Annotated in this window: 58 protein-coding genes, 3 tRNA genes and 1 riboswitch (1 of these 62 running past the window's edge); of the genes, 30 read left to right on the top strand and 31 right to left on the bottom strand. The window is 64.7% G+C overall.

Annotation, left to right across the window (positions count from 1 at the left end):
• The 3 genes in view from hemW to rph are tightly spaced (each overlapping or abutting the next) and all read right to left on the bottom strand, a layout consistent with a single transcriptional unit that may run on beyond the window.
• A protein-coding gene (gene hemW, locus AB3X89_RS20825) for a radical SAM family heme chaperone HemW (protein ID WP_368584939.1) crosses the window boundary here: on the bottom strand, window positions 1–209 show its beginning. Its footprint begins 1,021 nt before the window's first position; the window shows 209 of its 1,230 coding nt (coding positions 1–209); its start codon is at window positions 207–209; its stop codon lies beyond the left edge, outside the window.
• Entirely contained in the window at window positions 206–868 is a 663-nt protein-coding gene (gene rdgB, locus AB3X89_RS20820) for an RdgB/HAM1 family non-canonical purine NTP pyrophosphatase (protein WP_368584938.1), read from the bottom strand. Before rdgB ends, hemW begins: the two co-directional genes overlap by 4 nt.
• The gene (gene rph / locus AB3X89_RS20815; protein ID WP_368584937.1) at window positions 865–1,602 is read right to left on the bottom strand and encodes a ribonuclease PH; all 738 of its coding nucleotides are present in this window, start codon (window positions 1,600–1,602) and stop codon (window positions 865–867) included. Before rph ends, rdgB begins: the two co-directional genes overlap by 4 nt.
• Window positions 1,603–1,939: 337 nt before the next feature.
• Here rph and AB3X89_RS20810 point away from each other — a divergent pair, with 337 nt between their 5' ends.
• From AB3X89_RS20810 to AB3X89_RS20790, 5 genes are all read left to right on the top strand, one after another.
• Window positions 1,940–2,863, top strand: a complete 924-nt coding sequence (locus AB3X89_RS20810) for a YicC/YloC family endoribonuclease (protein ID WP_368584936.1) — start codon at window positions 1,940–1,942, stop codon at window positions 2,861–2,863.
• A gap of 19 nt (window positions 2,864–2,882) precedes the next feature.
• Window positions 2,883–3,566, top strand: a complete 684-nt coding sequence (gene gmk / locus AB3X89_RS20805; protein WP_368584935.1) for a guanylate kinase — start codon at window positions 2,883–2,885, stop codon at window positions 3,564–3,566.
• 60 nt (window positions 3,567–3,626) lie between these two features.
• Window positions 3,627–3,830 (top strand): DNA-directed RNA polymerase subunit omega, encoded by a 204-nt coding sequence (gene rpoZ / locus AB3X89_RS20800; protein WP_008921215.1) that lies wholly within the window; start codon window positions 3,627–3,629, stop codon window positions 3,828–3,830.
• 99 nt (window positions 3,831–3,929) lie between these two features.
• Complete coding sequence (locus AB3X89_RS20795) at window positions 3,930–6,290, top strand: bifunctional (p)ppGpp synthetase/guanosine-3',5'-bis(diphosphate) 3'-pyrophosphohydrolase (protein ID WP_368584933.1); 2,361 nt, start codon at window positions 3,930–3,932, stop codon at window positions 6,288–6,290.
• Between the two features lie 120 nt (window positions 6,291–6,410).
• Entirely contained in the window at window positions 6,411–6,896 is a 486-nt protein-coding gene (locus AB3X89_RS20790; protein WP_368584932.1) for a phage protein NinX family protein, read from the top strand.
• A gap of 59 nt (window positions 6,897–6,955) precedes the next feature.
• Here the strand turns inward: AB3X89_RS20790 and AB3X89_RS20785 are convergent.
• Both AB3X89_RS20785 and AB3X89_RS20780 read right to left on the bottom strand, forming a co-directional pair.
• Window positions 6,956–7,032: transfer RNA gene (locus AB3X89_RS20785), tRNA-Arg, on the bottom strand.
• 73 nt (window positions 7,033–7,105) lie between these two features.
• Window positions 7,106–7,182 (bottom strand) — tRNA-Arg (locus AB3X89_RS20780).
• Between the two features lie 123 nt (window positions 7,183–7,305).
• Between AB3X89_RS20780 and greB the strand changes: the two genes are divergently transcribed.
• On the top strand, window positions 7,306–7,875 hold the full coding sequence (gene greB / locus AB3X89_RS20775; RefSeq protein WP_368584931.1) for a transcription elongation factor GreB: 570 nt from the start codon (window positions 7,306–7,308) through the stop codon (window positions 7,873–7,875).
• A 107-nt stretch (window positions 7,876–7,982) separates the two neighbouring features.
• Here greB and AB3X89_RS20770 read toward each other — a convergent pair whose 3' ends face one another.
• Together AB3X89_RS20770 and AB3X89_RS20765 are read right to left on the bottom strand one after the other, a co-directional pair.
• Window positions 7,983–9,146 carry a porin gene (locus AB3X89_RS20770; protein WP_368584930.1) on the bottom strand — a complete coding sequence of 388 codons (1,164 nt, stop codon included), beginning with the start codon at window positions 9,144–9,146 and terminating at the stop codon, window positions 7,983–7,985.
• A 525-nt stretch (window positions 9,147–9,671) separates the two neighbouring features.
• The gene (locus AB3X89_RS20765; protein ID WP_368584929.1) at window positions 9,672–9,914 is read right to left on the bottom strand and encodes a hypothetical protein; all 243 of its coding nucleotides are present in this window, start codon (window positions 9,912–9,914) and stop codon (window positions 9,672–9,674) included.
• A 395-nt stretch (window positions 9,915–10,309) separates the two neighbouring features.
• Between AB3X89_RS20765 and AB3X89_RS20760 the strand changes: the two genes are divergently transcribed.
• Window positions 10,310–10,513 carry a cold-shock protein gene (locus AB3X89_RS20760; RefSeq protein ID WP_013090197.1) on the top strand — a complete coding sequence of 68 codons (204 nt, stop codon included), beginning with the start codon at window positions 10,310–10,312 and terminating at the stop codon, window positions 10,511–10,513.
• A 313-nt stretch (window positions 10,514–10,826) separates the two neighbouring features.
• On the top strand, window positions 10,827–11,975 hold the full coding sequence (locus AB3X89_RS20755) for an exonuclease domain-containing protein (protein ID WP_368584928.1): 1,149 nt from the start codon (window positions 10,827–10,829) through the stop codon (window positions 11,973–11,975).
• Between the two features lie 38 nt (window positions 11,976–12,013).
• On the opposite strand, the gene AB3X89_RS20750 is transcribed toward AB3X89_RS20755, so the two are convergent.
• Window positions 12,014–12,610, bottom strand: a complete 597-nt coding sequence (locus tag AB3X89_RS20750) for a chorismate mutase (RefSeq protein WP_368584927.1) — start codon at window positions 12,608–12,610, stop codon at window positions 12,014–12,016.
• Window positions 12,611–12,894: 284 nt separating this feature from the next.
• Window positions 12,895–13,044: a hypothetical protein gene (locus AB3X89_RS20745; RefSeq protein ID WP_008921206.1), complete on the bottom strand. Its 150-nt coding sequence runs from the start codon at window positions 13,042–13,044 to the stop codon at window positions 12,895–12,897.
• 665 nt (window positions 13,045–13,709) lie between these two features.
• Here AB3X89_RS20745 and AB3X89_RS20740 point away from each other — a divergent pair.
• The 4 genes from AB3X89_RS20740 (at window position 13,710) to AB3X89_RS20725 (ending at window position 17,580) form a co-directional block, all read left to right on the top strand.
• Window positions 13,710–13,907: a hypothetical protein gene (locus AB3X89_RS20740; protein ID WP_368584926.1), complete on the top strand. Its 198-nt coding sequence runs from the start codon at window positions 13,710–13,712 to the stop codon at window positions 13,905–13,907.
• A 1,380-nt stretch (window positions 13,908–15,287) separates the two neighbouring features.
• A complete protein-coding gene (locus AB3X89_RS20735) occupies window positions 15,288–15,479 on the top strand; it encodes a hypothetical protein (RefSeq protein ID WP_368584925.1) in 192 nt (63 codons plus the stop codon).
• 466 nt (window positions 15,480–15,945) lie between these two features.
• Window positions 15,946–16,602: a hypothetical protein gene (locus tag AB3X89_RS20730; RefSeq protein WP_368584924.1), complete on the top strand. Its 657-nt coding sequence runs from the start codon at window positions 15,946–15,948 to the stop codon at window positions 16,600–16,602.
• Window positions 16,603–16,965: 363 nt separating this feature from the next.
• Complete coding sequence (locus AB3X89_RS20725; protein WP_368584923.1) at window positions 16,966–17,580, top strand: hypothetical protein; 615 nt, start codon at window positions 16,966–16,968, stop codon at window positions 17,578–17,580.
• Between the two features lie 31 nt (window positions 17,581–17,611).
• On the opposite strand, the gene AB3X89_RS20720 is transcribed toward AB3X89_RS20725, so the two are convergent.
• From AB3X89_RS20720 to pepN, 17 genes are all read right to left on the bottom strand, one after another.
• Window positions 17,612–17,797 (bottom strand): hypothetical protein, encoded by a 186-nt coding sequence (locus AB3X89_RS20720; RefSeq protein WP_368584922.1) that lies wholly within the window; start codon window positions 17,795–17,797, stop codon window positions 17,612–17,614.
• 181 nt (window positions 17,798–17,978) lie between these two features.
• Complete coding sequence (locus tag AB3X89_RS20715; RefSeq protein ID WP_368584920.1) at window positions 17,979–18,212, bottom strand: hypothetical protein; 234 nt, start codon at window positions 18,210–18,212, stop codon at window positions 17,979–17,981.
• Window positions 18,209–18,496, bottom strand: a complete 288-nt coding sequence (locus AB3X89_RS20710; RefSeq protein WP_368584919.1) for a hypothetical protein — start codon at window positions 18,494–18,496, stop codon at window positions 18,209–18,211. Before AB3X89_RS20710 ends, AB3X89_RS20715 begins: the two co-directional genes overlap by 4 nt.
• Window positions 18,497–18,520: 24 nt before the next feature.
• Window positions 18,521–18,856, bottom strand: coding sequence for a hypothetical protein (locus AB3X89_RS20705; RefSeq protein ID WP_368584918.1), 336 nt, complete (start codon window positions 18,854–18,856; stop codon window positions 18,521–18,523).
• 8 nt (window positions 18,857–18,864) lie between these two features.
• On the bottom strand, window positions 18,865–19,851 hold the full coding sequence (locus AB3X89_RS20700) for a phage major capsid protein (protein ID WP_368584917.1): 987 nt from the start codon (window positions 19,849–19,851) through the stop codon (window positions 18,865–18,867).
• Window positions 19,852–19,933: 82 nt separating this feature from the next.
• Window positions 19,934–20,230 carry a hypothetical protein gene (locus AB3X89_RS20695; protein WP_368584916.1) on the bottom strand — a complete coding sequence of 99 codons (297 nt, stop codon included), beginning with the start codon at window positions 20,228–20,230 and terminating at the stop codon, window positions 19,934–19,936.
• A 165-nt stretch (window positions 20,231–20,395) separates the two neighbouring features.
• Complete coding sequence (locus tag AB3X89_RS20690) at window positions 20,396–21,808, bottom strand: primase-helicase family protein (protein WP_368584915.1); 1,413 nt, start codon at window positions 21,806–21,808, stop codon at window positions 20,396–20,398.
• Window positions 21,801–22,226: a hypothetical protein gene (locus tag AB3X89_RS20685; protein ID WP_368584914.1), complete on the bottom strand. Its 426-nt coding sequence runs from the start codon at window positions 22,224–22,226 to the stop codon at window positions 21,801–21,803. The genes AB3X89_RS20690 and AB3X89_RS20685 overlap by 8 nt, the downstream gene beginning before the upstream one ends.
• A complete protein-coding gene (locus tag AB3X89_RS20680; protein ID WP_368584913.1) occupies window positions 22,223–22,441 on the bottom strand; it encodes a hypothetical protein in 219 nt (72 codons plus the stop codon). Before AB3X89_RS20680 ends, AB3X89_RS20685 begins: the two co-directional genes overlap by 4 nt.
• A 12-nt stretch (window positions 22,442–22,453) precedes the next feature.
• On the bottom strand, window positions 22,454–22,816 hold the full coding sequence (locus tag AB3X89_RS20675) for a hypothetical protein (protein WP_368584912.1): 363 nt from the start codon (window positions 22,814–22,816) through the stop codon (window positions 22,454–22,456).
• Between the two features lie 134 nt (window positions 22,817–22,950).
• On the bottom strand, window positions 22,951–23,484 hold the full coding sequence (locus AB3X89_RS20670; RefSeq protein WP_368584911.1) for a hypothetical protein: 534 nt from the start codon (window positions 23,482–23,484) through the stop codon (window positions 22,951–22,953).
• Complete coding sequence (locus AB3X89_RS20665; protein WP_368584910.1) at window positions 23,481–24,482, bottom strand: tyrosine-type recombinase/integrase; 1,002 nt, start codon at window positions 24,480–24,482, stop codon at window positions 23,481–23,483. The genes AB3X89_RS20670 and AB3X89_RS20665 overlap by 4 nt, the downstream gene beginning before the upstream one ends.
• A gap of 71 nt (window positions 24,483–24,553) precedes the next feature.
• Window positions 24,554–24,629: transfer RNA gene (locus tag AB3X89_RS20660), tRNA-Thr, on the bottom strand.
• Between the two features lie 73 nt (window positions 24,630–24,702).
• On the bottom strand, window positions 24,703–25,719 hold the full coding sequence (locus AB3X89_RS20655) for a class 1 fructose-bisphosphatase (RefSeq protein WP_176381236.1): 1,017 nt from the start codon (window positions 25,717–25,719) through the stop codon (window positions 24,703–24,705).
• A gap of 86 nt (window positions 25,720–25,805) precedes the next feature.
• Window positions 25,806–26,258: a HigA family addiction module antitoxin gene (locus tag AB3X89_RS20650; RefSeq protein WP_368584909.1), complete on the bottom strand. Its 453-nt coding sequence runs from the start codon at window positions 26,256–26,258 to the stop codon at window positions 25,806–25,808.
• 15 nt (window positions 26,259–26,273) lie between these two features.
• On the bottom strand, window positions 26,274–26,555 hold the full coding sequence (locus AB3X89_RS20645; protein WP_368584908.1) for a type II toxin-antitoxin system RelE/ParE family toxin: 282 nt from the start codon (window positions 26,553–26,555) through the stop codon (window positions 26,274–26,276).
• A gap of 204 nt (window positions 26,556–26,759) precedes the next feature.
• A complete protein-coding gene (gene pepN, locus AB3X89_RS20640) occupies window positions 26,760–29,456 on the bottom strand; it encodes an aminopeptidase N (protein ID WP_368584907.1) in 2,697 nt (898 codons plus the stop codon).
• 323 nt (window positions 29,457–29,779) lie between these two features.
• On the opposite strand from pepN, the gene AB3X89_RS20635 reads away from it, so the two are divergent.
• Window positions 29,780–30,469 (top strand): DUF4136 domain-containing protein, encoded by a 690-nt coding sequence (locus tag AB3X89_RS20635; RefSeq protein WP_368584906.1) that lies wholly within the window; start codon window positions 29,780–29,782, stop codon window positions 30,467–30,469.
• Between the two features lies 1 nt (window position 30,470).
• On the opposite strand, the gene AB3X89_RS20630 is transcribed toward AB3X89_RS20635, so the two are convergent.
• Window positions 30,471–31,043 carry a TMEM165/GDT1 family protein gene (locus AB3X89_RS20630; RefSeq protein ID WP_368584905.1) on the bottom strand — a complete coding sequence of 191 codons (573 nt, stop codon included), beginning with the start codon at window positions 31,041–31,043 and terminating at the stop codon, window positions 30,471–30,473.
• Between the two features lie 11 nt (window positions 31,044–31,054).
• A riboswitch (yybP-ykoY riboswitch) is annotated at window positions 31,055–31,267 on the bottom strand.
• Window positions 31,268–31,763: 496 nt separating this feature from the next.
• Between AB3X89_RS20630 and AB3X89_RS20625 the strand changes: the two genes are divergently transcribed.
• The 17 genes from AB3X89_RS20625 to AB3X89_RS20545 are packed head-to-tail and all read left to right on the top strand — an operon-like array spanning window position 31,764 to window position 49,222.
• Complete coding sequence (locus AB3X89_RS20625; protein WP_368584904.1) at window positions 31,764–32,489, top strand: beta-ketoacyl synthase chain length factor; 726 nt, start codon at window positions 31,764–31,766, stop codon at window positions 32,487–32,489.
• A complete protein-coding gene (locus tag AB3X89_RS20620; protein ID WP_368584903.1) occupies window positions 32,473–33,267 on the top strand; it encodes a 1-acyl-sn-glycerol-3-phosphate acyltransferase in 795 nt (264 codons plus the stop codon). Before AB3X89_RS20625 ends, AB3X89_RS20620 begins: the two co-directional genes overlap by 17 nt.
• The gene (locus AB3X89_RS20615; protein WP_176105339.1) at window positions 33,242–33,547 is read left to right on the top strand and encodes a phosphopantetheine-binding protein; all 306 of its coding nucleotides are present in this window, start codon (window positions 33,242–33,244) and stop codon (window positions 33,545–33,547) included. The genes AB3X89_RS20620 and AB3X89_RS20615 overlap by 26 nt, the downstream gene beginning before the upstream one ends.
• Window positions 33,544–33,795, top strand: a complete 252-nt coding sequence (locus AB3X89_RS20610; protein WP_013090186.1) for an acyl carrier protein — start codon at window positions 33,544–33,546, stop codon at window positions 33,793–33,795. Before AB3X89_RS20615 ends, AB3X89_RS20610 begins: the two co-directional genes overlap by 4 nt.
• 20 nt (window positions 33,796–33,815) lie before the next feature.
• On the top strand, window positions 33,816–34,463 hold the full coding sequence (locus AB3X89_RS20605; RefSeq protein ID WP_368584991.1) for a hypothetical protein: 648 nt from the start codon (window positions 33,816–33,818) through the stop codon (window positions 34,461–34,463).
• On the top strand, window positions 34,463–36,160 hold the full coding sequence (locus tag AB3X89_RS20600) for an AMP-binding protein (protein ID WP_368584902.1): 1,698 nt from the start codon (window positions 34,463–34,465) through the stop codon (window positions 36,158–36,160). Before AB3X89_RS20605 ends, AB3X89_RS20600 begins: the two co-directional genes overlap by 1 nt.
• Entirely contained in the window at window positions 36,160–37,896 is a 1,737-nt protein-coding gene (locus AB3X89_RS20595) for a glycosyltransferase (protein ID WP_368584901.1), read from the top strand. Before AB3X89_RS20600 ends, AB3X89_RS20595 begins: the two co-directional genes overlap by 1 nt.
• Window positions 37,883–39,502, top strand: a complete 1,620-nt coding sequence (hutH, locus tag AB3X89_RS20590; RefSeq protein WP_368584900.1) for a histidine ammonia-lyase — start codon at window positions 37,883–37,885, stop codon at window positions 39,500–39,502. Before AB3X89_RS20595 ends, hutH begins: the two co-directional genes overlap by 14 nt.
• Complete coding sequence (locus tag AB3X89_RS20585) at window positions 39,499–39,939, top strand: acyl-CoA thioesterase (RefSeq protein ID WP_368584899.1); 441 nt, start codon at window positions 39,499–39,501, stop codon at window positions 39,937–39,939. Before hutH ends, AB3X89_RS20585 begins: the two co-directional genes overlap by 4 nt.
• Window positions 39,927–40,610 carry an outer membrane lipoprotein carrier protein LolA gene (locus AB3X89_RS20580; protein ID WP_368584898.1) on the top strand — a complete coding sequence of 228 codons (684 nt, stop codon included), beginning with the start codon at window positions 39,927–39,929 and terminating at the stop codon, window positions 40,608–40,610. Before AB3X89_RS20585 ends, AB3X89_RS20580 begins: the two co-directional genes overlap by 13 nt.
• Complete coding sequence (locus AB3X89_RS20575; protein ID WP_368584897.1) at window positions 40,610–43,081, top strand: MMPL family transporter; 2,472 nt, start codon at window positions 40,610–40,612, stop codon at window positions 43,079–43,081. The genes AB3X89_RS20580 and AB3X89_RS20575 overlap by 1 nt, the downstream gene beginning before the upstream one ends.
• Window positions 43,078–44,262 (top strand): beta-ketoacyl-[acyl-carrier-protein] synthase family protein, encoded by a 1,185-nt coding sequence (locus AB3X89_RS20570; protein ID WP_368584896.1) that lies wholly within the window; start codon window positions 43,078–43,080, stop codon window positions 44,260–44,262. Before AB3X89_RS20575 ends, AB3X89_RS20570 begins: the two co-directional genes overlap by 4 nt.
• Window positions 44,263–44,267: 5 nt before the next feature.
• On the top strand, window positions 44,268–44,756 hold the full coding sequence (locus AB3X89_RS20565; protein ID WP_368584895.1) for a hotdog family protein: 489 nt from the start codon (window positions 44,268–44,270) through the stop codon (window positions 44,754–44,756).
• Entirely contained in the window at window positions 44,753–45,478 is a 726-nt protein-coding gene (locus AB3X89_RS20560; RefSeq protein WP_176124376.1) for a 3-ketoacyl-ACP reductase FabG2, read from the top strand. The genes AB3X89_RS20565 and AB3X89_RS20560 overlap by 4 nt, the downstream gene beginning before the upstream one ends.
• A complete protein-coding gene (locus AB3X89_RS20555; RefSeq protein ID WP_368584894.1) occupies window positions 45,478–46,704 on the top strand; it encodes a beta-ketoacyl-ACP synthase in 1,227 nt (408 codons plus the stop codon). Before AB3X89_RS20560 ends, AB3X89_RS20555 begins: the two co-directional genes overlap by 1 nt.
• Window positions 46,701–47,981: a beta-ketoacyl synthase gene (locus tag AB3X89_RS20550; RefSeq protein WP_368584893.1), complete on the top strand. Its 1,281-nt coding sequence runs from the start codon at window positions 46,701–46,703 to the stop codon at window positions 47,979–47,981. The genes AB3X89_RS20555 and AB3X89_RS20550 overlap by 4 nt, the downstream gene beginning before the upstream one ends.
• Window positions 47,978–49,222 (top strand): NAD(P)/FAD-dependent oxidoreductase, encoded by a 1,245-nt coding sequence (locus AB3X89_RS20545; protein WP_368584891.1) that lies wholly within the window; start codon window positions 47,978–47,980, stop codon window positions 49,220–49,222. The genes AB3X89_RS20550 and AB3X89_RS20545 overlap by 4 nt, the downstream gene beginning before the upstream one ends.
• Window positions 49,223–49,257: 35 nt before the next feature.
• On the opposite strand, the gene guaD is transcribed toward AB3X89_RS20545, so the two are convergent.
• From guaD to xdhB, 4 genes are all read right to left on the bottom strand, one after another.
• The gene (gene guaD / locus AB3X89_RS20540; RefSeq protein WP_368584890.1) at window positions 49,258–50,622 is read right to left on the bottom strand and encodes a guanine deaminase; all 1,365 of its coding nucleotides are present in this window, start codon (window positions 50,620–50,622) and stop codon (window positions 49,258–49,260) included.
• Window positions 50,623–50,767: 145 nt separating this feature from the next.
• The gene (locus AB3X89_RS20535; RefSeq protein WP_368584889.1) at window positions 50,768–51,817 is read right to left on the bottom strand and encodes an adenosine deaminase; all 1,050 of its coding nucleotides are present in this window, start codon (window positions 51,815–51,817) and stop codon (window positions 50,768–50,770) included.
• Between the two features lie 47 nt (window positions 51,818–51,864).
• Complete coding sequence (xdhC, locus tag AB3X89_RS20530; RefSeq protein WP_368584888.1) at window positions 51,865–52,881, bottom strand: xanthine dehydrogenase accessory protein XdhC; 1,017 nt, start codon at window positions 52,879–52,881, stop codon at window positions 51,865–51,867.
• A partial coding sequence (gene xdhB / locus AB3X89_RS20525; protein ID WP_368584887.1) for a xanthine dehydrogenase molybdopterin binding subunit occupies window positions 52,862–55,001 on the bottom strand: 2,140 nt, incomplete at its 5' end. The genes xdhC and xdhB, both read right to left, overlap by 20 nt.

Raw genomic sequence — 55,001 nt, 5'->3', positions numbered from 1 at the left:
AGCGCGTCGAGGTAGTCGTTCTCCGGGAACGTCTCTCCCTTCCACTCATGCGAATTGAAATCGCAATATGGGCACTTGCGCACGCACCACGGAAAATGCACGTACAGCGCAAGCGGCGGCAGCGACGTCAAACGGATGCCGCCCGGCGATGTGAATGCCTTGACGACACCGTTGCCGATGTCCGCCGGCGTCGATCGGATCGGAATCACGCTTCCTCCGACAAACGTGCGAGCAGTTGCCGCAGCGCGATCGCGCGATGACTGCTGGCGTTCTTGACCGCCGGCTCGAGCTCAGCGGCGCTCGCGTTAAGCGACGGCAGATAGAAGTACGGGTCGTAACCGAAGCCGTGCTCGCCGCGCGGCGCGTCGAGGATTTCGCCGTGCCAGCGGCCTTCGGCGATCAGCGGTTCGGGATCGTCCGCATGACGCACGAGGGCGAGCACGCAATAGTAATAGCCGCGCCGGTCGCTCGCGCTCCGCAGTTCTTCGACGAGCCGCGCGTTGTTCGCCGCGTCGCTTTTCTCGCCGCCGGCGAGTTGCGCGAAGCGGGCCGAGTAGACGCCCGGCGCGCCGCGCAAAGCGCGCACGCACAGGCCCGAGTCGTCGGCGAGCGCAGGCAGGCCGGTCAGCTTCGCCGCGTGACGCGCCTTGGCCAGCGCGTTTTCGACGAAGGTGGGGTGTGGCTCTTCGGCTTCCGGCACATTGAGCGCACCTTGCGGGATCAACTCGATGCCGGCCGCGCCGAGCAGCGCCGCGAATTCGCGCAGCTTGCCCGCGTTGTTCGACGCGAGCACCACTTTCTTCAACGGCATGCCCGACGTTATGCCGTGAGCATCGTTCCCGCCGCTGTCCTGACGAACCTCATTCACTGCTGCACTCCCAGCGCTTCTTTCTGCTTCGCGATCAGCGTGCTGATGCCGTCGCTCGCGAGATCGAGCAGCGCATTCATTTCTTCGCGCGAGAACGGCACGCCTTCCGCGGTGCCCTGAATTTCGACGAAACCGCCCGCGCCCGTCATCACGACGTTCATGTCGGTGTCGCACTGCGAGTCTTCGTCGTAGTCGAGATCGAGCACCGGCACGCCGTCGTAGACGCCGACCGAAATCGCCGCGACGTAATCCGTGATCGGCGAGCTTTCGATGCGGCCCGTGGCGAGCATTCTGGCGACCGCATCATGCGCGGCGACGAACGCGCCGGTGATGCTCGCGGTGCGCGTGCCGCCGTCGGCCTGGATCACGTCGCAATCGAGATTGATCGTGCGCGCGCCGAGCTTTTCAAGATCGAACACCGAGCGCAGCGCGCGGCCGATCAGCCGCTGAATTTCCTGGGTGCGGCCGGTCTGTTTGCCGCGCGCGGCTTCGCGGTCGCTGCGCGTATGCGTGGCGCGCGGCAGCATGCCGTATTCGGCGGTGAGCCAGCCCTGGCCGCGATCGCGCAGGAACGGCGGCACGCTCTCGCTCACGCTCGCGGTGCAGATCACCTTGGTGTCGCCGAACTCGACCAGCACCGAGCCCTCCGCGTGCTTCGTGTAGTGACGCGTGATGCGCACGTCGCGCAACTGGTTGGGCTGGCGGCCGCTGGGGCGTTGGGTGTCGTTGCTCATGTCGGAATGGGTCGCGTTGTGTGCCGAAAGGCCGGAAGAGGGGCGGAGGAAAAACCCTAATTTTACCGCCGATCGAATAGGGCGGTTGCCCATACGCATGGAACACAAGGTTGCGGATGATGAGTGCCGCCCGAGCACGCGAGGGTCATCGTTACGACGAGCGGCAATCCATGCAGTGAAAGCAGCCACGTGCCGGGCCGCATCCGTGCCCGCTCGCGAGCGGATCGCGCGGCCAAAAATGGGATAATGCCGATTCCCCGCCCCGCGTCTCGTACACGCCGGGCGATCCGCTTCTCAGGCCATCGTCGAACGCATGGCCGCAATCGCGAGAAATACGATGATCTACAGCATGACTGGCTATGCGAGCGCTACGCGCGAACTCGTGGCGGCATCGGGCACTGGTGGCGTCAGCGTGTCGGTCGAATTGCGCACGGTGAACTCGCGCTTTCTCGATTTGAACTTCCGCATGCCGGAAGACGTGCGCGTCGTCGAACCGACGCTGCGCGAAATGCTGATGAACAAGCTGTCGCGCGGCAAGGTCGACATTCGCGTGAATCTGCAGCGCAGCGAGCAGTCGGCGAACGCGGGTGCGATCAACCGCGACGCGCTCGCGCAGCTCGCGCAGCTGGAACGCACGGTGCTGGACACGTTTCCGGAAGCCGGCCGTCTGCGGACTGGCGAAATTCTGCGCTGGCCGGGCGTGCTCGCCGAAAGCGGTATCGCGCCCGAGACGTTGCGCGACACGGTGCTCGCGTGCGGCAAGCAGGCAATCGCGGACCTGATCGACGTGCGTGCACGCGAAGGCGCGCAACTCGCGACGATGCTGCTCGGCAACGTCACCGAAATGGAAACGATCGTCACGAAGATCACGCCGCTCGTGCCCGAGCTGATTGCGCGGCATCAGCAGAAAATCGTCGAACGTCTGCAGGAAGCGCTCGGCATCGCGGCGCCGGATGGGGCCGCGACGATCGTGTCGCGCGAAGAGATCAACGAGCGGATTCGCCAGGAAGTGACGATGTACGGCATTCGCATCGACATCGCCGAAGAGCTGTCGCGCCTCACCGCGCACCTGAACGAAACGCGTCACGTGATCGAGAAGGGCGGCAAGGTCGGCAAGCGGCTCGACTTCATGATGCAGGAACTGAACCGCGAAGCGAACACGCTCGGTTCGAAGGCGGCGGCGAAGGAACTCGCGGATTCGTCGATGACGCTGAAACTACTGATCGAACAGATGCGCGAGCAGGTACAGAATCTCGAATAAGGCTGGAGCACTACACATCATGACCGACCACCATACTCGCGAAGCCGGCGCGCCGCGCCATCCGTACGCCGGCGCCTATCCCGGCAATCTGTTCATGGTCGTCGCGCCGTCGGGCGCGGGCAAGTCGACGCTCGTCAACGCGCTGCTCGCGGGCGACGACGCGATCCGTCTGTCGATCTCGTACACGACGCGCCCGCCGCGTCCGAAGGAGCAGGACGGCGAGCACTATCACTTCACGACCGTCGAAGACTTCATGCGGCGTCACGACGCGGGCGAGTTTCTCGAAAGCGCTGAAGTGCACGGCAATTACTACGGCACGTCGCGCGTGTGGATCGAAGAGCAGATGAAAAACGGCCATGACGTGCTGCTCGAAATCGACTGGCAGGGCGCGCAGCAGGTGAAGAAGCAGTTCCACAACGCGGTGGAAATTTTCATTCTGCCGCCGTCGCTCGAAGCGCTCGAAGAACGTCTGAAAAAGCGCGGCCAGGACGAGCCGAACGTGATCACGCGACGCCTGCTCGCGGCGGGCGGCGAGATCGCGCACGCGGCCGAAGCGGAGTACGTCGTGATCAACGACAATTTCGATCGTGCGTTGGCTGAGTTGCAGTGCCTCGTCGGCGCGACGCGCTCGCGCTTCGCGTCGCAGTACGCGCGTCACACGCAGCTTTTCATGCAGCTCGGCATCCACCTGCCGCACGCGTGAGCGCGGCGTGCCGTCAGGCACATAAGGTAGAATAAGCAACATACTGAGAAGGAACCCAACATGGCCCGCATTACCGTCGAAGACTGCCTCAAACAGATCCCGAACCGTTTCGAACTCGCGCTTGCCGCAACCTATCGCGCGCGTCAGCTCGCTCAAGGCCACACGCCGAAGATCGAAAGCCGCGATAAGCCCACCGTCCTCGCGCTGCGTGAAATCGCATCGGGTCAGGTCGGCGTCGAAATGCTGAAGAAGGTGCCGGTCTAAGGCGCACGGATTTTCGTTTTCGACTCGTCCGGTATTCGCCACACCGGATTGCTCAACGTGCAGAACTGTGTCCAACCCTGACCGCTACCGGAGGCGACCATGAGTGCTACCCCGCCCACCGCCACGGAAGCGGAACACGACACCGACGCGCCGTCGTCTGCACGCAAGTACATCGACGCGGTCCTCGAGCAATCGTTTCGTCATCTGTTCGGGCCGACCGCCACGCCGGAGCAGCCGCGCCGGCACGACGTCGTCTCCATCGCCAATCTGACGTCCGCGCTGTCCGGCTATCTGCCGCCGGAAGAAATCAAGGACGTCAAGGCGGCGTTCCACTTCAGCGACGAAGCCCACCTCGGCCAGTATCGCCAGAGCGGCGAACCCTACATCACGCATCCGGTCGCAGTCGCGGAAATCTGCGCGGGCTGGAATCTCGACGCCCAGTCGATCATGGCGGCGCTCTTGCACGACGTGATGGAAGACCAGGGCGTAACCAAGGCGGAGCTCGCCGAGCGCTTCGGCGCGAAGGTTGCGGAACTGGTCGACGGGTTGTCCAAGCTGGACAAGATGGAGTTTCGCAATCGCGAGGAAGCGCAGGCGGAGAACTTCCGCAAGATGCTGCTCGCGATGGCGCGCGACGTGCGCGTGATCCTCGTGAAGCTCGCCGACCGGCTGCACAACATGCGCACGCTCGGCGCGGTGCCGCCGGAGAAACGTCGCCGCGTGGCACGCGAAACGCTCGACATTTACGCGCCGATCGCTCACCGGCTCGGTCTGAACAATACCTATCGCGAGCTGCAGGACCTGAGCTTCGCGAATTTCAACCCGCACCGTTACGCGACGCTCGAAAAAGCCGTGAAGGCGGCGCGCGGTAATCGTCGCGAGGTGGTCGGCAAGATTCTCGAATCGGTGCAGCGCGCGATTGCCGACGCAAAGATCGACGCCGAAGTCACCGGTCGCGAGAAAACCATCTTCAGCATCTACAAGAAGATGCGCGACAAGCAGCTGTCGTTCTCGCAGGTGCTCGACGTGTATGGTTTTCGCGTGGTCGTCGACAGCGCGCTCGAGTGCTATACCTGCATCGGTGCGCTGCATGCGCTGTTCAAGCCCGTTCCGGGCAAGTTCAAGGATTACATCGCGATCCCGAAGGTGAACGGCTATCAGTCGCTGCATACCACGCTCGTCGGCCCGTTCGGCGCGCCGATCGAGTTTCAGGTGCGCACACGCAAGATGCACGAGATCGCCGAAGCGGGCGTTGCCGCGCATTGGCTGTACAAGAACGGCAGCGCCGACCTGAACGACGTGCAAAAGCGCGCGCACCAGTGGCTGAAGTCGCTGCTCGATATTCAGAGCGAAGCGGGCGATTCGAGCGAATTCCTCGAGCACGTAAAGATCGACCTGTTCCCGGACGCGGTCTACGTGTTCACGCCGAAGTCGAAGATCATGGCGCTGCCGCGCGGCGCCACCGCGCTCGACTTCGCGTATTCGATCCACAGCGACCTCGGCAACCAATGCGTCGCGGTGAAGATCAACAACGAGCTATTGCCGTTGCGTACCGAGCTGAAGAGCGGCGACATCGTCGAAGTCATCACGGCGCCGTATTCGAAGCCGAACCCCGCATGGCTAGGCTTCGTGCGCAGCGGCAAGGCGCGCTCGGCGATCCGTCATTATCTGAAGACGATGCGCCTGAACGAGTCGGTGCAACTCGGCGAGCGTCTCGTCGATCAGGCGTTGAAGGGCTACGGCCTCGCGCTGTCGGACGTGACGCCGGAAGCGTGGGAAAAGCTCGTGCAGTGGACGGGCAACAAGAATCGTCAGGAAATTTTCGCGGACATCGGTCTCGGCCGGCGCGTCGCGGCGGTGATGGCCAAGCGCATCGAAGTGCTGATGAGCGGGCGCGACGCCGACGACGACGGCTCGCGCTCCGAGTCCGGTTCGACGCCGCATGCGCCCCCGGTCGTCATCACCGGTACGGAGGGCATGTCGGTGCAACTGTCCGCGTGTTGCCGTCCGATTCCGGGTGATGACATCATGGGCTATATCGGCATCGGCCTTGGCATGGCGATCCATACCACCGACTGCCGCGTTGCGCAGCGTATCCACCGCCGCGATCCGGGGCGCTGGATCGACGTTGCGTGGGCGCCGCAGCCGGGGCGTCTGTTCGATGTCGCGGTCAAGGTGCTGGTTAAGAATACCAAGGGCGTGTTCGCCCGCGTAGCGGCCGACATCACGTCGGCGGACGCGAACATCGTCCATATCGCGATGGACGAAGATCTGTCGCAGGAATCCACGATTCTGCGCTTCGTGATTCAGGTCAGCGACCGTGTGCACCTGGCCAATGTGATGCGGCGCGTGCGCACCAATCCTGACGTGATGCGCATCACGCGTGAGCGGCCGAGCGAAGAAGGGCATCACCGCCACGACGGCGGCATGCGTATCGACCGCGAGCGCGCGGATTACTGAGCGGCTTCGGACTGGGCGTCGGCGCGGCCCGGACTGGCGCGTCACGCAAGTCAGGCATCTTTCGTGCGGCTCAGGATACAACTGAAGGCAGGTCTCACCTGAACCCCGGGGAGAACGCAGATGAACGTATCCGACCTCGCTGGCGTGGCGCTCGATTACTGGGTGGCGCGCAGCCTGCACGACTTCGTGCGTGAAATCTACTTTACCGATAGTGGCGAGACTGTTGCGATCCGCGGCAACGATCGAGGTCGTCCGTGGGATGGGCGTTTCACGCCTTGCGCGTCATGGGAGACGGCTGCCGTTGTGCTCGAGCGCGCGATGCGGCTCGATGTGCGCGAGCAGAACGAAAAAGGTGCGTTGTGCGTCGCGGAGTTCAAGGGCGGACAGCGGGCCTCGGAGGGGAGCGGCGAGTCGCTGCGCATTGCTTTGCTGCGGGCGTTCGTCGCGAGCCATTTCGGCGATACCGTCGACGACGTGCTGCGCGAGCGCCAGGCACTGACCGGCATGCGGGCCGAGACGATCAGTGAGCAGACGGTAGGCGGGGTCGTCGAGGACTTGCCGCACCCGGACGGGCAGATTGGGGATATCCAGTCGCCGCCGCGTTGAGCTGGCGCACGGTGCGCCAGAAAAACAAAGGGCCTTCCGATTGGAAGGCCCTTCATAGGTGGCGCGGCTGGCAGGATTCGAACCCACGACCCCTTGGTTCGTAGCCAAGTACTCTATCCAACTGAGCTACAGCCGCACGCAAACGGTGATGCTTACTGCAAAAACCGGTGAAACCTGAGAACTCTCAGCAAGGCAGTTCTCGAATAAGGTGGCGCGGCTGGCAGGATTCGAACCCACGACCCCTTGGTTCGTAGCCAAGTACTCTATCCAACTGAGCTACAGCCGCACACAGAAACGAGATTATAGCCAACAGATTTGAAAAATGGAAGCCCATCACGGCGATTTGTGTCGCGGGCCCGATCGTGTAACCTTTTATCAGGTTGTTGCTAGCTGCTGTTAACGGACGATTATGAACAAGGCCTTTGTCAAAGAGTCGAGCGAGGACAACGACGACGATCTCGACGTCACCCAGCCCGACGTGCCCGCAGGCACCAAAAACTACATGACTCCCGCCGGTCATCGGCGTATGCGCGATGAATTGCTGCATCTGATCGATGTCGAGCGGCCCGAGGTCGTCAAGCTGGTGTCGTGGGCGGCGTCGAACGGCGACCGCTCGGAGAACGGCGACTACATCTACGGCAAACGACGTTTGCGCGAAATTGACCGTCGCATCCGTTTCCTGACCAAGCGGCTCGATCTGGCCGAGGTCGTCGATAGCAGCCGGCAGGAAAACGTCGATCAGGTGTTCTTCGGCGCGACGGTCGATTACGCGACCGAGGACGGCGAAGAGCATAAGGTGACGATCGTCGGTGTCGACGAGGTCGACTTGGACATTGGGCACGTAAGCTGGATTTCGCCCATTGCGCGTGCGTTGCTGAAGGCCAAAATCGGCGATACGGTCACGCTGTTCACGCCGGCCGGGCCGCAACCGATCGACATTCTCGACGTCAAGTACCCGCCACCCGATGCCGGCCGCTAGGGCGCTGGCGGAGGCGCAGGCAAAGTCTGGCGAAAGACCACTTCGGCGCGAACATAAAAAAGGCGCCGCGAACGGCGCCTTCTCTACTGCCAGTCCTTGCGCGGTGCTTAGAAGCGGTGACGCAGACCAGCCGTCACAGCGACTTGCTTGTTGTTGCCCGAAGCGTTACCCACGCCATTGATGAAGGCGGGGACGATCGAGCCTTCGTTTGCTGCCTGATACACGCCTTGCAGGTACACGTCGGTACGCTTGGACAACGCGTATGCGGTTTGCAGATCGACCTGGTTCCAGTGCACGTGCGTGCTGGACAGGTTAGCGCGGGTGTACGTGTACGCGGCGGCAATGCTGATCGCAGGTGTCAGAGCGTAACGAGCGTTGCCCTCGAAATTCTGGAACTGGGCGCTGTTGGACGGGAAGCCGATACCGCCCGAGACACCCGATGAACCCTGGCTGATGCCGACGAGGCCATGCAGGTTCGTCTGCGAGTACACGATGCCAACGGTTGCCGGGCCGAACGCATAGTTGGCGCCTGCGCCCCATGTTTGCTGACGTTGCGCGAAGAACGTGTTGTCGCCCGACACTGCGCCACCCGAATTGAACGCTGCGGCTGCGCTGGTTGCGCCGTTGGCGTTCAGTTGCAAGTAAGCGGCTGCGACGTTCAGGCCGCCCCAGTTGTACGATGCGCCCGCGCTGTATGCGCGGTTGTTCGCGAAGCCGCTAGCCTGGTTCGAAAAGCCGTACAACGCGCCGAACTTGAAGCCGCCGTAGTTCGCGCTCGTGTACTTGGCCGAGTTGTTGATACGGAACGAGTTGTTCAGGTTGTCGTTGTCGAACGGGTGGGCGAACTGGGTGCCGCCGTATTGCGTGCCGGTGAGCGCCAGCGGGCCGACGAAGTCGACCATGCTGTCATATTGACGGCCGAGCGTGACAGCGCCGAACTGGTCGCTCGACAGACCAACGAACGCCTGCCGGCCGAACATACGGCTTTGCTGCTTGAGCGTGCCGTCGTTGATGCCAAAGCCGTTTTCCAACGTGAAGATGGCCTTCAGACCACCGCCAAGATCTTCAGCGCCACGCAGGCCCCACCGGCTACCGTTCACCGAACCGCTCGTCATCGCAACGTTGGCGCCGTGCTGAGTAGCACTGACGCGCTGGTTGTTCGTATAAGTAATCCCGGCGTCGATCAGGCCATACAGGGTGACGCTACTTTGCGCGTGCGCTGCCGTGACGAAAACGCCCGACAGGGCAGCGACCATGAGTGTCTTCTTCATTGATATAACTCCAAGAGCGAGAGAGGTATAAAACCCTGGCTTAGGAGACCTTCACGCGAGCGCTGCGAGAAGCGGAATCCGCGTGAGAAGCGCGTTGACCAGATCCGCGCCGGTTTCCGATTACGCAGAGTGTAGAGAGACACTTCCGGGAGTTGATGTTCCGATTCGCGCAATAAAGTATTACGCAACGAGAAACGATCATGCTTCGCCATTTGAGCCTTATGGATAAAGGCTTTGCGCCGACTCGGCGGCATTCGGCGTCTGATTTTTCCTAAAGCGCGTTGCTGATTCGCGACACCGAACGATCCGGAAAAACAACGGCAACAAATGCGGAAAAACGATTGTTGTTATTCCGGCAATAGACGATTGTTAATCGTGTGAATAATCGAAATTGAATACGACCGCTATACTTTAATTTCTGCTTTTCGAAGCAGACTTTTTCGTTGACGAAAAAGATCTCCAACCTTTGTCAGCGCGACCTTCCAGTCGCGCTTTTTTTTGGGCGAACGATCTTCGCGAGCTGCTCTAGTGAGCGGGTGCGGTGCCTTCCGCGTCGCCCCAATCATCCTGCGCGGACACGCTCCAGTCTTCGATCACATAACGGCGCGCATCCATCGGCGAGGAGAGCAAATTCTGCCAATGGTCCCCGTGCCACATTGGATCGAAGTCGAAAACCGTGGATGAGTCCGTGGTTGCAGGTTGGTCTGGTATGGCCTTTGCAGGCGAATGAGTGAGCCAGGCGAAGAGACGGCGAATTTCCTGGAACATGACAACCTCCTGAAGCACATCGCTACCACTGATATGCATCATGCGAGTCGGACTGCGCAGCAACAAGTCGGACAAACACTTACGCAAACTTGGATTTTGTTACATTCCCATTGCATGTTTTTTGCAAGTTTTTCCGTTTCCTGGCTGGTTAAATCATTCCAGGTAACTTTGACAGTCTGCTATATCCATGCGATTTGAAGTGATATCTCTTTATACGCTAAACGCATATGAAAAGTTTACTTGACGGCGATTCTCTGTTCCCCGTATAACGGAAAAGCCGAATTTGATTGCTGTTTCTGGTTTTTTGTCTTGATCAGATATGGGCAACTGAATCGGGGTGGGATCGATTCAAGGGCGATGCCCGCTTTGCATAAATCACCGAGGGAAAACAGGAAATGGAAACTGGTGTCGTCAAATGGTTCAACGATGCTAAGGGTTTTGGCTTTATCACGTCGGACGCGGGTGGCGAGGATCTTTTTGCGCACTTTTCGGAGATCCGCAGCGAGGGCTTCAAGTCGTTGAAGGAAAACCAGCGGGTGTCTTTCGAAGTCAAGACCAGCCCGAAGGGCAAGCAGGCGGCCAACATTCAGCCGCTGTGAATGCGCTGCGCCGGGCGCGCCGCCCGCGCAGTCGGGAGCCAAAAACCCTCGCCGTCGCGCGAGGGTTTTTTATTTTATCCAGCCAGGATCTTCGGTAACTGCGTGGTTCAACGATACGTATTATTGTCGGAAGATAATTCATTGAAACGGATTGGCTACTCCGGATTATTGGTTTAAGCGTCCGCGGGATATCTGCGCAAATTGGGGGTCCCTGTCGACGCAGTTTCTGCCTGCGGACGGCGCACAGTGTGGATGCGCACCGTCCAGCTGGTGCATACTTGCCGCAAATTCACGCATCCGAATCTCTTGCCCCATGTCTGAACTGCTTTCGCCGGAACCGGCACTCGATGCACCCATCGTTTTCGTCGACCTCGAGACGACCGGCGGCTCGACGAGCGAGCACCGCATTACCGAGGTTGGCGTCGTCGAAGTCGGGCCGGCCGGCGTATCGCGGTGGAGCAGCCTGATCGACCCGCAGCAGCCCATTCCGTCGTTCATCCAGCAACTGACCGGCATCACGAACGATATGGTGCGCGGCGCACCGACGTTCGAGTCGATCGCGCCTGCGCTGTTCGAGCGCCTGAACGGCAAGCTGTTCGTCGCGCACAACGCGAGTTTCGATCGCGGATTTTTACGCGGCGAATTTCGTCGCGCCGGAATTGCGTTCGATCCGGACGTGCTTTGCACGGTACGGCTGTCGCGCGCGCTGTTTCCCGGCGAAAAGCGCCATGGTCTCGACGCGCTCGTCGAACGTCATGCGCTGGTGCCGTCCGACCGTCACCGCGCGCTCGCCGACGCCGATCTGATCTGGCAGTTCTGGCAGCGTCTACCGACGCTCGTACCGCTCGACGCGCTGCGTGCGCAGATCGAGCGCACCACGCGTCGCTACCGGCTCGCCGGCGACATCACCGAAGACCTGCTCGACACCGCGCCGGCAGGCTGTGGCGTGTATGCGTTCTATGGCGAAGGCGATGCGCCGCTGTATGTCGGCCGCAGCGTGCGCGTGCGTCAGCGGCTGCGCTCGCATCTCACCGGCGAGCGGCGTTCGTCGAAGGATATGCGGCTTGCGCAGCTGGTGCGGCGCGTCGAATGGCGCGCGACGGGCGGCGAACTCGGCGCGATGCTCGCGGAGGCGCAGTGGATCGCGACGCTGCGGCCGGGCCACAACCGTTTGCCGCGCGTGACGAAGAGCGATCCCGCGAGCGCTCCCTGGCCGTTCGACGGGCCGATCGTGTTCGAGGAGCGTGAGGACGCACAGCGCGTCTTTCACGTGGTCGATCGCTGGCGTTACCTCGGGCACGCGCCGTCGCTCGTGCAGGCGGGGCAACTGCATGCGTCGACGCTGGCGGGGGCGTTCGAATTGTCGACGTACCGTATCCTGCAAAGCCACCTGGCGCGTGGTCTGCGCGTGATGCCGTTGAGTGTGCCGCGTGACGCGCCCGAGTCGAGCATCGTCCTATGACGCCTATGCAGTGTGCGCTCGCCGCAGCGTTGCCGGAATCAGCCGGTCGCGCCGACTCCACCGGTCTCGCACACGTGACCTAGCGCGCGCGTCATCGCGCTGGAATGCGCGGAGTCATAGCGCGTCAGCGTTTTCCAGTTAGCCAGCGATTGCGCGACGCGCGACGGACAATCGTCCGCGGCGCGCAGCGGCTGCACGCGCGCCAGGCTCGCCATCAACGATTGCGTCAGCTTGTCGAGTTGCGGTCGCGTGCTGGTTGCGAGATCGGGCGCGGGACCTTGCGGCGGCTGGGTGCTGCGCCATTTCGCGAAGAGCGCGTTCTGCACGTCTTTGCTCGCATCGATCTGATCCCGGAAGAACGCGCGGGCGAACGCCGGATCGACGTTTGCCGCCGCGGCGCGCTTTTCGACTTCGGCGAGCAGCGCGTTTTCGCGCGGCGTATCGGTGATCGGCTGATGGTTCGCCCACTTCCAGCGCGCGACCGGCTCCGCGAGCGCGAGACGCTGCGAAACCAGTGCGATCAGGTTCGTGAGCGCAGTGTCGTCACCATCGGCGAGGGCAGGGGCGGGCGAGAAAGCGACGGTGGCGGCGATGGCGAGCGCGCATGACGCGCCGAAGCGATGCAAACGATTCATGAGGTGGACGTGGCCGGGCGGCCGTTGACGGAAAAACCAAAAGAATAAATGATGCCCGGCAAACGGCGCACGTCGGGCCGCTTTACACAAGTTGACGGAGAGGTAATTGGGCGCGGGAAGGGCGCGCGTATTCGTACGCTCGAGCCGTGCGGCCCAGCGTAGCTGCTCTGATCAGGCGAGCTGACCCAGCGTCCTGACGGAGGCGTCGGACGCGTAATGACGGCGCGAAAATTCGCCGCGCATGAAATCAACGGGCGCGAATGCTGCGCCGCGCCAGTGGTCCGTTACTTCGGATCGCACGACTTGCGTTGTTCGTCGAAGAAAGCGCGAACATGCTCGGGAAGTTCGGCTCCCAAAAACTCGACGGCCACAGGTTCCGGATCCGGGTAAAAAACTTTGTCCGGGGTCGGAATCTTCGGTGGTTTGGCATCCATGATCTTTCTCCTTTGCGAACCGATTATCGGCCTCGTTCCCCGCATCGCACCAGTGTCCGATGCGCGTCATACATACTCTGTTGCTTTAACGGCACAAGCCGACACATCAGCAGAGGGATTGAATAAAATTTATCGTCTAACTATCGGTTGGGTTTCGCGATCTGCTTGATCTGCTTAATTGCCAGCGCCAAATCGTCTCAATCCGGCTCCCCTCCGCCATTCCCTCTCGCGCCTTGCCCCGCCTGCGTTTGAGCACGACCGATCGATATTTCCGTGCACTGGATTTGACGTTCTTTGTGAATAACACGTGACAAATTTGTGCGTTGCCGCATTGGCAGGATTTTCGCGTTCGTGAACTGAACGTTCGTAATTTGCGGATTGCGTAACTGTCTGCCTAATACCTAGTAAACGGCACATTCCGCGCCGCGTTGACCGGATAAAACACCGTTTAAGGAATTTGTCGTTAATTAAATGCTGACAGTGGGTTGGCAAACCCATTCCCGGATTGCTGTGACAAAAGGACTGCATTTGGCGACAAGTCGAACGTAGGCCGCCGCGCCTCCTATGATTGAAGCGACTACCGATGAATCGACGTGCGTTGGCAGACGGACGCGCGACGCGCCGAGCGGATCATGACGTTCTGCATGTTTGGGAGAGAGGTCGCAATGGAAAACGCTGTGTACTGGGACGGACGTCAGGTTGGCATCGAGTGCGCCGGCAGGATCTTGTGGTTTGCGTCGGCACCCGCGCAAGCGATAGCCGCATACGGCGCGTCCGAGCAGCCGACCCCACGGGCCGATGCCGTCGTTGCGCGCAACCTTGCGATGCAACGGTCGTACGACCCGCTCCGCGTTCCAGACTAGGCTGGAACGCGCGCACCGCACGCGAGAACGTGCTCGTCCACACATGGGTCTCGAGAACAAGCTGAACTGGCACTTCGTGTCGTAGTCGATCAGTGCCGAACGGCATCGCTTGCTACAGGCTGTTTCGGCTCGTCAAGGCGGCAGACCGGCAATGTTTCGCGCGACGGCAAAACAAAAAGCCCAGTCATGAGGACTGGGCTTTTTGCTTGAAACTTGATGGTGCCGGAAAGAGGAATCGAACCCCCGACCTTCGCATTACGAATACTTTTCAATGCACTAGCGAGTTGCAATTATATCAGGAGTGCACCACGAACGATTCGCGAGTGAACGATCTGTTGCCTTCAGGGGGTTTCGCCCGCTCGGGCCTTGGGTCTGAAACGACAATCGTCGCCATCGTCACCACGGTCCGGATTTCGGGCCTTGCTGCGAACGTTTGGCGCCGCTCATTCTCCTGCCTTCGCGGTCAACGCGAAGCCTGACTTCAACGGGGCGCGACGACGACACGCAGAGTCCCAGCCGGTGGCGCATGCGGGCCATTCAGGCTTGTAGCCGCTTTGCCGAGAGCCTGTTCAAACGCATACGTTAAGACTGTGAACGGAGTACGGACCCACGGTCTGCCGAGGAAGCGCTGCTCACCGGCGTTAGCCTCATCCTCCGAGTTCGTTCTTCCCACGACGGTTACGCCTGCCGGTTGTCCGTCGAAGTCCATTGGCGCAGGTTGAGCGTCACCGCTTGGCACAATGGGCTCGGGCGGAGTTACGGGCCAACCGGCGTCTTGCAACACCCTCCAGACCTGTTGTGCAACATCGAAGCACTCGGGGTCGTCCCTCAGATAGACGATCTGGACAGGGGTCGGCGTGCTTCCCCTCAGCGCATCCAGAAAGTCCTGGCGTCGGAGTTGGCGAGGTCCAACCTGATTGCGAAGCTGCTGAAGTTTTAGGTTGGCATCTGCGGCAGACGCATTAGAGGTGGCGGCCAGTGCGTTAGCTGCTGCGATTCTTTGGTCGGCGTCCCGCTGCACCACTGAACTCACTTGGCGGCTAATGATCGCCCCAGCAAGGCCCGAAAAAGCCGCTGCCGCACCGGTGAGAGCGGCAACCCATATCAGCCAGACGGATACGTTGTCCCAGAATTCCAGCGGTTTCCCCCAGACCTGCATATGGCCTCCAAGCCTGAACTGTCACGGACAGATCATATCGTCATCAGTCGGCGCCTCCACCTTGCGAGCGTCCAACTGTAGCGCGAACGAGTACGACTCGGATCGACCTTTCGCTACTAGCCTGTCCCAGTTCGAAGCGTACGAGCCGTCCGGTATTATCGAATACCTGCGCGGGCATATCGTCCGCCCGCCCGCCGCCTGATCAATAGGAGATCCACGCAATGAACCATAGCGAATATTACGAAAGAGGCTATCGCGCCGCCGTGCGCACTATCGAAGCTGGGGAAGACTGGACGGAGCGCGGGATGCCATCCTCCCGCTGGTCCGAAACCGAACAGCGGGATTACTCGTGCGGCTACCGGGCCGCCGTTGGTGTCCTGTATGGCTTCGAGATAGAAGGCCTCACGGACTGAGGGCGGGACGCACGCGCGAACGTTTTGCCGCGCACGTGATGCTCAACGGCGAGGATCAGGACGCCTACATCGCGAGCGAAAATCCCGAACGGCGTGAACTCATCGCCCAACAGCTACGCGAGACCCCGCAGCAGTCAGACCGCCAGATCGCGACAGAGCTTGGTGTCTCGCATCCGACCGTCGCAGCCGTACCGAAGACCTTGAATTATCGGGAGACGTGGAAAAGCTTTCCACGCGCACTGATTCGTAGGGCCGTGTGCGCGAGGGGGCGGATGGCACGACTCGGATCGACCTTTCGATTTTGGCAGGGCGTCCATGGCCGTGGGCGGTCGTCGTGGGTAGCTCCGCTTATACTTCCGCGACCAACAAGAAAATGGGGTGAACTATGGTGGCGGAATGGGCGGCCAGAGCGAGGCTATCAGCGCTATGGTGCAGGCTAATCGGCTTGTGGATGTGGCGGACCGGGTTGAAATATGTTTTCTGGGCGTTGCTTCCCATTGCCGTCTGTTCGCTGATCCCGATTTCCCGACATTTCACCGATCTCTCAATCCGTATAGCAGGCGCCGGCCTCCAAGGCTGGGGGCTGTTTTACATCGTCATCGGCATCACAAGGACAAGGCAACAGTTCAGTCTTCCGTCCGTCTCGCAATTTTTCGCCCAGCGCCTGAGAGAGTTCCCGCGTTATCCGGCACCTATCACCTCGTCCGGCAATATCACTGCTGCGGCCGCCACATCGAGTGGATGGGGTACGGTTACGGTGGGCGTTGCCGAGCCGCGTGATGTCGAATCACGGCTGGACGCCCTTGAAAAGAATCTTAGCGAGTTCAAGACGACTGTAGCCAACCAGCACGGCGAAACCCTCGCACAACTACGCAGGCAGGACGCGGAACTGGAACGCGAGCGTACCGAGCGCGCCGAGCAGGATACGCACGTGAAGTCCATGTTGCACGAGACCGCGACTGGCGGTCTCGATCTCGCTGTTTATGGCGTCATCGCAGTCTTCTTCGCCACGATCTGCTGCACCTTTTCTCAGGAACTCTCCCAGCGTATCAGGACTGAAGACGCTCAGTCCGCCTCGACGCAGATCATTGCTAATCCCGGGCAACCGGAGACACACGGATAAGAGCGGAAAATGCCCCGCTGCGTGAGCGGGGCAAGGACACGTCGCGTGGGATTCCTGCGGCCTCCGCGCGGGCCGTGCGCGGCTGTTGTCGTGGGGGGCACCTGCAAAGATTTCTGGATCACGGCGGAAACCCCGGGCGAAGGTTTTCTTCCATACGCGCGGATCAGGACTTGGGGGTCAAAACGCGCTCGCATGGGCGTCACCCGGTCTTCTACCCCGGTAGGAAGCGGGCGGCGAAGCGTCGCCTTCGTGCTCGGACCGCCGTGGCTGTCAGGAGGGCGGTCGGTCATCCGCACGACATCTCTGCCCGCCTGCTCATCGATGCTCTACGATACTGTAGCGACAGCCTGTGGGAGCGAGCAGATGTCCCTGTTCAGTTTCATGAAGCCAACGCGTGACGTGTCCGTTGCCTTCAGCCTCGATGGAATCGAGAAAGTCGTCTATGGCCAGACCGACCTTGTCTTAGATCGATTGCAGATCATAGGGGCCGCGCTGTCCTACTTTCCCCTGAAAAAGGAAGCCGCCGAGCCGTCGATCGAATGGGCGTACAAGCTTACCGACGGAATGACTTCAGACCAGGCGCAGGAAGCTTTCGACGGCGTCATCAGTCTCATGGAAACGCTTAAGAATGGCAGCGAAGGACCATTTAATGCGGACGGGATGTTGACGACTACCGCAGCGGGTGCAGCCGTCACAATGAAGGGCTTCACAACCGATTTTCCGTTTCGCGGCGTGAGCGAGCGAATGCCGGGCGGCCGTGTCGATCGACGTCTAGCTGAAAGGAGCGGAGACCGCCTGCACCTCAGATTATTCGTTGAAGACGGCGATGAACTAGCCTCAACGGTGGACTGGAACGTTGACAAAGCGACAGGGCGCATCAGCTTTTCTTTGAAGGAAGCACGCTACTGGCAAATCAAGGACTACGGTCGGGTGTTATTGAATCAGGTGATCGAAGCGAATGGGAAAATAGGTACTTGAAGATCGAAGAGTCGATTTTCGACGTCGACGCTCACGGCTTCTTCCCAGGGCCGGCGCGCCAGCGCTGCTTGCGCAACCGGTCGCGTTCGCGGCGGCTTTTCGCCGTATCGAGCGGTGCCGGACTCAGTTCGCGCTCGGGTGGCCGTGGCACCCAGCGGATGCGCCCGCAGAGCACGTCATCGGTCAGCCGGTCGAAAGCTTTCGTTCCCGCGTCCATTCTCAGCCCCGGAGAGATTCGATGATGCGCGGTCAAACTCTCGGGCGCCGCGCCGCCCGTTCCCCCCCGCGCGCGCCAGTGCAGAAGGAAAATCCCCGACCACAATTCGCGCCGCGCCTGACGGATCAGCGGCCGGGTTAAGCGAATGATAGTTTTCGGGCGGCAGCGTCGCAACCGGTGTTCACCGTACGCAGGTCCACGTGGCCGCGCCAGCGACCCGGGCGATCAGCGTTTCCTTCCGTCCATCCTTCAGCGTGCCGACGTCGACTTCCTGCCCGTGCTGTTGTGCGACGGTGAGCAGCCGCGTCAGCGCGGCGGCGTGCTGAGGCCCAAACAGCAGCGCCGCATTCTCCTCGCTTCGCAGCAGCATGCGCATCAGATTGCGATCCACGCGCACCGGAACCGGCATGGTCATTTCGTGTCCCCTTCGGCGGGCGTGATGTAGGCCGAGCCGTCCGAGAATTCGAACATCAGCCGTTGCGCTCCGGCTTCGTCACGCATCATGCAAATGCGGCTCAGGGCGCAGCGATCGCGATCCACGATGCACCCGGCCACATCGCGCAGCAGCAGGCGCGCGGCATCGAGCACTTCGGCATCGCTCATAAGATCGGCCCACCCCTCGCCGCCGACGTAGGCGCGCGACACATAATCACGCGCGATCGAGAGCGTCTGGTTGCGGCCGAGTTCATGCAGCGTCACACGTTGCGCATTCATCGCACCCCCTCACTGCATGGTCTGCGCGTACAGCGCTACCACGGCCGCAGCCAGTTCGAAGCGAACCCGCCGCCCGTTGTCGAAAGTCACAACCTGAAAGACACGCGTCGGATCGTGAGCGTCCTGGACAATGTCGGTGCCACTCGCGTGCGCGCCGTGATTGAGCGCGATAGCAAGTGCAAGGTTGTTCGCGAGTTCGACGAACACGGCGATTTCATCATTGCCGGGGAAGCGTCCACGCCGCTTGATGAATTGCGCAATCTGTTCGCCCACGACAGCCAGCACAGGGCCGGACACGTCAAGCGGCGTCGGCCGGTCTTCGTCAGTGATGTCTTTCCCGATCATCGAGCACCTCACTCAGTTACCGGCGCGGACCCGTCCACGCCGCTCAGATACGCGACCGCGCCGGACGCGGCCTGCCACGACACAAAGCGCGTGCACAGGAAGCCGACCAGATTTTCCTGCCACAGCGAGTGCGTCACACCGTCAACTGTCACATCAGCCTGTTCGGAAATGTCCATGCTCGCGCCGTCATCCCCGTAGACGATCTGACCGGCATCGACCAGCGCAACGATGTCGTCGGGCACGTCCGCCGATCCCACGGCGGGCAGACCGCAGAAGAGGCCGCCCTTCACGCCGAAGCCGCTCGCGGCACCCACCATCGCGCCCCGAAGCGCGAGCGTCATGGCCGTATTGCTGCTCATAACCAGCACGGCGCGCTCGATGTCACCAGTGAAAGCGGCCACCAGCGCGGCCATGTCCGCTTGCACGTCGCCGATCGCGGGCACCGCGACGGCACCCGTCAGCAGCGAATCGGGCGCGCCTGCAACCGGTGCCGAAGCGAACGCCGCCGCTGACGTGATCTTCGCGACTGCACGCTGGAGCGAACGCGTCAGCGCTTTCTCCGCGGCGTCAGTCGAAAGATGGATCACTTCCTTTGTCGCGACGATCAGGCCGGCGCATTTCTTCGGCGCAATGTTCGCCTGTTCGAAGCTCGCGCCGCTGACAGTGACCGGCTGCCCTTCATCGACCCATTGCGCCACTGGCGCTTCGTCTTCGATCAGGATGCGCGTGCGCACCGGGATCGAGTGCAACGGGCTCAGGGCATTGATGCGCGCCATCACATCGTAGGTCGCCACGCCGAGCAGGAAGTCGTTCAGCGCCGCGCGCCAGGCGGCGTCCGCACCGAGGCTGCCGCTTGTGATGATCGACTTCTGGATCAGTGACAGTGCGGGACCGTCGCCGTAATCCTTGCGATGGATTTCGGCAGCGGCGAGCGGATTGCCGCCTGCCTTTGCCATGCACCGGATGAACTTGACGAATGTGTTGCCGACAATCATGGTCCGCTCCCGTTGAAGTCGTTCGCACTGCCTTGCATGATCGTCGGCAGGCGCACAGGGCGCCATGACGATATTTCCGCGATTACCGCGTTTCGCCGGCCTCTCCGCAGTTTCCTGCCCAGCCCGTTTCGATGACGAGGCTCAGATCGAGCACGCGATAGTGCCGCACGTTGCCACGCATCCGGTACTCAAGCCGGTTGCGGCCTTCCCGGACCTGCTTTCGCAGCGAATCCGGCGAGCGGTATCCGAGCACGCTGGCCGCCGCCCGCTCACAGATGCAGTCGTCGACCGTGACGGCATAATCGTTGCGTTGGCACCATTCGCGGATTGAGGCTGCGGTCACCGTGATGCGCTCCTCAAGTTCGTCAGGTCCGCTCATGCGCGCCGCCCGTCAGTCGGTAGGGTTGGTAGGTTAAGTAGGGTATCCACCATCTCTTTATTTCACCGCTGCTGTTGTTCGAAAAAAGGATACGGAGCTGGGTGCGCGCGCACGCGTAGAAAAGGATGGCGGATATCCTACTTACCCAACCAATCCGACCAGTCGCTATTCCTGCGCCCTCTGTTTCGGCTTCTCGATCACGCCATTCGCCCTTGCATACCGGCGTGCTGCCTCAACGCGCGCCGCCACGGTAAGCGCGCTCCTCGCGTAGACGGTCGTGCGCTTGCCCGCGACCTTGAATTGCCCGTCGGCGGCGTCCGGGTTGCGCACGGCTGAATATCCGACGCGCTCCATCTTGTGCGGCATGGCGCGGCGATTCGCACTGGCCTTCAATTCGTCGTGCAGCCCGAACAGCTTCGCGTCAAACGCAGCCTCGGACACATTGCTGACCGTGAGCGCATCCGGGTTGCCGAGCGCGTCGATCGCATCGCGCATCTCGCCGCTTTCGGGCGCCTCACTTGCCGCCACCATCTGCCAGAATGCGGGCGTCTTGGGCGGCGGTGCCTTCGGGTCGAACTCCGACAGATCGCGTTCGTGCAGGAACGCCACCACGTTCGCCATGCCGCCATCCTCATACCACGTCCAGAACTTGCGAAAGTACGCCTCGGTGAAGTCAGCGCTGGTGCGCGTGCTCCATACGACGCAGTGGCGGCGGTCGTCGGCGGGCAGGTACAGCCCGTCCGTCAAGTGGTTGGTGGTGAAAATAAAGTTGCAGGCGTTCGCTACGTAGTATTCGCGCAGGTTCTTCTCGTCCACGCGGATCACGTCAGGCGGACTCGCCAGGTACGGCTTGCAGTGCTCGTAAAAGGAGTAGCGGTCGAGGTCGCCCAGGTCACGCACTTCGCTCACACGCACGAGCTTGTTGCGCGCCCAGCGGTTGAAGCGGGCGAACATGATCGCGGGTGTGATATCGGCCACGTTGTGCGCGCCGACTGCCATGCGCAGCGGCTCGATCAGCGTGTCCTTGCCGATGCCGGGACCGCCGCCGAGCACGAGCGCGCAATTGATCTTGTCCTCGGGGTGTTGGACCGTCCAGGCGAACCAGTTGACGATATAGGCCCAGTCGTCCGGGTAGAGTCGTTCGAGGTGCCCGATCCACGCGCCAATCTTCTTCGCATCGCCCGTCACCGGCGACGGCGGGACGTACAGGTTGAAAGACCGCGCGCCAGCGTGCACCTGCCATCCTGCGGCCTGCATCAGGCGGCCTTCGATCACCTGACGCTCCCCCGGCATCCACACCAGCTGCATGACGGCGCGATGCTCGTCCAGCCACGTTGATGCCTTGATGACGCTGCCGTCAATCTCCTTCTGGGACAGCTTCGCATTCACGCTCGACGCGGGCCACAACTCGCCGGTCGGCACGTGCAGATACTTGTGCGTCGGCATGTGCGCGTAGAAGTCGTGGTAGCTGTAACCAGACGCAGCGCCAGACGTGCCGTTCATGCCGATGTGCGCGTGGCGCGTCGGTTGAATGGGCATCTGCGTAATCGGTGCGTCGAGGATCGAGGGACTAGTCATGGGTTGCGCCCTCCGCGACGCAGACGCGCGAGACCGAGAGCATCAGGCGCGCGTGCTCGGTGCGCGTAACCGATCCCCGACGCAGGATCGCGCCGACGATGAGCAGCACTTCGAGCAGTTCGATATTCACGGCGGCGAGCACCTGGGCGGCGTTGTAGCGGCGCTTCAACGGCTTGGCGGCGTGGACACCTTCCGTGCGGGGCGGGAACAGATCCGCGAGATCGAGATCGACCGCGAGCGCGATATCCGTCACCGGGCAATCGTTGCGGAAGCAATGCAGCAGCACGGTGCCATCGCGCGTCTCGGTGACAGCGAGGACGGACTTGCGCGAGTCGCACACGGGACACTTCGCCCGCCAGCGGCCCGAGCCGCACGAGCGCACGCCATCGAGTCGGTCGAGCAGGATGGCGGCGCTCATGACGTGGCCTTTTCATGAGCGAGATAGCGACCCGGTACGAGATCGCGGTCACCCGCTTTGTTCGAGCCCTTCGTGGGATCGAATTCGATCTCCACGAAGTAGTCGCCCGCGCCGTTGGTCAGGTCGTGACGCGTACCGATGACCTTGCCCTTGCGGCCCGCGTGCTGCCCCTGCGTGACAATGGTGCGTTGATCCTGATAGGGGTGGACGATCATGGCGGCCTCCGTTCAGGCCGGTTCGGGTTCGAGTTGATCGCCTTTCTTGCCGCGCAGCGACGCGATGCGTGCGTGGCCCGGTTTGAGGGGCTCGATGGGGGCGAACGGCTGGGGGGGCGCCGTGCTGGCGAGGGCGCGGGAATCGTCCTTCTTCATCTCCACGATGGCGTTGAACAGTGCCTCGGGCTGGTCGGTCACGATGCGCTTGCCGATGACGAACAGCAGGCCGAGCCACATCAGTTTCCGCTTCTTTTCACCGGCGATATACGTGCGCGCGGTTTGTTCGGACGGAAACAGCGATCCGCCGTAGATCGCGCACCACGAGCGCTCGCCGCCGTACATGTCGATCAGCGGTGTGCGGATTACTTCAGTCATCACATCCTCCGTTCTTCACTGGGGGTTCAGTCCAATACTGGTCAGGCGTCCAGACCTGCCGGTGGATGTGATAGTGCGCAAATGAAAAGGCCGCGACTTACTCGCGGCCTTGTTTAATCGGTGGATCGGGGTGGCTATGCTACGCGTTCGTTTGCGTTCCGCCCTTCCGCTTCATCGCGCGGCGGTGGAGGAGGCCACGGAATCGCCTCGGTGATTTCCCGCGCCTTGGTCCGTCCGATGCCATGCCGTTTTTTGATGGCGCGAAACAGATCCTCCTTCGTGACCGTGGTGCCACGCGAAGCACGGTTCGCGTACTCGATGACAAAGGTCTCCTGCACCGCACGGATCACATCAGCGCCATGTCCGTTGCCCTGAAGACTGCGTGTGACCTTGAGCGAAAACCCGTCGCGTAGCTCTTCGTCCACGCTCGCGAACAGCCAGTCGATCACCTTGACATGGCGCGCGTGCATATCGTTTAGCCACGCTTCGGTCGGCCTGACCCCGAGCGCCACGAGCGTGCCCTCATGGAAGGCAAGGTCGAGCCGCTGCACGGCTTCGCGCTTTCGCACGGCAATCAAGTCGAGACCTGTCCGTTCAACGTCACCGGTCAGGCGGTCGGTCAGCACGAGTTCGGGAAGAGGATGCTGCACCCGGGGCGCTTTGCTCATGCGATGTCTCCCATGACGCCATCGACAATTGCTCGCTTGCTGTCGATAGTGAGGTGCGAGTACCGGCGCGTAACGTCCAACTGCTTGTGGCCGAGCGTGGCGGCCACATCGAGCAGCGACGCGCCGTTCTGCGCCAGGTAGGACGCGCACGTGTGTCTGAGGTCGTGGAACCGGAAGTTGTGGATATTGGCTTCGCGGAGTGCGGCATACCACGCACTGTCGATCGTAAAAGGGCGGTCGGGATCCCCGACGCGGGCGAACAGCAGCGCGCCAAGGTGCGGCGGCTTGCCGAAGCGGCGGATTTCCGCGATCACGGCCGGCGTGAGCGGCAGAACGCGCGGCTCGTCGTTCTTCGAGGTGCGCACGTACGCGGTGGCACGGTCGAGATCGAGATCGGTGTAACGCAGGCGCAGCAGTTCTGAGCGGCGCGCGCCCGTCGTGATTGCCGTCAGGACCAGCAGGTAGAGCCGGTTCCACGTTGACAGGCGGCACACGGCGAGAAGCCGCTTGCGTTCGGCGGCGTCCAGGAAGCGGACGCGCTCGTTGTTCATCGTGAGCCCCGGCACCTCGCGGCAGGGGTTCGTCCAGCCCTTGGGCATCATGCGGCGGGTCTTGGCGAAGTTCAGCACCGCGGACAGGACGGCTTTGGCCTTGTTGATCGAGCCGGGTTTGGGCAGGCCCAGTTCGCGATAGAGCATTGCGCCGGCTTCGTCCGTGCCGACGTAGCGGCGCACGGGCGTCCCGGCCCAGTGGTCGAGCGCATCGGCCACCGCGTCGCCGTCGATGTCCGCCGCAATCCAGCCATCGAAATACTGGGACCAGCGGCGGATGATCTGCGCGCGCGACGGATCGCGCCCGACGTACGCGGCGAGATAGGCTTCGGCAAGTTCGGGAAAAGGAATGCGCCGCCTGTCCGGCGCCGTGATGGCTCGGACAGGGGCGATGTCGTAGGCGGTCCTGGACGACGCAGCCACGATTTTCAGAGGTTTGGCGGACATATCAGACTCCATGAAAGCAACGCATTCGTCGCTAGTGCATGGCGGCCTGAAAGCCTGACCAGTATTGGTTTTGGTGCCGGAAAGAGGAATCGAACCCCCGACCTTCGCATTACGAATGCGCTGCTCTACCGTCTGAGCTATTCCGGCATCAGGAGAAACGAGATTATAGGGACTACTTCAGTGACTTGGCAAGCCCCTTGATGCATTTTTTCTTTCGAGATCACTTCTTCGCTTCGAGGTGATAGCGAGTCACGCGATCGACCTCATTCTTCGAGCCGAGGAACACCGCGACGCGCTCGTGCAGGCTCTTTGGCTGGACGTCGAGAATACGCTTCTCGCCGTTGGTTGCGGCGCCGCCCGCCTGCTCGACGATGAAGGCCATCGGATTGGCTTCGTACATCAGACGCAGCTTGCCCGGCTTGTCCGGCGTGCGCTTGTCGGCCGGGTACATGAAGATGCCGCCGCGATTCAGGATGCGATGCACGTCGGCGACCATCGATGCGATCCAGCGCATGTTGAAGTCAGCCTGCCGCGAACCTTCCTTGCCCGCTTTCAGTTCGCCGATGTATTGCTGAACCGGCGGATACCAGTGGCGTTCGTTCGAGGCGTTGATCGCGTACTCGCGGGTTTCGACGGGAATACGCATGTCGCTTTGCGTGAGCACCCACGAGCCGAGCTCGCGATCGAGCGTAAAGCAGTTCACACCGTTACCGGTGGTCAGCACGAGCACCGTCTGCGGACCGTACACCGCATAGCCCGCGGCGACCTGCTCCGTGCCCGGCTGCAGAAACGATTGCTCGGTGGCCTGGTGGCCGTCCGGGCAGCGCAGCACCGAGAAGATCGTGCCGATCGACACGTTGACGTCGATGTTCGACGAGCCGTCGAGCGGATCGAACACGAGCAGATATTCGCCCTTCGGATAGTTGGCCGGAATCGGGAAGAACTGTTCCATTTCCTCGGAGGCCATGCCCGCGAGGTTGCCGCCCCATTCGTTCGCCTCGAGCAGAATTTCGTTCGACAGGATGTCGAGCTTCTTCTGCACTTCGCCCTGAACATTTTCGCTGCCCGCGGAGCCGAGGGCATCGCCGAGCGCGCCTTTGCTGACGTGGTAGCTGATCGCCTTGCACGCGCGCGCGACGACTTCGATTAACAGGCGCAGATCGGCGGGCAGGTTGTTGGTTTCACGCTGCTGCTCGATCAGGTACTTCGTGAGAGTGGTACGACGTTGCAAAGACATTGCTGTACTCCGGGAAGGCTAGAAGAATGATGGGATTTTAACCGCTCGTGTGTGTCGGCTCCGTGCTTTTGGCCGCACGGCCGCCTTCAGGTCTTGCGGCGCGTCCTGGCCGAGATGTTGCCGCTGACGCTGGCCGCGAGCGCCGCGGCCCGCGCGTGCCCGGCGGGCACGCTGGGCAGCTTCGGGCGCTCGGCGCGCGGCATCGGTTCGATTTCCCGTTCGATCTGCTCGCCGGCGGCGGCGGTGGCGACGCGCAGATCGTAGGCGATTTGCAGATTGAGCCAGAACTGCGCGCTCGCGCCGAAGTAGCGCTCGAGCCGCAGCGCGGTATCGGCGGAAATGGCGCGGCGGCCGCGCACGACGTCGTTGATGCGTGGCGCCGGCACCCGCAATGCAAGCGCGAGCGCATTGACGGACATGCCGAGCGGCTCGAGGAACTCGCTGCGCAGAATTTCGCCAGGATGGATCTCGTCAATGGCCGCGCCCATATCGATGTCGGAGAAATCGATGTTCTTCAGCGCGGAGCGTTTGATGACCATGTCGGTCTCCAGTAGTCAGTGATAGTCGACGATCTCGACATTCAGCGCGTCCTCGCCGACGAAATGAAAACAGATGCGCCACTGCGCATTGATGCGGATGCTCCACTGCCCGCAGCGCTGGCCCTGCAAGGCTTCGAGCCGGTTTCCGGGCGGCGCGCGCAAATTTGCGATCGAGCTCGCGGCGTCGATCATCAGCAGCTTGCGATGCGCTAGCGCCTGGATCGAGCGCGGCAACGTATGCACGAACCTGCCCTGGAAAATTCTTGCGGTGGCCTTGTCTGCGAATGTCGTGATCATCGAAGCGTATAACGCATTGCGTTAAATGTAAACCATTAAACGTGTGCGTATACTTCTCCCCGCCGAGGTCCGATGAACAGTCGGCCAAATGGCTAACGGCGTGCCACGAGCGGGGGAGCGCAGCCCATCAACGAAAAAGCTGCGCGAAAAAATGCCGGCAACGCGTGCCGGCTTTCCGATGCGACTCGAGAACTCAGCGAGGCATCACGCCAACGCCTTCTCGACGATTTCGCGCACGTCGCGCGACTTGACCTGCGCGGCCACTTTCTCGAGCGCCGCACGCATGCTGTCGCGCAGCGCTGGCGTGAAGCGTCGCCACAGCTCGAGCGAACGCGCGAGGCGCGCGGCCACCTGCGGATTGAGCGCGTCGAGCGCGATCACCTGCTCGGCCCAGAATGCGTAGCCGGAGCCATCTGCCGCGTGGAACTGCGCGGGGTTCGCCGCGCAGAAGCTGAAAATCAGCGAACGTGCCCGGTTCGGGTTCTTCAGGTTGAAGGCCGGATGCGTCATCAGCTTGCGCACCGTATCGATCACCGGATGCTGTGCGCCGCCGCGCTGCGTGGCCTGCAAAGCGAACCATTTGTCGATGACGAGCGGCTCTTTCTCGAAGCGTCGATAGAAGTCGTCGAGCGCGTGCTGCGCCTCGGGGCTGCCGCCCTGCGGCGCGGCCGCGTTGAGCAGCGCCGACAGCGCGGCGGCGCGGTCGGTCATGTTGTTCGCGGCTTCATATTGCGCGGAGGCAAGGCGTACGGCGTCCGCGGAATCGTCGAGTTCGGTCAGATACGACAGCGCGAGATTCTTCAGCGCGCGATGACCGGCGGCCTCCGGCGTCGCCTCATAGACGCCCGGCGTGCGATGCTGCTCGTAGACCTTGAGCCAGTCGTCACGCAGCGCATTGGCGAGGCGCTTGCGCACGAACTGCCGTGCCGCGTGCACCGCGGCCGGGTTCGACTCGGCCATCTGCTCGGCCAGATACGCTTCGGACGGCAGCATCAGCGCGAGTTCACGGAATGCCGGCGAGAGCGTCTCGTCGGTCAGAACGCGCGCGAACGCGGCGACCACCGAGTCGTCGAGCTGCAGCGCCGCGCCCGTGGCCGCGCGCGTGGCCAGCGCGAGCAGCTCGCGGGTGGCGAGCCGCTGGCCGGCCTCCCAGCGGTTGAACGGATCGCTGTCGTGCGCGAGCAGGAACGCGAGCTGTTCGGCCGTGTAGTCGTATTCGACGATCACAGGTGCCGAGAAATTGCGCAGCAGCGACGGCAGCGGTTCCTGCCCGACGTTGACGAACGTGAAGGTCTGCTCGGTCTGCGCGAATTCCAGCACGCGCGTGGTCGAATCAGACGCCTTTGCCTCGCCGTCGAGCTGCAGCGGCAGATCGCGGCCGTCGTTGCCGATCAGACCGATCGCGAACGGAATCAGCAGCGGACCCTTCTGCGTTTCGCGCGCGGCGGGCACCGCGTCGCCGTAGCCCTGGCGCAGCGTCACGCTGTAGCGCTGCTGCGCGGCGTCGTAGCGCGTGCGCACCGACACGCGCGGCGTGCCGGCCTGGCTATACCAGCGCTCGAATTGCGCGAGGTCGCGGCCGTTCGCGTCGGCGAGCGCGTGACGGAAGTCGTCGCAGGTCACGGCCTGGCCGTCGTGACGCTTGAAGTACAGGTCCATGCCCTTGCGAAAGCCGTCGCGGCCGAACAGCGTCTGATACATCCGCACGACTTCCGAGCCTTTCTCGTATACGGTCATCGTGTAGAAGTTGTTGATCTCGACGTAGCTCTCCGGGCGCACCGGATGCGCCATCGGACCCGCGTCCTCGGCGAACTGCATCTGGCGCAGCACCCGCACGTCCTCGATGCGCTTGGTCGCGCGCGCGGCTTCGTCGCTGGCGCCGCCTGCCATGTCGGCCGAAAACTCCTGGTCGCGGAACACGGTCAGGCCTTCCTTCAGGCTCAGCTGGAACCAGTCGCGGCAGGTCACGCGGTTGCCGGTCCAGTTGTGGAAGTACTCGTGGCCGACCACCGCCTCGATGTTCGCGAAGTCGGTATCGGTGGCCGTTTCGGGATTCGCGAGCACGTACTTCGTGTTGAAGATGTTGAGCCCCTTGTTCTCCATCGCGCCCATGTTGAAGTCGCTGACCGCGACGATCATGAAGCGGTCCAGATCGAGTTCGAGCCCGAAGCGCTCTTCGTCCCAGCGGATCGAGTGGATCAGCGAATCCATCGCGTGACGGGTCTTGTCGAGATCATGCGGCTCGACCCACACTTGCAGCAGCTTTTCCTTGCCCGAGCCGGTCTTCACGCGTTCTTCGAGCGCGACGAGCTTGCCCGCGACGAGCGCGAACAGATAGCTCGGCTTCTTGAACGGATCTTCCCAGCGCGCGAAATGACGGCCGTCGGGCAGCTCGCCTTCTTCGAGCAGATTGCCGTTCGACAGCAGCACCGGATAGTCCGCCTTGCTCGCGCGCAGCGTGACCGTGAAGCTCGCCATCACGTCAGGGCGGTCGAGGAAGTAGGTGATGCGGCGAAAGCCTTCGGCTTCGCACTGCGTGAAGAAGTTGCCGCTCGACACGTACAGCCCCGACAGCGTGGTGTTTTCCGCGGGATTGCAGATGCTCGTGAGAGTCAGCTCGAAGCTGTCCGGCACGTTGTCGAGCAGCAGGCCGTGCTCGTGCGGATGCGCGTTCGCAAACGGCTTGCCGTCGATTTCGGCGCTGACGAACTCCAGCTGCTCACCCATCAGTTCGAGATGCGCGGCACGCGACGCATCCGGGTTGCGGCGCACGCGCATCGTGTTCCTGACGACCGTGCGTTCGGGGACCAGATCGAACTCCAGCGCGACGGTGTCGATCAGGAAGGCGGGCGGCGCGTAATCGGCGCGGCGGATCACATTGGGCGTTGCGGTATCGGCCATGGTGTTCTTTGGTGGTGTACTCGAGCGGTCGAGCGCGCAAACGGCGCGCGAGCCGGGCTTGGTCGACTCATTGTACAAAGCCTCGGGCAATCGTGCGGAGGGGAAGGGGGCCCAGTTTCGGCGCCGGGCAGCGCGTCCGGTTTCGACGGGCAGGGCAAGAACCTTTTGCTGGCCGCCGAGGTCAGCGTATTATCGGGCGCCGCGCGTGGCGGAGACCCGGCAGCGTCAGCCGGCGAGCGCTTCGCGCGACGGAATAATCGCGGCTGAAGCAGAGTTTTAACCGAAGCAGAATAGATGCAATCAGAGGCATCACGAGGCAGACCATGAATTTCGATCGATGGACCCGCCGCGTCGCGTTGCTGTTCGTCGCGCTGAGCGTGCTGCTGTCCGGCTGCACGACCTACGTGACGACACAGGTCACGGCGTTCTCCGACTGGACCGGCAGCGACTCAACCCGCACCTATGCGTTCACGCGCCACGAGGATCAGAAGAACAATCTCGAACTGAGCGCCTACGAGCGGGTCGTCGCAAACGAGCTTGCCGTGCACGCGTTCCGCGAAGTCCCTCACGACGACGCGCGTTATCTCGTGGAGCTCGCCTATGGCATTCGCTCGGATGTCGTGACCGTCGCGCAGCCGGTCTACTACAACCCGTGGCCCGGCCCTTACTGGGGCCGGCCGTTCGATCCGTGGGGTCCGTGGGGACCGTTCCCGGCGACATACGTGAACCAGAGCTACCCGGTGTACACGCACCTGCTCGGCATCCGGATCACCGAGCGTGCGAGCGGCCGGGAGGTCTACAACGTGACGGCGCGCAATTTCGGCGAGGAGTCGTCGCTGGTGCGGGCGATGCCTTATCTGGCACGTAGCGCGCTGGCGGACTTCCCGCTGGCCAACGGCGCCGTGCATACCGTGAAGATCCCGCTCGGCGGCGGCGCGGCTGCGAACGAAGTGTCTCTGCCAGCGGCGCCGCCGCCCGCAGGTCCGGCGCCGGCGCCGAAGCCGGCGCAGTAGCTCAGACCCCGACCCCGAACAAGGCCATTGCGCCCAGCACGACGAACATCACCGCGGCGATGCCGTGCACGAGCTTGGTCGGCAGACGATGCGCGAAGCGGTCGCCGAGCAGGATCGCCGGCACGTTCGCGATCATCATGCCGAGCGTCGTGCCGGCCACCACGCCGAAGAAATCGTGAAAGCGCGCGGCGAGGGCGACCGTCGCGATCTGCGTCTTGTCGCCCATCTCGGCGAGGAAGAACGTGACGACCGTGGCGCCGAACACGCCGAAGTGCGTGCGGTTCGTGTTGGCTTCCTCATCTTCGAGCTTGTCTGGCACCAGAATCCACAGCCCCATGCCGATGAACGACGCCGCCAGCGCCCAGCGCATGACGGTCGGCGTCAGCATCGAGCCGAGCCACGCGCCGAGCGCGCCGGCGCCTGCGTGATTGATCAGCGTCGCCGCGAGCACGCCGAGAATAATCGGCATCGGCTTGCGATAGCGCGCGGCGAGCACGAGCGACAGCAGTTGCGTCTTGTCGCCGATTTCGGCGAGCGCGACCGCGCCGGTCGAAATGAGAAAAGCTTGATTCACGTTGAATGGATTCCTCGGGCCGAAGATGAACGAGCGACGACCCACGACACGCCGGGCCCTGTTGCGGCGCGTGTGGATCATCGGTCTCGCCAGGCCAGAGGCTGCGACTGCCATGGCCGTGCTGGCCAAGTGTGTTGACAGGCGCCCCCGCGAGCCACACGTGCGACGCACCGGCGAAGCGGTGCGGACGTGCCGCGGGGCGGCTACTCCCCAATGAGGGGCGGAGTATAGCAGGCGCCGCAGCATCGTTGTGACGAATGTTATTCGGGCGCCGACGACGCGGCGGAGGTGTTTTCGCTCTACGACGTATTGCGCGAAAGACCAATGAAAGGTTTTTTGCTTGATTCTGTCGGCGTTGGCACGCCAGCGCCGACGCGCGAAAACGGCCTTCCGGTGCGTCGCCGCGGCCGGCTGCGTCAAATCGTCTAACAATGTGTTGCGCGGCAGGCGCGGATACAGATGGATACGTCTTTCCTCGACGATTTGCTTCAAAATACCCGGCACTATTCGGCCACAAAAGGAGCCCGATCCGCCATCCACCGCACCGATTGTCAGGGGCGCCTGACAAATCAGGCCCGATCGCCGGTGCTGCATTCCCATGCCAGCAGACCGGTCGATCCCGGCTGGAACCTCCCGATCCGCGCGGCGCCGCTCGCTGTGACGGCTCTGTATTCCGTCAGGCGCTCGAGCCCCTTTCCCGTTTCTACGCGCGAACACCATATGCCCGATCTGCACTGGACCATTCCGGTCGGTCGCTGGTCTAGCTGGCCGGCTACCTCGCCTGCCGCACCCGATGTCGGCTTTATCGAGCCGATCGTGCGGCGGCGTCTCAGCACGCTGTCCAAGGTCGCGCTCAAGGTCGCGCACGACTGCGTCGCGCAGGAACCCGCGCGCGTGGTTTTCGCGTCGCGGCACGGGGAATTGCGGCGCACCACCGACATCCTGCGCAGCATCAGCGCGGGCGAACCGGTGTCGCCGACCGCTTTCAGCCTGTCGGTGCTGAACGCGATGACCGGCGTGTTCGGGATCGCGCGCGGCGACCGTTCCGCCGCGAGCGCGGTATCGGCTGGTGCGCAAACGCTCGGCTATGCGCTGCTCGAAGCGTACGCACAATTCGCGGCACAACCGGACGTGCCGGTGCTGCTCGTCTATGCCGACGAACCGGCCGATCTCGCGTACGGCACGATCGAAGACGAAGTGCACGGCGGCGCGATCGCGGTGTTGCTCGACAAGGATGCGGCTGCAGGGCACGTTGTTTGCTCCCTGACCCGCGCCGACGAAGAGGCGACCGGGCAACCCGGCGAGCCGCGAACCGCACCGAGCGGCGCCACGAGCTTTCCGACCCAGAGCCAGGCGCTGCTGCACTGCCTCGAAACCGGCCAGCCCGCACGCTGGCAGCGCGCCGGCGCGCTGTGGCACTGGAGGTGGGATGAGCGCGCGGCTTGATTACGCGTGGCGTTTTTGCGCGACCGGCCTCGCCTTCGTCGCGTTCGGCGTGTGCGGCGTGCTGTTTTCGGTGCTCGTGTTTCCGCTCGCGTGGTTGTGGCCGCATCGCGCGTCCCGGCAGCGTGTCGTGACCGTCGTGATTCACAGGTTTTTCCGCGCGCTCGTCGCGGTGCTGCGGGGCCTCGGCGTGATGGAACTCGAAGTATCCGGGGCTGAGTCGTTGCGCGCGGGCGGACCGGCGATCGTCGTCGCGAATCACCCGACTTACCTCGACGTGATGGTCCTGCTGTCGCTGACGCCGCGCGCATGCTGTGTCGTCAAGCACGCGCATTGGCAAAACCCGTGTTTCTGGGGCATCGTGCGCGCGGCCGAATACGTGAGCAACGCGGACGCGATTGCGCTCGTCGAGGCGGGAGCCAGCCAGCTCGCGGCCGGTTACACGATGATCATTTTTCCCGAAGGCACGCGCAGCCCCGCGCCGAACCGGCTTCACGCGTTTTCGCGCGGTTTCGCGCACATGGCGCTGAAGGCCGGTGCGCCGATCGTGCCGGTGTTGATGGATTGCGATCCGCCCGCGTTCACGCGGCAGATGCGCTGGTACCACGTGCCGGCGCGCGCTTTCCGGATGCGCGTGAACGTGCTCGCGCCGCTTGGCGTCGCCGAGCTGGCCGCGCACGACACCACCGCGGCCATCGCGGCGCGCAGCGTGACGAATGCCGTAGAAGCCCACATTACCCAGCACCTGTTCGATTATGGATTCTTTAAAACTGGAAATTAAAAAGCTTCTGATCGAAGCCCTCGATCTCGAAGACCTGAGCCCCGCCGATATCGACGACGACGCCCCGTTGTTCGGTTCCGACGGCATCGGTCTCGATTCGATCGACGCGCTCGAAATCGGCATCGTGCTGCGCAAACAATACCAACTGACCATCGCGGCGAACGACGAACGTACCCGCGAGCACTTTCGCTCGATCAATACGCTCGCCGCGCTGGTCGCGAGCCAGCGCGAAGCGGCGCACGCTGCGAACGAAACCGCAAGGAAGGGGATTGAATCGTGACCGAGACTGAGATTCTCGAGCGCATCCGCGCGATCTTTCAGGAAAACTTCGCGATCGAGCCGCAGCGCGTGACGCCCGACGCTCATCTGTTCGAAGACCTCGATCTCGACAGCATCGACGCGGTCGATCTCGCGATCAAGCTGCAGGAGATGACCGGCCGCCGCATCAAGCCGGAGAACTTCAAATCCGTGCGCACGGTCGGCGACGTGATCGGCGCGGTCGAATCGCTGCTCGCGGCGCAAGGCTGATGCGGGCCGCGCACCCGCGCATGCAGATGCCGGAGCCACCTCACGCCGCAAGCGGGTCCGGCGCGCGGCCTCGCTGGAGCAGGACCGTCGTGCTGGTGCTGCTGAAACTCGCTTACCCCGTGCTGATCCTGTGTGCCTGGCGCTGGGATGCGCCGCGTCTGGTCGGCGGCATGCTGCTCGTGACCTTGTGGCTGCAGCGCTGGGCCGGCGGCGGTCCGGTCGCGATACCGCTGCGGCAGCTTTCCAGACTCGACTGGAGCGTGGTGGCGATGCTGAGTTGCGCGTCGGCGACGATCGTCGTCACCGATAGCGAACTGCTGCTGCGCTTCTATCCGTTGCTCGTCAATCTCGGCTTGCTGATCGCGTTCGGCGCGACGCTCGTGCGCGGGCCGTCGATGATCGAAAAATTCGCGCGCCTCGGCAGTCCCGATCTGCCGCCCGGTGCGGTGCACTATACGCGGCGCGTGACCCAGGTGTGGTGCGCGTTCTTCGTGCTGAACGGCGCGTTCTCCGCCTATACCGCGCTCTATTGGAGCCGCGCGGCCTGGTCGCTGTACAACGGCGCGATCGCCTATGTACTGATCGGCGTGCTGCTGGCGGGCGAATACGTGTGGCGACGCCTGTTCGTGCTGCCGCGCGCCGCGCGCGCGGATTCGGAGTCGGCCTGATGATCGCGTTGCATGATCTGTTGTCGGCCGATGCCGCGCTCGCAACGTCCGCCGCACCGGTGTGCCGCGACGGCGCCGTGCTGCTCGATCGCGCGGCGTTTCGCGCGCGCGTCGCTGGCTTGATCGAACTCGTGCAAACGCACGACTCGCGGCGCTGTGCGCTTTGTATCGACGATCCGTTCGAGTTCGCGTGCGCGTTGTTCGCGCTGTTCGCGTGCGGCAAGGAGCCGGTGATTCCTGCCAATGCAACGCCAGGCTATCTCGCCGATCTCGCTGACGCATACGACTTTCTGCTGACGGATGCGGATCTGCCGCCGTTCGTCGCAGAGACGCAAGTCGTCACGGCCAACACCGCGCTGCCGATCGACCCCCGCGCGCCGCTGACGCTCTACACATCCGGCAGCAGCGGCGCGCCGAAGCCGATCCGCAAGGCGCTCGCGCAATTCAACGCCGAAGTCCACACGCTCGAACAGCAGTGGGGCGCATTGCTCGGCGACGCGACGATGCTCGCGAGCGTGCCGCATCACCACATCTACGGTCTGCTGTTTCGCGTGTTGTGGCCGCTCGCGGCGGGCCGCGCGTTCGATCGCGCAATCGGCACGGAGCCGCTGCAGCTGCAGGCGCGCATCGCGCAATGCGGCGCGACGGCGGTCGTGTCGACGCCCGCGCAACTGTCGCGCTGGCCCGCGTTGCCGGGCTTCGCCGCGCTCGCGCCCGCGCCGCGCGCGTTCTTTTCGTCGGGCGGCCCGCTCGCGGCCGACGCCGCGCAGGCCTATGCGGCGAGCTACGGCGCGGCGCCGCTCGAAATCTACGGCAGCACGGAAACCGGCGGAATCGCGTGGCGGCGTCAGGATCAGGGCGACGCGTGGCAGCCGGTCGCCGGCGCCGAGGTGCGCCGCGACGACGACGGCGCGCTGTGCGTGCGCTCTCCGCATCTCGATCACGACGGCTGGCATCGTACGGGCGATCGCATCGCGTTCGACGCCGATGGGCGCTTCCGCTTGCAAGGGCGCCTCGACCGCGTGCTGAAGCTCGGCGGCAAGCGCGTGTCGCTGCCGGAGCTGGAGGCGCGTCTCGCGTTGCATCCCTATGTCGCGCAGGCGGCGCTGGTGCCGCTCCAAGGCGCGACGCGCGAACGGGTCGGCGCAGTGGTCGCGCTGACCGAAGCGGGCGGCGCGACATTGCGTGATGAAGGCCGCGTCGCGCTCGCGAAAACACTGCGCCGGCATCTGGCCGATTACTTCGATGCGGTCGTGCTGCCGCGTCACTGGCGTTTTCGAGTGAGCCTGCCATTCGACGCGCGCGGCAAGCTGCCTGGGAGCGCGGTCGCGGCCGCGTTCGCGCCGCTCGCCGAGGGTATGGAAGTGCTGGCCGAAACGCGCGTTGGCAACACGCTGCACTTTGTGCTGCGAGTGCCGCCGTCGCTCCAGCATCTCAGCGGCCACTTCCCGGGCCTGCCGATTCTGCCGGGCGTCGTGCAGGTGGACTGGGCGGCGCGGCTCGCGGCCGGGCATTGGCCGCGGGTGCGCGCGGTGGCGTCGGTCGATCGGCTGAAGTTCATGGCGCCGGTGTTGCCCGGTGCGGTGCTCGAGCTCACGCTCGCCTACGATGCCGCGCGCCGGCGCGTGCAGTTCGCGTACCGGCTCGACGGTCGCGAATGCGCGTCGGGCGTGCTCGTGCATCGGGAGGACGCGTGATGAAGTTCGCGCCCTGCATCGTCATTCCGATCTACAACCACAAGGACGCGATCGGCGCGACCGTCGCCAATCTCGCGGTGCACGGCTTGCCGATCTTCGTCGTCGATGACGGCAGCGACGGGCCGACCCAGCAGGTACTCGCCGCGCTCGCGCTGCGATACGCGCAGCAGATGACGCTGCTGCGTCTGCCCGAAAACGGCGGCAAGGGCGCGGCGGTGATGGCGGGTCTGCGCGCGGCGCGCGCCGCGGGCTACACGCACGCGCTGCAGATCGACGCCGACGGCCAGCACGACGCGACCGACGTGCCGCGCTTTCTCGATGCCGCGCGCGCCGAACCCGACGCGGTGATTCTCGGCCGTCCCGTGTACGACGACAGCGTGCCGAAGGCACGTCTGTACGGCCGCTATCTGACCCACGTATGGGTGTGGATCGAGACGCTGTCGCTGACGATCCGCGATTCGATGTGCGGCTTTCGTCTGTATCCGCTCGCGCTCGCATGCGAGCTGATCGACAGCGTCCGGCTGCCGACACGCATGGACTTCGACATCGAGATCCTCGTGCGACTGCACTGGCGGCGCGCCGCGTTCCGCTCGATCCCGACGCGCGTGACCTACGCGGCCGACGGCGTGTCGCATTTCGACGTGCTGTGGGACAACGTGCGCATCAGCCGCAGCCATACGCGGCTCGTGTTCGGCATGCTGTGTCGTCTGCCGCTGCTGCTCGCGCACAAGCTGATGCCGCGCCGCGGCGCGCTCGCCGACACAGCGGACGAACCCGCCGGCGATCCCCGGCCCGAAGCGTGGTGGCGCATCGCCGAACGCGGCAGCCGCCTCGGCATGAGCCTGCTCGCGCTGAGCTGCAAGCTGTTCGGCCGCCGCTTCACCGCACTGTGGCTGCATCCGGTCGTCGCGTATTTCCTGCTGACCGGCCGCGCCGCGCGCGCCGCATCGGCCAACTACTTCGCGCATCTGAACGCGGTCGCGCCGTCGGCGAATACGCCGCGCCCGGGGTGGCTCTCCGCGTATCGCCATATGCTCGCGTTCGCGCAATCGGGCTTCGACAAGCTCGCCGCATGGACCGGCCGCGTCGACGACACCGACGTCACGTTCGACGATGCCGCGGCATTCGAAGCCTTGATCGCGAGCGGCAAGGGCGCGCTCGTAATCGGCGCACACCTCGGCAATCTGGAGATGATGCGTGCGCTCGCAATCCGCGGCGATCACGCGAAGGTCACGGCGGTCGTCTACACCGAACATGCGCGCCGCTTCAACGAGGTGCTGGCGGCGTCGAATCGCGAGTTCGCGCGGCATCTGCTCGAAGTCGGCGACTTCGGTCCCGAGACCGCGGTGCTGATGCAGCAGCGCATCGATGCGGGCGAGCTGCTGGTGATCGTCGGCGACCGGGTGCCGGCGCGCGAGGCGGGGCGCACCACCGACGCGCAATTTCTCGGCGCGAGCGCGCCGTTCGCGCAAGGGCCCTACGTGCTCGCGCATGCGCTCGGCTGTCCGGTCTACCTGTTCTTCTGCCTGAAGGAACGCGACGGCTATCGCATGTACTTCGAACCGTTCGCCGAGCGCATCGAGCTGCCGCGCCGCGAACGCGCGCAGCATCTGGCCGCGTGGGCGCAACGCTACGCGCTGCGCCTCGAACACTATTGCCGCAAGGCCCCATATCAATGGTTCAACTTCTTCGATTTCTGGGCCGGCTCCGAGCGAGGCGCGAATGGCCGATCATGATCTGAACGATGTGCGATCCGCACCCGTTGTAGCGAATGCCGCTTGCGCCGCCGACTGCGCGCCGGTGGTCGTCGGTGCGCGCCGACTGACGATCGAAGAGGTCGTCGCGATTGCGCGGCAGCGCGCGTGCGTCGCGCTGAGCGACGACGCCGCATGGCGTGCGCGCATCGAGCGCGGCGCGGCGTTCCTGCGTCGCCAGTTGGCCGCCGGCGCGACCGTGTACGGCGTCACCACCGGTTATGGCGACGCCTGCGTGGTCGACGTGCCGATGGCGCTCGTCGAGGCATTGCCGCTGCAACTGACGCGTTATCACGGCTGCGGCATGGGCGCGTATCTCGACGATGCGCAAACCCTCGCCGTGATCGCCGCACGTCTGAATTCGCTCGCGTATGGCTTTTCGGGCGTGCGCACGGTGCTGCTCGAACGCCTTGCGGCGTTGATCAATCATCGCGTGTTGCCGCGCATTCCGTCCGAGGGCTCGGTCGGCGCGAGCGGCGATCTGACGCCGCTGTCGTACGTGGCGGCGGCGCTCGCGGGCGAGCGCGACGTGCAGTACGCCGGCGCGTTGCGCGCGGCGCGCGACGTGTGGGCCGAGCTGGGTGTCGAGCCGCTGACGCTCGCGCCGAAGGAAGGCCTCGCGCTGATGAACGGCACCGCCGTGATGACGGGTCTCGCGTGTCTCGCGGTAGCGCGCGCGGAGCACCTGACGCGGCTGGTCGCCCGTCTAACCGCGCTGGCGACCGTCGCGCTCGACGGCCGCGCAGCGCACTTCGACGCGACGCTATTCGATGTGAAGCCGCACGCGGGCCAGGCCGAAGCGGCCGCGTGGATCCGCGCCGATCTGGCCGGCCGCGCCGACACGCCCGGGCATCGTCTGCAGGACCGCTATTCGATTCGCTGCGCGCCGCATGTGATCGGCGTCGCGCGCGATGCGCTCGGCTGGGTGCGCCGCGACGTCGAAAACGAGCTGAACAGCGCGAACGACAATCCGCTCATCGATCCCGACAACGAACGCATCTTGCACGGCGGCAACTTCTACGGCGGCCATATCGCGTTCGCGATGGATGCGCTGAAGGTCGCCGTCGCCAATCTGGCGGATCTGATGGACCGGCAGCTCGCGCTGCTGGTCGATGTCAACTTCAACAATGGCTTGCCGCGCAATCTGTCGGGCGCGGCGCCCGACCGCGCGGCGATCAATCACGGTTTCAAGGCCGTGCAGATTTCGTCGTCCGCCTGGAGCGCCGAGGCGCTGAAGAACACGATGCCCGCGAGCGTGTTTTCGCGCTCGACCGAAGCGCACAATCAGGACAAGGTCAGCATGGGCACGATCGCCGCGCGCGACTGCCTGCGAGTGCTCGAATTGAGCGAGCAGGTCGCCGCCGCGCACACGCTCGCGACGGTGCAGGCCGTGCGTTTGCGCTTGCGCATCGATAGCGCGACGCCGGTGCCCGCGCCGCTGCGCGCATTCATCGACGAGATGGGCGCGCATTCGCCCTTCGTCGACGAGGACCGCGCGCTCGAAGGCGAGCTGCGCGCGCTGACCGCGCGCATTGCCGCGTGCGAACTGCTGGACATGATCGACGATCAGGAAGGAGTCAAGCTATGAGCGAGCCCGCGAAAACGCAGCACGTGCTCGCCGCGAGCGCGACCGTCGAAGTGCCGTTTCACGACGTCGACGCGATGAACGTGTGCTGGCACGGCAATTATCTGAAGTACTTCGAGTTGGGGCGCGCGGCGCTGTTGCGCGCGTTCGACTACGACTATCGCCAGATGCGGGCGTCCGGCTATCTGTGGCCGATCGTCGAGGCGCATCTGAAGTACGTGCGGGCCGCCGTGTACGGACAGAAGCTCGAAGTGCGCGCGCAACTGCTCGAATACGAAAACCGCCTGAAAATAGGCTATGAAATCGTCGATTGCGAATCGGGTGCGCGGCTCACGAAGGGCTATACGATCCAGGTCGCCGTCGATGCCGCCACCGAGGAATTGCAGTTCGTGTCGCCGCAGGTCGTATTCGACAAGCTGGAGCGCGTATGGGGACGATGAACCGACGTGCGTCCGTGTCGCGGATCGCGGGCGTGATCGGCATGATCGGCGCGCTGTGCGTGCCCGGATGGGCAGCACCGGCGCATGCGGCAACGGCTAACACTGCGCCCGCCAACGCCGCGCTCGTCTCGCAGATTGCCGCGCATCTCGCGCAGCCCAAGGGTGTGCGCTCGCAATTCACGCAGACGCAGACGCTCGCCGCGATGAAGCAGCCGCTCGTCAGCAACGGCACGTTGCTGTTCTTCCGCGAGCGAGGCGTGATCTGGCAAATCGACATGCCGTACAAGGCCACCTACGTGATCACCGATGCCGGTGTCGCGCAGGTCGACGCCAGCGGCCGACGTGTGAGCACACATGGCGCACAGGGCACGCGCGGCGTCGCGCAGGTGTCGAAGATGATGCGTGCGATGCTCGGCGGCGATCTGTCGGCGCTGTACTCGCAGTTCGACGTCAGCGCCGAAGGCAGCGCCGCGCAATGGCGCATGCGCCTCACGCCGAATCAACCGCAGCTCGCGCAATCGATCAAAGGCCTCGACATGAGCGGCGGCGATTATCTGCAAAGCCTGCGCATCACGCTCGCGAACGGCGACGTGACGAAGCTCGAGTTCGCGAACAGCGCGGCCGTCGCCGAGCCGACGCCGGACGAGCGCAGCCTGTTCGGAGCGCCGTGATGGAGATGCCGCAGCAGCGAGCCGCGAAACGCGCATGGGGCGTGCGCGCCGCTTGGCTCGTGCTCGCGCTGCTGGCGGCGCTGTATTGCGGCTGGCGCTTCGCCGGACCGTCACCGCTCGAAACCAATCTGCTCGCGCTGCTGCCCGCGACCGAAGCGGACCCGGTCGCCGAAAAAGCGGTCGACACGCTCGCGAGCGCGCTCGGCGATCGCACCGTGTTGCTCGTCACGAGCCGCGACGATGCGCACGCGAAAGCGGCCGCGAAGCAACTGGGTGCGTCGTTGCGAAAGAGCGGCGCATTTGCGTCGGTGACGGCCGAACTGCCGCCGTTCGACCTGTCGCAGATCGCGGCGCTGTATCTGCCGTACCGCTTCGGCCTGCTCGCGCCGGCCGATCGCACCGCACTCGCGAGCGCCAGCGCGACGACGCTGCACGATATGCTCGCGCAGCGCATCTACAGCCCATTGCAAGGCGGCCTCAGCACGCAACTCGCCGACGATCCGTTCGGCTGGCTCGAACGCTGGCTCGGCGATTTGCCGCTCGCGACCACGAATCTCGAAGTCGAGGACAACCTGCTGGTGTCGCATCGTCACGACGCGCAAGGCGATACCACCGGCGTGCTGATCATCGCGACGCTGCCGGGCTCCGCTTATGAAACGAAGACGCAGCGCGCGGTACACGCGGCGCTCGCCGACGCGGAAAATACGTTGCGCCGGGCGTTCCCCGATGTATCGGTCGCGCGCACCGGCGCCGTGTTCTACGCCGAGGCCGCGCGCAGCGCTGCCGAACGCGAGGTGCACGTGATCGGCATCGCGTCGCTATGCGGCATCGCGCTGCTGATGATGTGGGTGTTTCGCTCGCCGCGTCTGTTGCTGCTCGGCTTCGTCTCGACCGCGCTCGGCATCGTCTGCGCGCTCGCGGCGACGCTGCTGATCTTCGGCAAGCTGCATCTGTTGACGCTCGTGTTCGGCGCGAGCCTGATCGGCGAGGCCGTCGACTATTCGATCCAGTATTTCGTCGTTTATCTCGGCGCGGGCCGCGACTGGGATGCGCGGCGCGGCGCGCGCAGCGTGCGGCCCGCGCTGAGCGTGGCGCTGGCGACGAGCCTGCTCGGCTACGCGATCCTGATGTGGGTGCCGTTCCCCGCATTGAAGCAGATCGCGTGCTTCGCGATGGTGGGCATCACGACCGCATTCGCGTCGGTGCTGTGGCTGCTGCCCGCGCTGCTCGCGCGCGCGCCGAAGCGCAGCCCGCGACGCGTGTTCGCGGGCGCGGCGCGGCTGCTTGCGCGCTGGCAGCATGCGCTCGGCGGCAAGCGTGCGTGGCTGGTCGCCGCGCTGCTGCTGATCGCGTCGGCGCCCGGCTGGCTGCGTCTGACCATCGACGACGACATCCATTTGCTGATCCAACGCGATGCGTCGCTGGCCGCGCAGGAAGATACGGTGCGCGCAGCGGTCGGCGTCGATAACAGCGCGCAGTTTTTCGTCGTGCGCGGCGCGACCCAGGAAGCGGTGCTGCAACGCGCCGAAGCGCTCGGCGCGAAGCTCGATGCGCTGAACGGCACCGCGGATAGCGTCGGCGGCTATCAGTCGATCGCGCAGTTCGTGCCGTCCGCGCAACGTCAGAACGAAGATCGCGCGCTGCTTGCAAAGCATGTGTTCGGCGACACGGCCGCGTTGCGCGCGACGCTGCTGCAAGCGGGCTTCAAGGACGAAGTCGCCGAGGCGTGGCTCGCCGGCTTCGCTCAGCCGCCCGCGCCGCTGACCGTCGAGCGCTGGCTCGCGGCGCCTTGGTCGCAGCCGTATCGGCATTTGTGGCTCGGCGCGGTGGGATCGAACGACGCGAACCAGGCGCATGAAACAAGCTATGCGGCCGTCGTGATCCCGCAAGGCGTGACGCCGCGCAACGAGCCCGCGCTGATCGCGCTCGCTCAAGGCCTGCCCGGCGTCGTGTTCGTCGACAAGGCCGCGAGCGTATCGAAGCTGTTCGGCGCGTATCGCGTGGATAGCGGCTGGTGGCTCGGCGGCGCGCTCGTGCTCGTGTGCGCGCTGCTGATGCTGCGCTACGGGGCGCGCGGCGGTATCGCCACGACCTTGCCCGTGTTGTTCGCGGTCGGCGTCGCGCTGGCGGTGTTCGGCTACGCGGGCGTGCCGCTCAATCTGTTCAACTGGCTCGCGCTGATGCTGGTGCTCGGCGTCGGCGCAAACTATGCGGTGTTCCTGCGCGAAGGCTGCGCGCGCGCGGACGCGGATCTCGGCGCGGTGTGGACCGGCGTGCTGCTGTCGGCGGCGACCACGTTGTTGTCGTTCGGCATGCTCGGCGTCAGTGCGATGCCCGCGCTCAGGAGTTTCGGCACCACGCTCGCGCTCGGCATCGCGGTTGCCGTGTTGCTCGCGCCTATCGGCATGCCATCGGCGCAGTCATCGAATAAGTCATCGGGCAGGTCATCGGAATCACGGAGGGCGGCATGAAAGCGCCAACAGTCTATTTGCACGCGCTGGGCATGATCAACGCGCTCGGTGGCGACGTCGATCAGATCGTGCCGGCGCTCGCTGCCGCGAATTCGCCCGGCATGGGCAACGTGCATACCGGCATCGGCGACGCGTTCGTCGGCAGTGTGCTCGCGCCGCTCGAACTCGCGCCGCGGGCCGATCTCGCGCGCTATGACTGCCGCAACAACCGGCTGCTGCTCACGGCGCTCGCGCAGATCGCGCCCGCGATCGAAGCCGCGCGCGAGCGCTACGGCCCGGAGCGCATCGGCGTCGTGCTCGGCACCAGCACGTCGGGCATCGAAGCGGCCGAAACCGCGTTCGTCTATCACGCCCGGGCCGGCGAGCTGCCAGAGAGCTTCAACTACCGGCAGATGGAAATCGGCACGGCCGCGCCATTCGCGGCCGCCGCGCTCGGCGTGCAGGGACCGGCGTTTACGATTTCGACCGCGTGCACGTCGAGCGCGAAGGCGTTCGCGTCGGCGCGTCGGCTGCTGCAATTGCGGCTGTGCGATGCGGTCGTCGTCGGTGGTGTCGATTCGCTATGCGAATTGACGGTGCAGGGCTTTGCGTCGCTCGAATCGACCAGCAGCGCGCGCACCAATCCGATGAGCCGTAATCGCCGCGGTATCAACGTCGGCGAGGGCGCGGCCGTGTTCCTGATGAGCCGCGACGAAGCGGCGGTCCGGCTCGCGGGCGTCGGAGAATCGAGCGACGCGCATCATATATCGGCGCCGGACCCGCAGGGCGTCGGCGGCGAACTCGCGCTTCGCGACGCGCTCGCGGACGCGGGCGTCGCGCCGTCGGCGGTCGGCTATGTGAATCTGCACGCGACCGCCACGCAGAAGAACGATGAAATGGAAGCGCATCTGATGGCGCGGGTGTTTCCGGACGGGGTCGCCGCGAGCGGCACCAAGCCGCTGACCGGCCATCAGCTCGGCGCGGCCGGCGCGACCGAACTCGGCTTCGCGTGGCTCGCGCTCGCGCATGAGAACGCGACGCTGCCGCCGCATCTGTGGGACGGCGAAGCCGATCCCGCGCTGCCCGCGCTCGATCTCGTCGCCGGCGCGCGCCATCTGCCGCGCGGCACGGGCACGCAGTACGCGATGAGCAATTCGTTCGCGTTCGGCGGCAGCAATGTCAGCCTGATCCTCGCCCGGTAAAGCGCATGACGACTCCGCCACTCACCGTCGAGCAACTCGTGCGTCAGCCGATCGAAGCGATCATCCCGCATCGCGGCAGCATGCTGCTGCTCGATGCGATCGACACGTTCGCCGACACCACGTTGAGCGCGTTCGCCCGCGTCGATCCGCACGCATGGTATGCCGACGCCGCCGGCGCGATGCCCGCGTGGATCGGCATCGAGCTGATGGCGCAGGCGATCGCCGCGCACATCGCGCTCGTCGCGATGCGCGGCGGCGGCCATGCGCGTCACGGTGTGCTGCTCGGTTCGCGCAGCTATCAGGCGTTGCAGCCGGTGTTCCGAAGCGGCGCGCGCTTGCACGTTCACGTGAGCGAACTGCTGCGCAGCGACGCAGGTCACAGCGCCTACGAATGCACGATCGACGACGGCGACGCGCGCTGCGCCGAAGCCGCGATCAAGGTGTATCAACCGCCCGATTTCCAGTCATTCATCGAAGGGAGTATCAGTACATGAGCCGGCGAGTTCTCGTTACCGGCGCAAGCCGCGGCATCGGCCGGGCGATTGCGTACAAGTTGGCCGCCGACGGTTTCGCCGTGACCGTGCATTGCCGCACCGGACGCAGCGAAGCCGACGCGGTCGCGACGGGCATCGCCGCGCAGGGCGGCGCGGCGCGCGTGCTGCAATTCGACGTGCGCGAGCGCGCCGCGTGCCGCGAGGCGCTCGAAGCCGACGTCGCCGCTCACGGTCCGTACTACGGCATCGTGTGCAGCGCGGGGGTCACGCGCGACGCGGCGTTTCCGGCGCTCACCGAGGAAGACTGGGACGTCGTGATCGAAACCGGCCTCGATGCGTTCTACAACGTCGTGCATCCGCTGACGATGCCGATGGTGCGCGCGCGCCAAGGCGGCCGCATCGTCACGATCGCGTCGGTGTCGGGCGTGATGGGCAATCGCGGCCAGGTCAACTACAGCGCGGCGAAGGCGGGGCTGATCGGCGCGACCAAGGCGCTCGCGGTCGAACTCGCGTCGCGCAATATCACCGTCAATTGCGTCGCGCCGGGGCTGATCGAAACCGGCATGCTCGAACAGGTTACGGTCGACCACGCGCTGAAGACCGTACCGATGAACCGCGTCGGCCAGCCGGCGGAGGTCGCGTCGGTGGTGAGCTTTCTGATGTCGGATGGCGCGTCGTACGTGACGCGCCAGGTGATCGGCGTGAACGGCGGGATGGTCTGATGAAGCGCGTCGTCATCACCGGCATGGGTGGCGTGACCGCGTTCGGCGATAACTGGGACGCGGTCGAAGCGCGCCTGAAGCGCGGCGAGAACGCGGTGCGCCGCATGCCCGAGTGGGACTACTTCGAGTCGCTGCATACGCGCCTCGCGTGTCCGCTGCCCGGGTTCACGACCCCCGCGCATTACCCGCGCAAGAAGGTGCGCTCGATGGGCCCGGTGTCGCTGTACTCGGTGCGCGCGAGCGAACTCGCGCTCGCCGATGCAGGCCTCGCCGATGACACGACCATCGCCGACGGCCGCATGGGCGTCGCGTACGGTTCGTCGTCGGGCTCGGTGCAGCCGATCCGCGCGTTCGGCACGATGCTCGAAACCGGCTCGATGAACAACGTCACGTCGAACAGCTACGTGCAGATGATGCCGCACACGACGGCCGTCAACGTGAGCCTGTTCTGGGACCTCAAAGGCCGCATCATCCCGACTTCGTGCGCGTGCGCGTCGGGCAGCCAGGCGATCGGCTATGCGTACGAGGCGATCCAGTCCGGCAAGCAGACGCTGATGCTCGCGGGCGGCGCGGAAGAGTTGTCGGGTCCGGCAGTCGCCGTGTTCGACACGCTGTACGCGACCAGCACGCGCAACGACGAGCCGCATCTGACGCCGCGTCCGTTCGATGCCGCGCGCGATGGTCTCGTGGTCGGCGAGGGCGCGGCGACGCTGGTGCTGGAAGAGTACGAGCACGCAGTGGCGCGCGGCGCGCGGATTCATGCCGAGGTTGTCGGCTTCGGCTGCAACTCGGACGGCGCGCACATGACGCAACCGACCGCCGACACGATGGCGCTCGCGATGCGGCTCGCGCTGCGCGACGCGCAATTGCCGCCCGAGGCGATTGCCTATGTGAACGCGCACGGTACGTCGACCGATCGCGGCGACATCGCCGAAAGCCACGCGACCGCGCAGACCTTCGGCGCGCGCATGCCGATCAGCTCGCTGAAAAGCTATGTCGGCCATACGCTCGGCGCGTGCGGCGCGATCGAGGCGTGGTGGACGATCGAGATGATGAAGCGCAACTGGTACGTGCCGACGCTAAATCTCGACCACGTCGATCCGGCTTGCGTGCCGCTCGATTACATCGTCGGCGGCGCGCGCGAGATCGACGCCGAGTATGTGATGAGCAACAACTTCGCGTTCGGCGGCATCAACACGTCGCTGATTTTCCGGCGCGTTCGATGAGCGGCGGCTTGCAACGTGTGGTCGTGACCGGCATGGGCATCGTGTCGTGTCTCGGCAATACGCTCGACGAGGTCTGCGCGGCGTTGCGCGCGGGTCGCTCGCGCATCGAGCGTATCGACGCGTGGCGCGAGCGCGGATTTGCATCGCAGGTTGCCGGCGTCGCGTCGGTCGCGCAGGAGACGCCGTTCGAGCGCAAGCTCGATCGCTTCATGGGCGACACCGCGCGTTTCGCGTGCCACGCGGCGCGGCGCGCGATCGACGATGCGGGGCTCGACCTCGCTTCGTTGCAGTCGCCGCGTGCTGGAGTCGTGATCGGCTCGGGCGTCGGCACGCTCGCGAGCTACGACGCGGCACTCGCGATCGCGCAAACGCGCGGCGTCGACAAGGCGCCGCCGTACACGGTGCCGCACGCAATGAGCAGCACCGCGTCGGCGAACGTCGCGCAGATGTTCGGGCTCGAAGGCGTCAGCTATTCGCCGTCGTCGGCATGCACGACGTCGGCGCTCGCGATCGGTCAGGCGATGCAACTGATCCAGACCGGCCGCCAGCAGATCGTGCTCGCGGGCGGCAGCGAAGCGCTGCACGACAACACGACGCTGATGTTCGACGCGATGGGCGCGTTGTCGCGCCGCTTCAACGACACGCCGCTGAGCGCATCGCGTCCGTACGACACGCAGCGCGACGGCTTCGTGATCGCATCGGGCGGCGGCGTGCTGGTGCTCGAAGCGCTCGATCATGCGCTCGCACGCGGCGCGCGTATCTACGCGGAGCTGACGGGCTTCGGCGATTGCACCGATCGCGCGGGCATGGTCGCGCCGCGTGCGGCCGGCATCGCGCGTGCGATGCGCGGCGCGCTCGCGCAGGCGGGGCGGCGTCCCGACTACGTGAACACGCATGCGCCGTCGACGCCGCTTGGCGATCTCGAAGAACTGCATGCGTTGCGCGACGTGTTCGATGCATCGGCGCAAGGGGTGCCCGCGTTTTCGTCGACCAAGGGCATGACAGGACATTCGATCGGCGCGTGCGGCGCGCACGAAGCGATCTATACGCTGCTGATGATGCGCGACGGCTTTATCACCGGCACCGCGCTGGTCGATACGCCCGAGCCGCAAGTGCGCGACATGCCGCTCGTGCGCGTCACGCGCGACGCGCGCATCGACACGGCGATGTCGGTTTCATTCGGGTTCGGCGGCAGTTGCGCGAGCCTGATGTTCGAAGCATGGCGCGGCGCGCATACGGCGCGGCCGCCCATGCAAACCGTTGGAGGAGTGATTTGAACAGCGATTCTTCAAAGCCGACCGTGGTCGACGTTGCGATCATCGGCGCGGGTCCGGCCGGCGCGGTAGCTGCGGCGCTATTGCGCAAGACGGGCCGCTCGGTGCTGGTGCTGGAGCGGCAGCATTTTCCGCGCTTCTCGATCGGCGAGAGCCTGTTGCCGCAAAGCATGGCGTACCTCGAAGAGGCCGGCATGCTGCAGGCCGTCGTCGAGGCGGGTTTCCAGTACAAGAACGGCGCGCACTTTGTATATCGCGACCAGACCTCGTCGTTCGACTTCCGCGACAAGCATTCGCCTGGCTGGGGCACCACGTACCAGGTCGAACGCGCGCTGTTCGACGACGTGCTGATTCGCTGCGCGGCCGCGCAGGGCGCCGACGTGCGCTTCGGCCACACGGTGAGCGCAGTGCAGACTGGCGCGGCGCCTCTGCTCGACGTCGTCGATGAAACGGGGCACACGTATCAGATCGAAGCGCGTTTCGTGCTCGATGCGAGCGGCTTCGGGCGCGTGCTGCCGCGCCTGCTGAAGCTGGAGACCCCGACGCGCATGCCGACGCGCGCCGCATTGTTCACACACGTGCGCGACGGCCTTGCGCTCGACGACATCGATCGCAACAAGATCTGCATCGCGACGCATCCCGAGCGTCGCGACGTGTGGTTCTGGATGATTCCGCTCGCGGGCGGCCGTTCGTCGGTGGGATGTGTGGCCGAGGCGAGTTTTCTCGACGTGCCGGAAGGAGCGCGCGAGGTGGCGCTGCGCGCGCTGATCCAGCAGGAGCCGACGCTGAACCGGCTGATCGGGCAGGCGCCGTTCCTGATGCCGGTACGGAGAATCGGCGGCTACGCGGCGAACGTCGCGAGTCTGCACGGGCCGGGCTATGCGCTGCTCGGCAATGCGGGCGAGTTTCTCGATCCGGTGTTTTCGTCGGGGGTGACGATCGCGCTGCGCTCCGCGCATCTGGCGGCGCGCGCGCTGAACCGGCAGCTCGACGGCGAGACGGTGGACTGGTCAGCCGCTTACGACGTGCCGTTGCGCAAGGGCATCGACACCTTCCGCGCATTCGTCGAGCGCTGGTACACGGGCGAGCTGCAGGACATCATCTACTACCCGGAGCAGGTGACGCCGATCCGTCGGATGATCTGCGCGGTGCTCGCCGGATATGCGTGGGACGAGTCGAATCCGTATGTCGCCGACCCGGTGCGGCGGCTCAACGCGTTGCACGAGGTGTGCAAGGCGGGCTGAGGCGCGCAGCGATCCGAGCCGCCTAGGTCAAATGCTCAAGCCGCGATCTTCGCGCGCCCCGGTACGTGCTGGCGCGCGTCGTCGCGGCGATGCACGCGCTTGCCGGCCGCATACGTTTCGTACACCGCGCGATCGTCGCCGAGCAGCGCGAACGCGAACAACAACTCCTCGAGCGATTCGCGCCGCGCGGTGCGGCGCGCGAGCAGCGGCGTCGCTTGCGGGTCGAGCACGACGAAGTCCGCTTCTGAGCCGTCCCGCAGCGTGCCAACCTTGTCGCCGAGATCGAGCGCATCTGCCGCGCCGGCGGTCGCCAGATAGAACATCCGCGTCGCGGTCAGATGATGGCCGCCGAGGCGCGCAACCTTGTGCGCTTCGTTCATCGTCTGCAGCATCGAGAACGACGTACCGCCGCCGACGTCGGTCGCGAGCGCGATCGGCATGCCGGCCGAGTCGGCCTTCTCGAAGTCGAACAGCCCGCTGCCGAGGAACAGGTTCGACGTCGGGCAGTGCGACGCCAGCGCGCCGGTTTGCGCCATGCGTTTGCGGTCCTCGTCGTCGAGGTAGATGCAATGGCCGTACACCGCGCGACGGCGCAACAGCCCGTAGTGATCGTAAATGTCGAGATAGCTGCGGTGGCCGGGGAACAGCTCGGCGACCCATTTCACTTCGTCGGTGTTTTCCGCGACGTGGCTCTGGATGAATACGTCCGGATGCAGTCGCGCGAGCGCGCCGCAGGCTTCGAGCTGCGCTTCGGTCGAGGTCGGCGCGAAGCGCGGCGTCAGCGCGTACATCTGACGGCCGCGGTTGTGCCAGCGGCCGATCAGCTCGGCGCTGTCGTCGTAGCCCGATTGCGCGGTGTCGCGCAGGAACTCCGGGCAGTGGCGGTCCATCAGCACCTTGCCCGCGACCATGCGCAGATTGCGCGCTTCGCTCTCGGCGAACAGGGCATCGGCGGATTCCTTGTGCACCGTGCAGTACACGAGCGCGGTCGTGGTGCCGCAGGCGAGCAGTTCGTCGACGAAAAAGCTCGCGGTGTCGCGCGCGTGGTCGATGTCGGCGAAGCGGCGCTCGGTCGGGAACGTGTACGTATCGAGCCACGGCAGCAGACCCGGCGCCGGCGACGCGATCATGTCGGTCTGCGGATAGTGGATGTGCGTATCGATGAAGCCCGGCACGATCAGCTTGTCGCGCCGCTCCACGATCTGCGTGCCGGGCGCGAGCCGCGACGCGAGCGCCGCGTACGCGTCCGCTGCGACGACGCGGCCGTCTTCGACGATCAACAGACCGTCCTCGTGAAAGACAGCGGCGTTCGGCGCGTGCGCCGGATCGCCGTTGAAGGTCAACAGCGGCGCACGGAATGCAGTTTGTGCCGCTTGCGTGGTATGAGCCGATTCAGTCATGGAAAAGCTGTCTCCGAATGTTGAAAGCTGGGCGGCGCAGGCAGCGGTTGCCCCGTTCGGGGTCTTACCGATCCCCGAACGAAGCGAATCCGCTGGCCGCCGACGTCAGTCGAGGCCGGTCAGTTGAAATCCATTGACGCGCGGCTTACTGCCGCCAGTGCGCGTCTAGCTTAGCGATCAGCATCGCGCGTTCCTCGGGCGTCACGAACGACGCCTCGAAGCCGTTGCGGATGATCGTGTAGACCTCCGCGTCGTCGAGTTTCAGCGCGTCGATCGTCGCCAGATAGTTCGCGTTCACGTAGCCGCCGAAATAGGCCGGATCGTCGGAATTGACGGTCACCGCGACGCCGCGATCGAGCAGATCCTTCAGCGTGTGTTTGGTCAGGTCGTCGAACACGCACAGCTTCAGGTTCGACAGCGGGCAAACGGTGAGCGCGACGCGCGTATCGGCGAGGCGCGTGACGAGCGCTGGGTCCTCGATGCTGCGCACGCCGTGATCGACGCGATCGACCTTCAGCACGTCGAGCGCTTCGTAGATGTAGGACGGCGGGCCTTCCTCGCCCGCATGCGCGACGAGCTTCAGACCGAGCGCGCGCGCCTTCGCGAACACGCGCTCGAACTTCGACGGTGGATGACCGCGCTCCGACGAATCGAGGCCCACGCCGATCAGCCGATGCTTGTACTGTTCGAACAGAGGCAGCGCTTCGTCGAAGGTGGCGAGCGCATCGTCCTCGGACAGATGGCGCAGGAAACACAGGATCAGCTTGCTCGTGATGCCGCGCTTCTCCGCGTCGGCGAGCGCGCGTTCGATGCCGGCCACCACCGTTGCGATCCGCACGCCGCGCTCGGTGTGCGTCTGCGGGTCGAAGAAGATTTCGCTATGCACGACGTTGTCGGCGACGCAGCGCTCGACGTAGGCCATCGTCATGTCGTAGAAGTCCTGCTCGTGCAGCAGCACGCTCGCGCCCGCGTAGTAGATGTCGAGGAACGATTGCAGATCGGTGAACGCATAGGCGGCGCGCAAGGCTTCCACCGAGTCGTACGCGAGCTTCACGCCGTTGCGCTGCGCGAGCGCGAAAATCAGCTCGGGTTCGAGCGAGCCTTCGATGTGGATATGCAGCTCGGCCTTCGGTGCGCGCGCGGTTTTGTCGGCGAGCGTAACGACGGAAGCGGGGGTAGCGGTTGTCGTATTCATGGTGATTTGGAATTGTGTATGGGGAAGTGAGCGGCGCGGCTCGCGGATCAGACCGCCTGCGTCGCGTGGCGCGCGCCCGCGTTCGCCTCGACCGCCTGCAGCACCTGCGCGGCCGCCGAGATCGCGATGACCTCGGGCGACTTGTCGACGATGCCGTCTACGCCCAGCGGACACTTCATCCGCGCGATCCGCGCCGGATCGATGCCGTGCGCCGCGAGCCGGTGCTCGAACTGCTTGCGCTTGGTGTGCGAGCCGATCATGCCGAAGAACGCGAAATCGCCGCGCCGCAGGATGCGCTGGGCGAGGTCGAGATCGCGCGCGTGGTTGTGCGTCATCACGATGAAGTACGTGTTCGGCGCGGCCTGATCGATCGCTTCGTCGGGGGCGTCGTTCGCGTCGATCGTCACGTTCGGCGCGTGCAGCGTATCGAGCGGCGGAAACTGCGCGTCGCGCTCGTCGACCCAGCGCACCGTGCAGGGCAGCGTCGCGAGCACGCGCACGAGCGCCGCGCCGACGTGGCCGGCGCCGAACAGCACGACGGCGAATTCGCCCGGCGCGATGGTTTCGGTCAAGAGCGCGCTGCTGTCGTCGAAACCGGCGCCGTCCCACAGCAGGCAGTCGGCGGAATCGATGCCGGGCTCGGGCTCGGACAGCATCACCGCATCCGGCGCGGGGCCGAATGATACGCTACGCACCGTCGATTGCCCCGCCGCGAGGCGCTTGGCGAGCGACGCGAGCCAGCCGAGATCGCCGACGTCGAGCCGCTCGAATGCGAGGATCACCGCGCCGCCGCAGCACTGCCCGAGGCTCGGCCCCAGCGCGAAGCGTTCGAGCCGCCGCATGTGCGGTGCGCGCATGCCGTCGCGCAGCACCTGGCGCGCGGTCTCGATCGCCTTCCATTCGAGGTGGCCGCCGCCGATCGTATGCTTGGCCGCGTCGCGCGTGACGATCATCTTCGTGCCGGCTTCGCGCGGCGCCGAACCTTCGACGCGCGCGACCGTCACCAGCACGGCGGCGTCGCCATGTGCGAGCAGATGTTGCAGGTCAGTGAGCCAGGCTTGCATCCGGCGATTCTCCTTGCGGGGCCGCGTCGGGTGTCGGCGCGGCGGGTGGCGTGGGGGTGTCGGCGCCGTCGGGATGCGCGGCGGCTGCGGTCGGATCTGCGTGCTGCGAAGCGTTCGACGCACTCAACGCATCCAGCGCGTCGAGTATCGCCTCGGGCGTCGCCGGCGCACGCAATGGCGGAGCATGTCGTGCGCCCGGCACCGCGGCTGCGATCGCGTCGCGAATCGCAAGAAACACCGAGAACGGCAGCAGCAACGGCGGCTCGCCGACGGCCTTCGAGCGGAATACGGTCGGCTCGGCATTGCTGTTGTCGTAGAGCCGCACGTGGAATGCGGCGGGCGTATCGCTGACCGCGGGAATCTTGTACGTCGACGGCGCGTGCGTCATCAGGCGGCCGTCGCGGTTCCACCACAGCTCTTCGGTGGTGAGCCAGCCCATGCCCTGAATGAAGCCGCCTTCGATCTGGCCGAGATCGATCGCCGGATTGATCGATTGGCCCGCGTCGTGCAACACGTCCGCGCGCACGAGCTTCCACTCGCCGGTCAGCGTATCGACGACGACCTCCGACACCGCCGCGCCATACGCAAAGTAATAGAACGGATGACCGGTCAGCGTCTTCGCATCCCAATGCACTTTCGGGGTCGCATAGAAGCCGTCCGACCACAACTGCACGCGCGCGAGATACGCGGCGTTGACGAGCTGTTCGAACGGCAGCGCGCCACCGTTCACCGCTACGCTGCCGCGCGCGAACTGCACGTCGCTCGCATCGCCGCCGAGCTGGCGCGCCGCGACTTCGGCGAGGCGGGCGCGGATCGTCTGCGCCGCCGCTTCGGCGGCCATGCCGTTCAGATCGCTGCCGGTGGAAGCCGCGGTCGCGGAGGTGTTGGCGATTTTCGACGTATCGGTCGCGGTCACCCGCACGCGCGATAGCGGCAAGCCGAACTGATTCGCGACCACTTGCGCGACTTTCGTGTTGAGCCCCTGGCCCATCTCAGTGCCGCCGTGATTGACGAGCACGGAGCCGTCCTTGTACACGTGCACGAGCGCGCCGGCCTGATTCAGGAACGGCACGTTGAACGAGATGCCGAACTTGACCGGCGAAAACGCGAGACCGCGTTTGAGTACGGGACTCTTCGCATTGAATTCGGCGAGCGCCGCGCGCCGCGCGCGGTAGTCGCTCGAATCGAGCAGCGCGTCGGTCAGCGGCGCGATGATGTTGTCTTCGACGCGCTGTCCGTATGGCGTCGTATCGCGTTCGCCGACGCCGTAGTAATTCGCGAGCCGCACGTCGAGCGGATCTAGCCGCAACTCGCGCGCGATGCCGTCGAGCAGCACCTCCATCACGAGCGCGCCCTGTGGTCCGCCGAAGCCGCGAAACGCGGTGTTCGACTGCGTATTGGTCTTGCAGCACAGTGCGACGATATCGACGTCGGGCAGGTAGTACGCGTTGTCGAAGTGGCATACCGCGCGCGTCGCGACCGCGCCGGACAGATCCGCCGAATAGCCGGCGCGCAGCGCGATTTCGACGCGTACGCCAAGCAGGCGGCCTTGATCGTCGAAACCCGCGTCGTATTCGTAGACCGCGTCGTGGCGCTTGCCGGTGATCAGGAAGTCGTCGTCGCGATCGGCGCGCAGCTTGACCGGCCGACGCAAGCGTTGCGCCGCGAGCGCGGCCACGCACGCGAATAGCGCCGATTGCGATTCCTTGCCGCCGAAACCGCCGCCCATGCGCCGGCATTCGCACACGACGTTATGCGCGGGCCAGTCGAGCATATGCGCGACCACTTGCTGCATTTCGCTCGGATGCTGCGTCGAACTGTAGACGAGTAAGCCGTCCATCTCCTTGGGCACCGCATAGGCGATCTGGCCTTCGAGATAGAACTGCTCCTGGCCGCCGACCTCGAACGTGCCGGCGAGCCGATGCGGCGCGGCGGCGATCTTCGCGTCCGGATCGCCGCGCCGCAGATGCAGCGGCGGCAGCACGAACTGCTTCGCGGCTTTGGCATCGGCGGCGGTGAGGATCGCGTCGAGCGGCTCGTAGCGGATCACGTCGTCGCTTTTCGCGAGCGCGGCCGCGCGGCGGGCGAGTTCGTGAGTTTCGGCGATCACCGCGAAGACG

Source organism: Paraburkholderia sp. BR14320 (assembly GCF_040948665.1).
Classification (GTDB): domain Bacteria; phylum Pseudomonadota; class Gammaproteobacteria; order Burkholderiales; family Burkholderiaceae; genus Paraburkholderia; species Paraburkholderia youngii.
The sequence above is the reverse complement of the archived record's forward strand: the minus strand, read 5'-3'. Positions and strand labels throughout refer to the sequence as shown.

Bases quoted from the DNA above. Each gene is read 5' to 3' on its own strand.
- rph (WP_368584937.1), bottom strand. From the start codon at position 1,602: ATGAGCAACGACACCCAACGCCCCAGCGGCCGCCAGCCCAACCAGTTG.
- AB3X89_RS20810 (WP_368584936.1), top strand. From the start codon at position 1,940: ATGATCTACAGCATGACTGGCTATGCGAGCGCTACGCGCGAACTCGTG.
- gmk (WP_368584935.1), top strand. From the start codon at position 2,883: ATGACCGACCACCATACTCGCGAAGCCGGCGCGCCGCGCCATCCGTAC.
- rpoZ (WP_008921215.1), top strand. From the start codon at position 3,627: ATGGCCCGCATTACCGTCGAAGACTGCCTCAAACAGATCCCGAACCGT.
- AB3X89_RS20795 (WP_368584933.1), top strand. From the start codon at position 3,930: ATGAGTGCTACCCCGCCCACCGCCACGGAAGCGGAACACGACACCGAC.
- AB3X89_RS20790 (WP_368584932.1), top strand. From the start codon at position 6,411: ATGAACGTATCCGACCTCGCTGGCGTGGCGCTCGATTACTGGGTGGCG.
- greB (WP_368584931.1), top strand. From the start codon at position 7,306: ATGAACAAGGCCTTTGTCAAAGAGTCGAGCGAGGACAACGACGACGAT.
- AB3X89_RS20770 (WP_368584930.1), bottom strand. From the start codon at position 9,146: ATGAAGAAGACACTCATGGTCGCTGCCCTGTCGGGCGTTTTCGTCACG.
- AB3X89_RS20765 (WP_368584929.1), bottom strand. From the start codon at position 9,914: ATGTTCCAGGAAATTCGCCGTCTCTTCGCCTGGCTCACTCATTCGCCT.
- AB3X89_RS20760 (WP_013090197.1), top strand. From the start codon at position 10,310: ATGGAAACTGGTGTCGTCAAATGGTTCAACGATGCTAAGGGTTTTGGC.
- AB3X89_RS20755 (WP_368584928.1), top strand. From the start codon at position 10,827: ATGTCTGAACTGCTTTCGCCGGAACCGGCACTCGATGCACCCATCGTT.
- AB3X89_RS20750 (WP_368584927.1), bottom strand. From the start codon at position 12,610: ATGAATCGTTTGCATCGCTTCGGCGCGTCATGCGCGCTCGCCATCGCC.
- AB3X89_RS20745 (WP_008921206.1), bottom strand. From the start codon at position 13,044: ATGGATGCCAAACCACCGAAGATTCCGACCCCGGACAAAGTTTTTTAC.
- AB3X89_RS20740 (WP_368584926.1), top strand. From the start codon at position 13,710: ATGGAAAACGCTGTGTACTGGGACGGACGTCAGGTTGGCATCGAGTGC.
- AB3X89_RS20735 (WP_368584925.1), top strand. From the start codon at position 15,288: ATGAACCATAGCGAATATTACGAAAGAGGCTATCGCGCCGCCGTGCGC.
- AB3X89_RS20725 (WP_368584923.1), top strand. From the start codon at position 16,966: ATGTCCCTGTTCAGTTTCATGAAGCCAACGCGTGACGTGTCCGTTGCC.
- AB3X89_RS20720 (WP_368584922.1), bottom strand. From the start codon at position 17,797: ATGGACGCGGGAACGAAAGCTTTCGACCGGCTGACCGATGACGTGCTC.
- AB3X89_RS20715 (WP_368584920.1), bottom strand. From the start codon at position 18,212: ATGACCATGCCGGTTCCGGTGCGCGTGGATCGCAATCTGATGCGCATG.
- AB3X89_RS20705 (WP_368584918.1), bottom strand. From the start codon at position 18,856: ATGATCGGGAAAGACATCACTGACGAAGACCGGCCGACGCCGCTTGAC.
- AB3X89_RS20700 (WP_368584917.1), bottom strand. From the start codon at position 19,851: ATGATTGTCGGCAACACATTCGTCAAGTTCATCCGGTGCATGGCAAAG.
- AB3X89_RS20695 (WP_368584916.1), bottom strand. From the start codon at position 20,230: ATGAGCGGACCTGACGAACTTGAGGAGCGCATCACGGTGACCGCAGCC.
- AB3X89_RS20690 (WP_368584915.1), bottom strand. From the start codon at position 21,808: ATGACTAGTCCCTCGATCCTCGACGCACCGATTACGCAGATGCCCATT.
- AB3X89_RS20685 (WP_368584914.1), bottom strand. From the start codon at position 22,226: ATGAGCGCCGCCATCCTGCTCGACCGACTCGATGGCGTGCGCTCGTGC.
- AB3X89_RS20680 (WP_368584913.1), bottom strand. From the start codon at position 22,441: ATGATCGTCCACCCCTATCAGGATCAACGCACCATTGTCACGCAGGGG.
- AB3X89_RS20675 (WP_368584912.1), bottom strand. From the start codon at position 22,816: ATGACTGAAGTAATCCGCACACCGCTGATCGACATGTACGGCGGCGAG.
- AB3X89_RS20670 (WP_368584911.1), bottom strand. From the start codon at position 23,484: ATGAGCAAAGCGCCCCGGGTGCAGCATCCTCTTCCCGAACTCGTGCTG.
- AB3X89_RS20665 (WP_368584910.1), bottom strand. From the start codon at position 24,482: ATGTCCGCCAAACCTCTGAAAATCGTGGCTGCGTCGTCCAGGACCGCC.
- AB3X89_RS20655 (WP_176381236.1), bottom strand. From the start codon at position 25,719: ATGTCTTTGCAACGTCGTACCACTCTCACGAAGTACCTGATCGAGCAG.
- AB3X89_RS20650 (WP_368584909.1), bottom strand. From the start codon at position 26,258: ATGGTCATCAAACGCTCCGCGCTGAAGAACATCGATTTCTCCGACATC.
- AB3X89_RS20645 (WP_368584908.1), bottom strand. From the start codon at position 26,555: ATGATCACGACATTCGCAGACAAGGCCACCGCAAGAATTTTCCAGGGC.
- pepN (WP_368584907.1), bottom strand. From the start codon at position 29,456: ATGGCCGATACCGCAACGCCCAATGTGATCCGCCGCGCCGATTACGCG.
- AB3X89_RS20635 (WP_368584906.1), top strand. From the start codon at position 29,780: ATGAATTTCGATCGATGGACCCGCCGCGTCGCGTTGCTGTTCGTCGCG.
- AB3X89_RS20625 (WP_368584904.1), top strand. From the start codon at position 31,764: ATGCCCGATCTGCACTGGACCATTCCGGTCGGTCGCTGGTCTAGCTGG.
- AB3X89_RS20620 (WP_368584903.1), top strand. From the start codon at position 32,473: ATGAGCGCGCGGCTTGATTACGCGTGGCGTTTTTGCGCGACCGGCCTC.
- AB3X89_RS20615 (WP_176105339.1), top strand. From the start codon at position 33,242: ATGGATTCTTTAAAACTGGAAATTAAAAAGCTTCTGATCGAAGCCCTC.
- AB3X89_RS20605 (WP_368584991.1), top strand. From the start codon at position 33,816: ATGCAGATGCCGGAGCCACCTCACGCCGCAAGCGGGTCCGGCGCGCGG.
- AB3X89_RS20600 (WP_368584902.1), top strand. From the start codon at position 34,463: ATGATCGCGTTGCATGATCTGTTGTCGGCCGATGCCGCGCTCGCAACG.
- AB3X89_RS20595 (WP_368584901.1), top strand. From the start codon at position 36,160: ATGAAGTTCGCGCCCTGCATCGTCATTCCGATCTACAACCACAAGGAC.
- hutH (WP_368584900.1), top strand. From the start codon at position 37,883: ATGGCCGATCATGATCTGAACGATGTGCGATCCGCACCCGTTGTAGCG.
- AB3X89_RS20585 (WP_368584899.1), top strand. From the start codon at position 39,499: ATGAGCGAGCCCGCGAAAACGCAGCACGTGCTCGCCGCGAGCGCGACC.
- AB3X89_RS20580 (WP_368584898.1), top strand. From the start codon at position 39,927: ATGGGGACGATGAACCGACGTGCGTCCGTGTCGCGGATCGCGGGCGTG.
- AB3X89_RS20575 (WP_368584897.1), top strand. From the start codon at position 40,610: ATGGAGATGCCGCAGCAGCGAGCCGCGAAACGCGCATGGGGCGTGCGC.
- AB3X89_RS20570 (WP_368584896.1), top strand. From the start codon at position 43,078: ATGAAAGCGCCAACAGTCTATTTGCACGCGCTGGGCATGATCAACGCG.
- AB3X89_RS20565 (WP_368584895.1), top strand. From the start codon at position 44,268: ATGACGACTCCGCCACTCACCGTCGAGCAACTCGTGCGTCAGCCGATC.
- AB3X89_RS20560 (WP_176124376.1), top strand. From the start codon at position 44,753: ATGAGCCGGCGAGTTCTCGTTACCGGCGCAAGCCGCGGCATCGGCCGG.
- AB3X89_RS20555 (WP_368584894.1), top strand. From the start codon at position 45,478: ATGAAGCGCGTCGTCATCACCGGCATGGGTGGCGTGACCGCGTTCGGC.
- AB3X89_RS20550 (WP_368584893.1), top strand. From the start codon at position 46,701: ATGAGCGGCGGCTTGCAACGTGTGGTCGTGACCGGCATGGGCATCGTG.
- guaD (WP_368584890.1), bottom strand. From the start codon at position 50,622: ATGACTGAATCGGCTCATACCACGCAAGCGGCACAAACTGCATTCCGT.
- AB3X89_RS20535 (WP_368584889.1), bottom strand. From the start codon at position 51,817: ATGAATACGACAACCGCTACCCCCGCTTCCGTCGTTACGCTCGCCGAC.
- xdhC (WP_368584888.1), bottom strand. From the start codon at position 52,881: ATGCAAGCCTGGCTCACTGACCTGCAACATCTGCTCGCACATGGCGAC.